Genomic DNA, 57,113 nt, shown 5'->3' on the forward strand with positions numbered 1-57,113 from the left:
TGCCAGACGACACCCATGGCGCCGCTGCCGATGCGCTGCAGCAACCGGTAGCGTCCGGCGACCAGGCGACCCTCGTCGCTCACCGGCGGCTCCCCCGTGACTGCTCGTGGACCAATCAGCGCCCCACACTAGTGCCCCGGGGGCCGACACGATCGACATGCGGGCCGAGCCGGGCCGTTGCCACCCGACGGGTGCGGCTGGTCGGCGGCGTCGTCATCCTCCGCGACCCCGACGGCGACCGGGCGTCACCCGCCCGCGCGATGCTTCCCCGACCGGGTCAGCGGCTCAGCGACGGCCGCCGTCCCGGCGCTGCTCGTCCCTGGCCGGTCCGGACAGCCCCGGCTCCACGAGTCGGCTGCCGACGCGCAGCAGGCCGGCGCGCTTGAGGGTGCGCAGGATCGGGGAGAGCTCCGTCCGGATGACCCCGGGCAACCGGCCGACGACCGCCGTGAGGAAGTCGTACAGGCCCGGCGGGTCCACGACGGCCAGGCCGACGAGGAGGTTGGCCGGCCCGGAGGTCGCGACGGCGAACCGGACCGCCGGCTCGGCGGCCAGCCGCGCGCCGACCTCCTCCAGGTGCGCGGGGTGCACGGCCAGCCAGAGCAGCGCCTCGGTGCCGTACCCGAGCAGCGCCGGGTCGACCTCGGTCACGAACACCACCGCCCTGGCCGCGCGCAGCGCCGCGATCCGGCGGCCGACCGTGGTCGGGGTGACCCGCAACTGCTCCGCGAGCGCGGCCAGCCCGGTCCGGCCGTCCCGGCCCAGCGCGGCGAGCAGCCGCTCGTCCAACTCGTCCAGCCGCACCCGGTCCGGCGACTCCTCGCGGGTCCTGGGCCGCCCGGTCTGCCACGTGTCGGGCGTCGCGAACATGCGCAGGACCAGGTGCTGCTCGACGCCGAGCACGTCCCGCGCCTGGGGCAGGTGTTCCAGCACCAGCGCGTCCCGGTCGGCGGTGGTGCGGGTGTAGACGGTCACCGCGAGGTCGTGGCCCCCGGCGAGCTGGTGCGCCCAGACGGTGTCGGGCCGCGCCGCGATGGCCTGGCCGACGCGCAACGCGGCGCCCCGCTCCGTGCGCAGCCGGAGCTGGAGGGGGTGCCAGCCGACGACGTAGGGGTTCACCACCGCCACGACCCGGAGGAGTTGCGCCGAGCGCAGGCGGCGGTAACGCCGCGCGACCGTCTGCTCCGAGACCCCGAGCTCGGCGGCGAGCGCGCTCCAGTGCGCCCGACCGTCGGCCCGGAGCGCGAGCACGAGGGCGCGGTCCAGCTCGTCCAGCGACGCGGGGGAATCGAACGGCACGAGAACCCATCATGGCGGATTCCGACTACTGGTCGGCGCTGGCTGGAAGAACGGGGCGTCGGACCGGGAGGTTCGGCGCCATGACCGCCGTGTCCGAGGCCGCCCAGCCCACGCCCGACCCCGCCAGCCCGCCCACCGCCCCCGGCCGGGGCGCCGCGCGCCCGGCCCTGGTCGCCGCCGCGATCCTGCTCACCGCGGTGTCCCTGCGCCCCGTGCTGACCGCCGTGGGGCCGCTCAGCGGCGACATCCAGCGGGCGACCGACCTGCCCGGCAGCGTGGTCGGGCTGCTCACCACCATCCCGCTCGCGGTCTTCGCGGTGTCCTCCGCGCTGGTGAACCGGCTCGCGCGGCGGCACGGGATCGAGGCGGTGCTGGTCGGGGGCATGCTCGTGCTGACCGCCGGCGGACTGCTGCGCTGGCTGCCCGGCACGACGGCGCTGTTCGCGGGCACGGTCGTGCTGGCCTTCGGGCTCGTCGCCGGCAACGTGCTGTTGCCGGGCATCGTGCGCAGGGACTTCCCGCACCGGGTCGGCGTCATGACCAGCCTCTACACCACGGCGATGTCGGTGTCGGCGGGCGTGGCGGCCGGCGTCGCGGTGCCGATGGCGCACGACTGGGGACTGGAGTGGCGGGGCACGCTGAGCGTGTGGGTGGCGGTCGCGGTGCTGGCCGTGCTGGCCTGGCTGCCGCTGATCCGGGAGCGGCACGTCCCGGGCGCGGCGGCCGCCGGCCGGCCCCGCCGGCTGTGGGGTTCGGGCCTCGCCTGGCAGGTGACCGTCTTCTTCGGGCTGCACTCGCTGCTGTTCTACGTCTGCAGCGCCTGGCTGCCGGCGATGCTGGGAGCGCGCGGGCTGTCCGCGGCGACGGCGGGCGCGCTGGGCGCCGCCTACATGATCGCCGGTGCGGTGTCCTCCCTGGTCGTGCCGGCCGCCGCCAGCCGCCGCCCGAGCCAGCGCCCGGTGGTGGCGGTCATCCTGGGCGGCGAGGTGCTCGGCGCGCTGGGCGTGCTGCTGGCGGACGGTCCGGCGCTGGTCGGGTCGGTCGTGGTGCTCGGGCTGGCCTCCGGCGCCGGTTTCGCGCTGTCCTTCCTGTTCTTCGCGGTGCGGGCCGGGGACGGGCCGACCGCCGCCCAGCTCTCCGGCATGGCGCAGACGGTCGGGTACGCGCTGGCCGCGACCGGTCCCCTGCTGTTCGGGCTCCTGCACGACGCCCTCGGCGGCTGGACCGGCCCGGTGGTGGGTCTGCTGGCGGTCCCCGCGCTCGCGGCGACGGTCGGGTTCGGCGCCTCCCGCGCGGCCCACGTCTGACCCGCCGCCGCCCCGGACGGGCGACCCGGGCGTGTTGTCCTGCTCACGTCGGTGGCCGGGCGAAGGGGGCATGTCGGCGCGCGCGGCGGCGTTGAACCGGGGGCTGTCCCCATCCGCGCGCCCCGCTGAGCAGTGCCGGCGTCCGGCCGCCGTCCGTTCGGCGGGGGCCGGTTCGCGGGCCGACGCGGCGGGGGCGGACGATAAACCTGAGGTCGAGCGACGCCGACCTTGCCTACCCTGATGCCCCGTTATGGAAACGCCGCCCGTGAACCTCTCACCCGCCGACCTGCGGGAACGCCTGTCCGACCTGATGCTGCGCGACCAGCGGCGCCTCGGGCGCCGGCTGGACGGCGTCCGGGGGACCCGCTCCGCCGAGGCCCGGCAGGCGGCCCTGGCCGACATCGCCGCCGAGATCGACCGCGCCGCGCTGCGCGTCGAGCGGCGGCGCGCCGCCGTGCCCCGGATCGAGTACCCGGCGGCGTTGCCGGTCAGCCAGCGCAAGGACGAGATCCTGGCCGCCGTGCGCGACCACCAGGTCGTGATCGTGGCCGGCGAGACCGGCTCCGGCAAGACCACCCAGCTGCCCAAGATCTGCCTGGAGCTGGGCCGGGGCGTCCAGGGCCTGATCGGGCACACCCAGCCCCGGCGGCTGGCCGCGCGCAGCGTGGCCGACCGGATCGCCGAGGAGCTGCACGGCGAGCTGGGCGACGCGGTCGGCTACAAGGTCAGGTTCACCGACAAGATCGGCGAGAACACGCTGGTCAAGCTGATGACGGACGGCATCCTGCTGACCGAGATCCAGCACGACCGGCTGCTCAGCCAGTACGACACGCTGATCATCGACGAGGCGCACGAGCGCAGCCTCAACATCGACTTCATCCTGGGCTACCTCAAGCAGCTCCTGCCGCGCCGGCCCGACCTCAAGGTGATCATCACCTCGGCCACGATCGACCCGGAGCGGTTCTCCCGGCACTTCGGGGACGCCCCGATCGTGGAGGTCTCCGGCCGGACGTATCCCGTCGAGGTGCGCTATCGCCCGCTCACTGGAGGTGCTCGGGGGCGATCATCGTCCTCTTCCGCCCGTGAGCACCGACCGGGTGCGGGTGTCCCGCAGAACACCGACGAGGAGGCGGAGGAGGTCGACAAGGAGCGCGACCAGGTCCAGGCGATCTGCGACGCGGTCGACGAGCTCCGCGCCGAGGGGCCGGGCGACATCCTCGTCTTCCTCAGCGGCGAGCGGGAGATCCGCGACACCGCCGACGCGCTGGGCAAGCTGAAGCTGCCCAACACCGAGGTCCTGCCGCTGTACGCGCGGCTGTCGACGGCCGAGCAGCACCGGGTGTTCGCGGCGCACCCCGGGCGGCGGATCGTGCTGGCGACCAACGTCGCCGAGACCTCGTTGACCGTGCCGGGCATCAAGTACGTGATCGACCCGGGCACCGCGCGGATCTCCCGCTACAGCCACCGGCTCAAGGTGCAGCGGCTGCCGATCGAGCCGGTCTCGCAGGCGTCGGCCAACCAGCGCAAGGGCCGCTGCGGCCGGGTCTCCGAGGGCATCTGCATCCGGCTGTACTCGGAGCAGGACTTCCTGTCCCGCCCGGAGTTCACCGATCCGGAGATCCTGCGCACGAACCTGGCCTCGGTCATCCTCCAGATGACCGCGCTGGGCCTGGGCGACATCGCCGCGTTCCCGTTCGTCGAGCCGCCGGACCGGCGCAACATCGCCGACGGCCTCGCGCTGCTGCACGAGCTGGGCGCGATCGACCCGACCGAGAAGGACGTCCGCAAGCGGTTGACCCCGCTGGGCCGTCGGCTGGCGCAACTGCCGATCGACCCCCGGCTGGCCAGGATGGTGCTGGAGGCCGAGCGCAACGGCTGCGTGCACGAGGTCATGGTGATCGCGGCGGCGCTGTCCATCCAGGACCCGAGGGAGCGCCCCACCGACCACCAGCAGGCCGCGGCGGAGAAGCACGCGCGGTTCGCCGACAAGGAGTCGGACTTCCTGTCCTTCCTGAACCTGTGGCAGTACCTGCAGGAGCAGCAGAAGGCGTTGTCCTCCAGCCAGTTCCGCCGGTTGTGCCGCACCGAGTTCCTCAACTACCTGCGGGTCAGGGAGTGGCAGGACCTGTACGGCCAGCTCCGGCAGGTGGTGAAGGGGATGGACATCACCCTCAACGACCTGCCGGCCGACCCGCAGCGCGTGCACGTCTCGCTGCTGTCCGGGCTGTTGTCGCACATCGGCCTGAAGGACGCCGAGAAGCAGGAGTACCAGGGCGCGCGCAACGCGCGGTTCGCGATCTTCCCCGGCTCGGTGCTGTTCAGGAAGACGCCGCGCTGGGTGATGGCCGCCGAGCTGGTGGAGACCTCCCGGCTGTGGGGCAGGGTGGCCGCCAAGATCGAGCCCGACTGGGTCGAGAAGCTGGCGCGGCACCTGGTCAAGCGCAGCTACAGCGAGCCGCACTGGGAGAAGAACCAGGGCGCGGTCATGGCCATGGAGAAGGTGACGCTCTACGGCGTGCCGATCGTGGCCGGGCGGCGGGTCAACTTCGGCCGCATCGACCCCGAGTTGTCCAGGGAGCTGTTCATCCGGCACGCGCTGGTGGAGGGCGACTGGCACACCCAGCACAAGTTCTTCGAGGCCAACCGCGAGCTGCTGCGCGAGGTCGAGGAGCTGGAGCTGCGGGCGCGGCGGCGCGACATCCTGGTCGACGACCAGACGCTGTTCGACTTCTACGACCAGCGCGTGGGCAAGGAAGTCGTTTCGGCGCGCCACTTCGACACGTGGTGGAAGAAGGTCCGCGCCGAGCAGCCGGACCTGTTGACCTTCGACCGGTCGATGCTGGTCAACGAGCAGGCCGGCGGGATCACCGCCGGCGACTACCCGGACTACTGGCAGCAGGGCGAGGTCCGGCTGCCGTTGACCTACCAGTTCGAGCCGGGCCGCAGCACCGACGGCGTGACCGTCGAGGTGCCGCTCCAGGTGCTCAACCAGGTCAGCGGCGACGGGTTCGCCTGGCACGTGCCGGGTCTGCGGTACGAGCTGGTGACGGCGTTGCTGCGGTCGCTGCCCAAGCCGACCCGCCGGCACTTCGTGCCGGTGACCGACTACGCGCGGGCGGTGCTGGCGCGGATGTCGCCCGGCGAGGACGAGACCGTGCTCGACGCGTTGGAGCGGGAGATCCGGCGGCTCAGCGGGGTGAGCGTGCCCCGCGACGCGTGGCAGCTCGACCGGGTGCCCGCGCACCTGAAGGCCACCTACCGGGTGGTGGACGAGACGAAGCGCGTGGTGGCCGAGGGCAGCGACCTCGGCGAGCTGCGCCGGCGGCTCAGGAGCCGGTTGCAGGCGACGTTGTCGGCCGCGGCCAGCAACGTGGAGCGGGACGGCCTGCGGGACTGGACCATCGGGTCCCTGCCCCGCCGGGTGGAGCGCGAGCGGGCGGGCTACGTGGTGACCGCGTTCCCGGCCCTGGTCGACAAGGGCGACTCGGTGGCCGTGCGGATGTTCGAGAGCGAGGACGAGCAGCGGGATGCCATGTGGCGGGGCACCCGTCGGCTGCTGACGCTCAACGTGCCCGCGCCGGGCAAGTACCTGCGGGGCCTGAGCAACCAGGCGAAGCTGACGCTGAGCCGGAACCCGCACGGCGGGGTGGCCCCGCTGCTCGACGACTGCGCGGCCTGCGCCGTGGACCGGCTGATGGCCGACGGCGGGGGCGTGGCCTGGGACGAGGCCGGGTTCGCCGCGTTGCGCGAGCGGGCCAGGGCCGGGTTCGGCCCGGTGCTGGTGGAGGTCGTGAACCAGGTCGAGCGCGTCCTGGCCGCCCGGCAGAGCGTGGACACCCGGCTGGCCGACGCGCGGTTCGCGCCGGCCGACTCGCTGGCCGACATCAAGGGCCAGGTGGCCGCGCTGGTCTACCCGGGATTCGTCACGGCGACCGGCCTGTCCCGGCTGGCGGACGTCGTGCGGTACCTGCGGGCGGTGGAGCGGCGGCTGGAGAAGCTGCCGGAGAACCCGCGCCGGGACCAGGAGTGGACGGCGCGGGTCGCCCAGGTCTGGGAGGAGTACGAGGACCTGGTGCGGCAGGCGCCCCCGCACAGCCCGGCCGCCGAGGGGCTGCGGCAGATCCGGTGGATGATCGAGGAGTTGCGGGTCAGCTACTTCGCCCAGACGATCGGCACGCCGCACCCGGTGTCGGAGAAGCGGATCCACAAGGCGATGGACCAACTCCCGCTCTGACCCGCCGCCCTGAACAGTCCACTGTGGACAGAGGTGGACAGGCGCCGGCCGACGAGGTCGGGCGGCGCCTGCCCACGGGGCGGCCCCGCGACGAGCGGGGCTCGTGGTCACCGGTCCGGTTGGTCACCGGTTCGGCTTGGTCGCAGGTTCGGCTTGGTCGCAGGTTCGGCGTGGCGAAAGCGTTCGCGCACGAGTTCCGTGGCGACGGCCAGCGCGCCGGGCGGCTACTGCTCCGGGAGGCGGTAGACGGAGACGTGGTAGGCGCTGGTCTCCGTGAACGGATCGCCCGCCCAGCTCCCCCAGCGGTGTTCCAGCCGCAGCCCGGCGATCCGGGCCATGAGGTCCATCTCGAACGGCGCCACGTAGCGGAAGGGCGAACGCACCTGCCGCATCCCCTCGCCGGGCGCGAGGAAGTAGTGCGAGACGTGCCGCCGCGCGAACCGGTCGACCTCGCGCAACCACACCATCGGCCGGCCGTCGACGGTGGCGGTGATCTGGAGCGGGATGCCGGCGATCTGCACGCTGTCCAGCACCAGCGCGTCCAGTGCGAACCGGCCGCCCGGCGCCAGGTGGTGCGCCACGTTCTCGAAGCAGCGCACCTGGGCCTCCAGCGACGGCAGCTCCGCGAACCCGCCGTTGGCCAGGTAGACCAGGGAGAACCGGTCGGCCACCGGCACGTCGGCGAGCTCGCCGAGCGTCACCGGCAGCTCGGCGCCGCCCGGCCTCTCCCGTAACCGCGCGATCCTGGCCGCTGAGCCGTCCACGCCGCGCACGTCGACTCCCCGCGCCCGCAACGGCAACGCCAGGCGGCCGGCGCCGACCCCGAGCTCCAGGACCGGCCCCGCGCCGGCGAGGCCGGCCAGACGATCCACAGTGGATTCGACGTGCGCCGGGTCGCGGAACCCGATGTCGTGGAACTCGGCGACGCCGGCCCCGTCGATTCCCACGTTCCCGTTCTCGGACATGGAGCCATGTTAGGAGCGGAAACCGACAACTCGGCCGCCGTGACAGGGGATCGAGGCGGAATCACCCCAATGCCCCAACGTCTCCGGCCTCCCCACCTCCTGGTTCCCACCAGGGAGTTGTCGGGGAGTGAACGCGGCGCGGACGGCTTCTTAACGGCCTCACAACGCGAAAACGGGCGGGGCCGGGCGACCCTTTCCTATTCGCGGCCGCGCGGCATTCGGCTGGTGGGAGCGGGGTCAGGCCGGCGACGGGAACGGGCGGCGGGGATCGAACAACGCGATCGGGTGCCGCGTTTCCCCGGTCTCGACGAGGTCGGCGAGGATCTCGCCGACGACCGGGACGAACTTGAAGCCGTGGCCGGAGAACCCGCACGCCACGACGACCTGGGGGTGCGACGGGTGGCGGCCGATCGCGAAGTGGCGGTCGGGAGTGTTGGTGTACAGGCAGGTCGTGGCCCGCAGGAACGTCCCGGGCAGGGTCGGGACGCGCGGCGCCAGGTGCCGGGCGAGGGCGTCGACCTCCGCCGGGCGCACCACGCGGTCGACGGTGTCGGCGGCGCAGACGTCGACGCGGCGGTAGAAGGCGGCCTTCACGCCGTCCCCGGGGTCGTCGTGCGCCGGGATCGCGTAGATCCGCTCGCCGGTGGCGTCCTCCCAGATGAGGATCGGAAGCCGGGTGTAGGGGCCGATTCCCCCGCGTGGCGCGAACCAGAACTGCACCTGCCGCTCCACGGTGAACGGGATGTCCAGGTCGGCCAGCAGGGCCGGGGCCCAGGCGCCCGGGCAGATCACCGCGCGGTCGGCGAAGTGGGTTCCTTCGCCGGTGACGACCCGGACGCCCTCACCGCGCGGGTGCGCGTGCCAGTCCAGCACCCGCTCGCCGAACCGGAGGTCCGCCCCGGCGGCGGCCGCCCGCTCCAGGTGCGCGGTCACGGCGGCCTCCGGTCGCACGAACCCCGCCCGGGGTTCGAACAACGCCACCTCGTCGTCGTTCGGCGTCAGGACGGGGAAGCGGGCGCGGATCTCCCGCGCGTCGAGGATCTCGTGCGGCAGGTCCCAGTGCTGGGCGGAGCGCCGGCTGCCGGCCACGAGCGCGCTGTCCGGCGAGCCGACCATCAGGCCGCCGGTCACCGTGAGCAGGCGCCGGCCGGACTCGCGCTCCAGCTCCTCCCACAGCTCGAAGGCCCGGCGCACCAGCGGAACGTAGGCCGGGTCCTCGAAGTAGGCCTGGCGGATGATCCGGGACCCGCCGTGGCTGGAGCCCCGGTCGTGCGCCGGGCCGAACCGCTCCAGCCCCAGCACCCGGAGGCCACGGCCGGCGAGGCGGTGGGCGGCCGCGCCGCCCATGCCTCCCAGGCCGATCACCACGACGTCGTAGGGGGCGCCCATGGGGACATCGTGGCCGTGCCGGGCAGCGGCGGGAACGTTTCCCACCCACACGCGTCTCCCCGCGGCGCGGCCGGGCCTTCCTTCCCGCCCGCCGCGCGAACACGAGCGCCCGCGGCGAGCTCACCGGATCACAGCGTGCGCGCCTGACCGAGGAAGGTGTCGAGAACACCGTCGGCGACGCGGACGACACCGGGTTCGCTGGTGATCCCGGGTCGGGTCCGAATCCCGTTCGTCTGGTCGGCGAGCTCCTTCGCCTCCTGGAACACCGCTTCCGCCTGGGCCGTGTTCCCGCCGGCCTTGGCGGCGAGCGCGTCGCACGTGCGGGACAGGGCGCGTCCCCACAACGACAGCGCGGTCAGCCACGGGTCCACGTCGTCGACGAACTCGCGGTCGGCGACGCCGTCGTGGATGACGGACCGCGCGTCGATCATGCGCTGGGCGGTCGACCGGAGGGCGGTCAGCGCGGCGTCGCGCTCACCTCGGGCCCAGGCGGCGCGGAAACCATCGAGCTGGCGGGCGAGTTCGGGGGCCTGCGGGCGCAACGGGTCGCCGTTCGGGTCCGGAACGTGGTGTTCGACATCGATGAGAAGCAGCAACGCGCGGACGACGTCCTCGTTGCCGTTGGCCAATCGCCGTGCGGCGGCGCGCGCCGACTCGGCCGCGTCGTAGCCGGCCGGGTTCCACGCGAAGTCGGCCGCGGTGAACAGCGGGAGCTCGCTGGCCGCCGCCTGGTTCATGGGATTCAGCAGGACACCCGCCAACTCCCGCATCGCCCCGGCCTCGCGTCGGTCGTAAGGAGCCAACAGCAGACGGCCGGCGGAACCGTTGAAGTCGTTGGTCGGGTAGTTGTCCCACAGCAGCACCTTGCGGCCCCACACCTCGCGCGCCCGTCGGGCGTCTCCGGCGGTGACCGCGCTGGGCAGCACGCCGACGCCGGTCCACATGACGCGCACCCGGGGGTCCAGGAGCTCCCGGAGCGCCCGCTTGTACGGCGAGTTCACGACCTCGCTGTACTGCACGGGAACCATCTCCAGCGGCTCGGTGTCGGCGAAGGTCTCCGCCAGGTCGCGCTGGAGCGCGTTGAGCAGCTCGGCCTGCGCCTGGCCGAACGTGGCCTCGGTCAGGAGCCCGTACCGCGCGAGGTCGTCGGCGCAGCTCCAGGCCGGCAACGGGGTGATGTCGTCGAGGGCGACGGAGAACGAGCGCACGCCCATGTCGTGGACGGCGCGCATCTTCCGCCGCAGGGCGTCGCGGTCGGCCTCCCCGCTGTGGCAGACCGACTGGCCGGGCGAGATCGCGAAGGTGAAGCGGACGTGGTTCCGCTTCGCCTGGCGGACGAGCTGCGCGAGTTTCTCGGCTTCCTCGGCGGGGTAGGGCTCGCGCCACCGGTCGCGGTGGTAAGGGTCGTCCTTGGGCGCGTACAGGTAGGTGTTCATCTTCATCGCGCCGGAGAAGGCGAGGTGTTCCATTCGGTCCTCAAAGGACCACGGCCGGCCGTAGAAACCCTCCACGACGCCGCGGATCGGGACGGTGGGGTGGTCGACCACCGTGACTCCCGCGACCGCGCCCCGACCTGTGAGCTGTCGGAGGGTCTGCGCCGCGTGGAAGAGGCCGTCCGCGTCCTGGCCCGTGAGGACGACCGTCGGCGCGCCAGCTCGTCGACCGGCCGTGAGGACGTATCCCTCGGCCGGAAGTGTTGAGGGGACAGGAGTTCCGAGGGCCGTCAGCGCACGCGTGACGTTCTGGTCGCCCAGGGTTCCGAGCACCACGGACAACGTGTTGGTGTCACTGGTTTTCCCGTCCGCCACATCGCCCACGTCCACCTGGCTCGCACCTGCCGAGCGGAGGACGTCGCCGACCACCTCTGTCGTGGGCTGGTCAACCTCCTTGCCGACGTGCAGGCGGACGACTCCGGGAACGGACAGGTCCTGACCGATCCGGCTGACGCGTTGCGGGGTGGGGCTGACCTCGGGCCAGGTTCGGGGTTCCGGGCCGCGCACCGGCGTGTGGGCCGAGGGTGGCGTGCTCTCCGGGGAGGCCGACGGTACCGCTCCACCGCCACAGCCGGCGCTGAGAACCAGGACCACTGCGCCGAACACCCCGAACACGCCGAACACCGCGCTCCGCGCGAGGCGTCGTGGCTGTGGTGCCTGTCCTCGCCGGAACAGCTCAACGCGCACGCTCGCCGCCCCGATCCGGAAGGGGACGCACGCGGTCGAGAAGCCATCGGCCGACGAGCAGCAACGCGACGAGCCAACTCTGGGGAACCAGCAGGAAAACCGACGTGCCGACCGAGGACAACGGCGCCCGCAGGGGAAACAACAGGCCGTACCACGCGATGCTGATCCCGGCGACCAGCAGCGCGCTCATCGGCCAGACGAGGGTTCCGACGAGTTTGACCCGGACGTCCCAGCACCGCCGGGACCACAGGGCGGCCACGCCCACCAGCCAGCCCACCACGGGCAGCAGGAATCCCCCGAACAGCACCAGCAGAACCACCCAGTGCTCGCTCCGCACCCGCCGTTGTTTGTCCACTGTGGACTGACTCGGTCGCGCGTCGTCGGTGGGCGGGGTGGTGTCGTTCTCGTCGGCCCTCACACAACCAGGACGCGTGGGACGGGCATCGGTTGAGGCCTCGGTTCAGGCGGCAACGACGTCGGACCTCCGGGTCAACGCAGGCGATCACGCAACGCCCGGGTCTCGCGCCGCGCCGCCGGCGGGTCGACGTAGAGGCAGCCGAGCTGGTTGACCACGTCGACCACCCCCGGTAACGCCCGGGTGAGCCACACCGCCAGCTCGACGTCGCTGCGCCACTGCAACCGGCCGGTGAGGGTCACCACGCCCTCGCTCACCGTCACGGTGACCGTGCCCGGCCGCGCCCCGAGTATCCGGCCCAGGACCTCGTCCGCCACGTCGGCCCGCACGGCCTCGTCCGGCCGCAGGGAGCTCCGGAGCAGGTCGCGGCGGGTCAGCACGCCCACCAGGCGGCCGACCTCGTCCACCACCCACAGCCGGGCCACCCCCCGCGCCGAGAGCCGCCGCGTCGCGTCCACCAGGGACGCGCCGGGCTCGATCGTGGTCGCGGGGATGCTCATCCGGTCCCCCGCCACGGGGCCGCGCGGCGCCTGCCACCAGGTGCGGCGGTGGCGCGCCGCCGGCACGAGCTCGGTCTCCTCGGCGTCCAGTTCGGCGTCCAGTTCGGCCACCGACACCCGGCCCTCGGGGACGACCCCGACCAGCGTCCCCTTCGGCGTCACCACGGGCACGGCCCGCACGCCGTGCCGCGCGAGCAGGTCGGCCACCTCCCGCAGGGGTGTCTCCGGGCGCACGCTGATCACGTCGCCGGTCATCGCGTCGGCCACCGTCGCTCCGCGCATCACGGTCTCCACCCGTCGGTCCCGCCTTCCGAACAGCCTGTTCCGTCCGAACACGCTGTCGAGCCTGGCCGCCGGCTTCCTCGGCGGACAGAGTCGAAGGTCGGCGCGCCCCGGGAGCAGAAAGCCCCTTTAGGGGGAAAGAGAATCCGACCGCCCGCGCGGGGGCCGTGGCCGGCGCGCGGGGCGCCGGCACTGCGGATACCGTCGGAATTCGTGGCTGAGGGTCCGAGGGCCCTTCCCGGTGTCCGCGGGCGCCGACTCGGTCGACGCATGGCCGCCACCTCCGGCGAGGGCCACCACACCGCTGCCCGCATCGAGGTGCACGGCCTGGTGCAGGGCGTGGGCTTCCGGTCGTTCGTCTACCGGTTGGCCACCGCCCTGGGCCTGTCCGGCGACGTCCGCAACGACGGGGGGCGGGTGGTCGTGCGCGCCGCCGGTCCGGCCGCCGCGCTCAGCGCGTTGGCGAGCCGGCTGGCGCGCGAGGCCCCGCCGGCCGCCAGGGTCGGCTCGGTGGTCGTGGCCGAGCTGCCCGACCACGTGCTGTGGGAGCGCGGCTTCCGGGTCGTGGACAGCACCAGGGACGACGCGGAGCCGGGCGCCCCCAGGGAGGTGGCCCCCGACCTGGCGACCTGCGCGGACTGCCTGACCGAGCTGTTCGACCAGGACGACCGCCGCTACCGCTACCCGTTCCTGAACTGCGCGGAGTGCGGTCCGCGGGCGACGGTCATCGAGGACCTGCCCTACGACCGGGCGCACACCACGTTGCGGCACTTCCCGCTGTGCCCGAAGTGCGCCGAGGAGTACCACGACCCGACGAACCGGCGGTGTCGGGCCGAGCCGACGGCCTGCCCGACCTGCGGTCCCCAGCTGGTGTGGAACCCGAGGGGCTCGCGGGTGGCCACGCACCTCGCGGACGCCGCCCTCGTGGCCGCCGAGCAGGTGGTCGCCGGCGGAGGCGTGATCGCGGTGAAGGGCGTCGGCGGCTACCAGCTCGTGTGCGACGCGGCCGAGGAGACGGCCGTGCGCCGGCTGCGCCGGGTCAAGGGCCAGCCGCACCGGCCGTTCCCGGTGATGGTGCGCGACCTGGCCGCCGCGCGGTCGCTCGCCGCGCTCGACGCCGACGCGACCGCGTTGCTGAACTCCCCGGCGCGCCCGGTCGTCCTGCTGCCCGACCGGGTGCCCGACGGGGTCGCCGCCTCGGTGGCCCCCGGCCTGGCGGAGCTGGGGGTCCAGCTCCCGCACAGCCCGCTGCACCACCTGCTGATGGCCGACCTGGACCGGCCGCTGGTGATCACGAGCGGCAACCGCGGCGGCGAGCCGGTGATCGTCGAGGACGAGCACGCGCAGAGCGTGCTGGGCGCGGTCGTGGACGGCGTCCTCGCCCACGACCGGCCGGTCTGGGCCCGGTACGAGGACTCGGTGCGACGCGTCGTCGCCGGCCGGCCCACGACGCTGCGCCGGGCGCGCGGGCACGCCCCCGCCCCGCTGCGGATGCCGCTGACCGCGCCGGGCCCGGTGCTCGCGGTGGGCGCCCAGCTCGCCCACACCGCCGCCCTCACCCTCGGCGACCACGTGGCCCTGACCCCGCACGGGGGCGACCTGACCACCCCGTCCGCCGTGGCCACCTTCCAGGACACGATCACCCGGTTCACCCGCCTGCACGGCGTCGAGCCCGAGGTGGTCGCGCACGACCTGTGCCCCGCGTACGTGACGTCCCAGTACGCCAGGGAGTTCGCCGCGGAGCGGCGGATCGGCGTGCAGCACCAGCACGCGCACGCGGTGGCCACCGCCGCCGAGCACCGGGTGACCGGACCGTTCCTCGGGGTGGTCTACGACGGCACCGGGCTCGGCGAGGACGGCACCCTGTGGGGCGGGGAGGTCCTGCTGGCCGACTACCGGACCTACCGGCGGCTGGCCCGGTTCGGCACCGCGCCGCTGCCCGGCGGCGAGGCCGCGGCGCGGCGGCCCGCGTGGACGGCGCTGGGCTACCTGCTGGGCGCGGAGCGGCTGGGCAACCACATCACGCCGTCGGTCGCGCCCGACCTGCTGGAACGCCGGCCCGCCGACGAGGTCGCCGGCATCCGGCGGATGCTCGTCGCCGGGGTCAACTGCCCGCGCTCCTCCAGCGTCGCCCGGCTGTTCGACGCCGTGGCCAGTTTGCTCGGGCTCTGCGACGAGGCGGGCTACCCCGGGGAGGCCGCCCTGCGCCTGGAGGGAGCGGCCGGCGGGCGGACGGACCAGCCCGCGCTGGGCTGGCGCCTGGTGTGCCGGGACGAGGAGTGGGTGTACGACCCGGTGCCGACGCTGTGGGACGTGCTGGTCGCGGCGACCGACAGCCCGCCCGAGCTGGTGGCCGCCCGGTTCCACACCACGATGACGGAGGTCACCACCGCCCTGGTCACCCGGTGCGCCTCGGCCACCGGAGTGCGCACGGTCTGCCTGGGCGGCGAGGTGTTCCAGAACCGGCTGCTCACCGCCTCGGTCGTGCGGGAGCTGACCCGGGAGGGCATGGAGGTCCTGGTGGGCGAGCGGGTGCCCGCGCACGACGGCGGGATCAGCTACGGCCAGGCCGTCGTCGCCGCGGCCCGGCTCGCCGGCGAGTGAGCCCGCCCGCGGGTCGCGCAGATCGGGGACCTTGGACCCTGGTGGGAGAGGCCGTTCCGGCCTGACCGTGGGGTTTCGCGGCGAACGATGGCGTCCGCGACCTCGTCCGCGCCCCGCGCGGACTCCTCGCGGAAGGAGCCGGACGTGCGTTACGACAGGACGGGCCTGCAGGTGCTCGACGAAACCGAGTGCCTGCGGCTGCTCGGCTCGGTCCCGGTCGGGCGGATCGCCTTCACCCACGACGCCCTGCCGGCGGTGCAGCCGGTGACCTTCGTGGTGCACGAGGGCGCGGTGGTGTTCCGCACCCGGGAGGGCAGCAAGCTGGCCGCCGCGACCCGCAACGCCGTGGTCGCCTTCGAGGTCGACGAGTTCGACGCGGCCACGCGCAGCGGCTGGAACGTGACCGTGGTGGGGCGGGCGCGCGTGGTCACCGACCCCGACGAGCTGGCCGCGCTGGCCGCACTCGACCTGCGCCCGTGGGCGCCCGGCCAGCGCGACCGCTACGTGCAGATCAGCGTGGAACTGGTGCAGGGCCGACGCGTCCCCGGCCGGAGCCGGGTCTGAGCCGGCGAAGGTCCCACGCTGCCCTCCCGCCCTGCCCAAACGGGTGGTCGGCGGGGGCTGGGGTGGCCGGCTGGGACGACCACCGGAGTGGGCGACAGATGGCCGGTCGCGGTGAGAGTGGACGAGACCGCGCACGCCAGGACGGCAGCGTCGTGTGCCGCGCGGGACGAGACGGCGGCGTAGGGCGCCGCACCGCACGTCGTTCACGCCACGCAATGGCCACTGGCCCGCTTTCCCGGCGGGCCGATCACCCCCAGCGCCCGCGACACACTGACCGCAGCGGCACCGCACTTGGTGCGCGAGGCGCGGGCAGACCTCGACCCGATCACCCCACACGAGCTGACCGAGCTCCGAACCCGGGGCGAGCACCGGCTGCCCGGGGTCACCACCGACACCAGGGAAGTGGTGCGCTGCGACGAGGGCTACACCTCCAGCCTCGCCGCTCACGACCTGCGCCGCCTCGGCCTGACCCACGCCACGGATCTGGTCGGCGAATTCCGGGCGTGGAAGAGCGCCACGCTGGACGACGTCCACGCCGCACCGCGGTCGCTGGTCCCCTCCCCCGGCGGACCGATCACCACCAGTGCCCACGAAGTCCTTGCCACGCCGGCAACCGCCTGTTGGTCAACAGTGCGGACGCCTGCCAAACGGAGGACCCGGGTCTGGTCGTGTGCACCGAAGTGTCGGCGCGCGAGGCGGCGGCCTGTCCAGTGGTGGTCGTGTGGTTTGCCGACGACGTAGTCGGAACGGCACTCCAGCGCCGCCGGGCGGCCCGGTGGTGTTGGGCATCGACACGTCGGCGACGAGCAACGCGGCCACCCGACACACCTGCCCGCTGGAGAACGACGTCCTCAGCCACCTCATGGCACCGGGCGGCGCGGGACAACCAGCTCGCGCAGGCCGAGCAGGAGACGCAGGAGCGCATCGCCCCCTGGCGGCCACGCTTCCCCAGAGAGGTGTTCGCGCAGTTCACCTTCAACGTCATCGGGAACAACTCGCCGGCGCCACCGGACGACCCGCCGGTGTTGGAGATCGACAGCTTGGCGACGAGCGACACAGCCACGACGATCGCGTTCGACACCACCACCCGGCACACCTGCCCGCTGCACAGCTTGCACACCTTGCACAGCCCACTGGACATCGACTCCCTCCACCACCTCATCGCACCGGGGCCGGCACGGGACAACCAGCTCGCGCAGGCCGAGCAGGAGGTTCGGGAGCAGGTCGCGCCGGCGTGGCGACGCTTTCCAGGGCGGAGGTCGTGTGATTCGCCGACGATGTCGCCGGGAACGACCCGCCGGCACCACCGGACGACCCCGTGGTGATGGGCATCGACGGCTCGGCGACGAGCAACACGGCCAGGGCACTCGCATTCGGCCGCACCGCTCGGCACATCCGCCCGCTGGCGATCTTGCATACATGACACAGCCCGCCGGACAGCGACTCCCTCCACCGCCTCCTGGCAGCGGGGCCAGTGTGGAACGACCAGCTCGCGCACGCCGAGCGGGAGGCGCGTGCCTGGCTGGTCGGGCTCGGGCTCGGGCTCGGGCTCGGGCTCGGGCTCGGGGTCAGGGTCAGGGTCAGGGGATGTGGCGGGGTGGCCAGCGGTGCGCTCGGCTCCACCAAGCATGCCGTCGTACTGACCTGGTATTGGTCTACTTAGGACTGTCCATGCAGGACAGACAGGTGAGCTGGTCGGTGGGGCGGCGGGGTGAGTGCGCCCGAGCGTCGTCGCGGGCATGTCGCGCGTATATCGTCTCGATCATGCCTGTCCCGCGAGCGGCCGCCCCCGTCCCGACCACCCGCACGCCGCGGAGACGCTGATGGCCAGGGAGATCCCGGTCGAGCCGAGCGGCGACGCGCCGGTGCACGCGACGTTGTCCGGGCTGCGGCTGGACGAGTTGCTGGGCGAGGTGCAGGACCGGCTGGCGGAGATCGTCCGCACGCGGGACCGGTTGCAGGGCCTGCTGGACGCGGTGCTCGCGGTGGCCGCCGGGCTGGAGCTGGAGACCACGTTGCAGCGCATCGTGACCGCGGCCACGGAGCTGGTGGACGCGCGGTACGGGGCGCTGGGCGTGTTGGGCGCCGGCGGCGGGATCTCCCGGTTCGTCCACGTGGGCATCGACGAGGAGACGAGAGCGCGGATGGGCCACCTGCCCGAGGGCAGGGGCCTGCTCGGCCAGCTCATCCGCGACCCGCGCCCGCTGCGCCTGGCCGACCTCACCGCGCACGCGGCGTCGGTCGGTTTTCCGGCCAACCACCCGCCGATGCGCACTTTCCTCGGTGTGCCGGTCCGGGTGCGCGACGAGGTGTTCGGCAACCTCTACCTCACCGAGAAACGGGAAGGCGAGTTCACCGCCGACGACGAGGTCGTGGTGCGGGCGCTCGCGGCGGCGGCCGGCATCGCGGTGGACAACGCCCGGCTGTTCGAGCAGACCAGGCTGCGGCAGCGCTGGTTGGAGGCCAGCAGCGAGATCACCACCGAGCTGCTGTCCGGCGCGGCGACCGAGGACGCGCTGCGGTTGATCGCCCGGCGGGCGCTGGAGCTGGCCAGGGCCGACTGCGCGCTCATCGTCCTGCGCCCCGCCGGTCAGGAGGGCTGTTGGCGGGTGGCCGCGCACGCCGGCGACCTGGACGCCGACGTCCTCGGCGGCCCGGTGACGACGGATCTGCCGCTGGTGGCGGAGGTGTTGACCGGCGGGGCGCCCGTGCTCGCCGCCGACCTCCTCCCCGACGACGGCGACCGGGGGCACCCGCTGGCCGGGTGGGGCCCGGCGCTGGCCGTGCCGCTGGTGTCCGACCGGGCTGGCGCGACCACGAGCGGCGTGCCGGCCGGTGTGGTCCTGGCGCTGCGCCGGCGGGGCGCCGAGCCGTTCCTGCCGGACGAGGTGCCGCTGCTGGCCTCGTTCGCCGACCAGGCCGCGATCGCGTTGGAGCTGGCGGCCAAGCACCACGCCCAGCGGGAGCTGGACGTGCTGGCCGACCGCGACCGCATCGCCCGCGACCTGCACGACCACGTGATCCAGCGGTTGTTCGCCACCGGGCTGGGGTTGCAGGGGACGTTGCGGCGCAGCGCCGACGCCGAGGTGCGCCGGCGCATCCAGCAGGCCGTGGAGCAGCTCGACCAGACCGTGCGGGAGATCCGCACGTCGATCTTCGACCTGCACACGCCGCCCAGCGAGGAGGAGACCAGCCTGCGGCGGCGACTGCTGGACGTGATCTCCGAGGCCAGCGGCGACGGCGACCTGACGCCGGCCGTGCGCGTCTCCGGCCCGGTGGACACCCTCGTGCCCGCCGAACTGGGGCAGCACGCCGTGGCGGTGCTGCGGGAGGCGGTCAGCAACGCCGTGCGCCACGCGCGTGCGTCCACAGTGGACGTGATCGTGGACGCTGGTGACGACCTGGTGTTGGAGGTCGTCGACGACGGGGTTGGCATTGATCCCGCGGTGGCGCGCAGCGGTCTGCGGAACCTGGAGCAGCGGGCGAACGAGTGCGGCGGCGGGTTCACCGTGCGGCCGGAGCCGGGTGGCGGGACGCGACTGCGCTGGCAGGCGCCGCTGCGGTGACACCACTGCGGTGACCGCCGCTTTTCCTCACCGGGGAAAGAAAAAGCGCCGAGGCGGGACGGGCTGATCAGGAGTGGGCGCGCCCCTGCCCCGCGGTGCGCCCCTGTCCCGCGGCATGGCCCCACCGCAACTCGGTGGCCAGCACCGCGGCCTGGGTTCGCCGCTGCATCCCCAGCTTCGCCAACAGGTGCGAGACGTAGTTCTTGACCGTCTTCTCCGCCAGGAACATCCGCTCCGCGATCTGCCGGTTCGTCAACCCCTCACCGATCAGCTCCAGGACCGTCCGCTCCTGGTCGGTCAGCTCCCGGAGCGGATCGGCCAGCTCCTGCGCCCGCCGGAGCCGGGACAGCAACGCCGAGGTCGTCCGACCGTCCAAAAGGGACTGTCCAGCCCCGACGGTGCGGATCGCCGCCACCAGGTCGCCGCCCAACACCTGCTTGAGCACGAAACCCGACGCGCCGGCCATGATCGCGTCGAACAACGCCTCGTCGTCGGCGAACGACGTCAGCATCACGCAGCGCAGCTCGGGGAGCCGGGACCGCAGCTCCCGGCACAGCTCGACGCCGTTGCCGTCGGGCAGGCGCACGTCGAGCACGGCCACGTCCGGTCGCGCGGCGGGGAGCAGGGCCAGCGCCTCCCGCACCGAGGCGGCTTCCCCGACCACCTCGACGTCGGGCTCGGGCTCCAGCACGTCGGCGATCCCCCGCCGCACGATCTCGTGGTCGTCGACCAGGAACGTCCTGACCGTCACCGTCCCGTCCTCCCTCTCCACCGGTCCGGCGCCGGCGCGACACCGCCCGGACGACCGGACACCCGAACGACCACAGCCCTGGGCGGGCGGTGGCCGGCGGTCACGACGCCAGCCCGGACCCGCCCCGCGCGCAGGCGGCGAGGAGCTGCGGCAGGCTCGCCACCGCCGCCCAGGACCGCACCGCGGCCGGCGGCCGCACCGGGACGTCCGGGGCGGCGCCGACCACGACGAGTGGCCGACGCGCCCGGACCGCGCACACCGCGCCGTACTCGCGGGTCGTCAGCTCCTCGTCGCGGCCCCGGACGTCCACCACCAGGTCGACCGGCTCACCGGTCAGATCCAGCGGGCACCGCCCGCCAGGTCCCAACGCCCGGCAGAACCCGGTGGCACCGTGGCAGGTGCTCACCCGGCAGCCGAGCGCGCGCAGCCGCCGCACCACCTCGTCGCCGTCGCCGAAGTCCGCCTCCGTCACCAACACGCGCATGTCTGGTCCGCCTCCGTAGATGACGCGGGGCGCAACGTTAGGGCGTCGGCGACACTGTCGAACGCCTTCTTTGGTCCCCCCGCGACGGGACCAAAGTCCTTGATCGTGTTCTCCGGCCAGATCGGGCGCGGGCCGACGCCGCGTCGCGCGGGCGCGCGGTGCACGACCTCGGCGAGCCGGACGCCGGGCACGGTGTGGACCAGGGCGGTGACCACGCGCCGCTCCGCCTCGTCGGCGAACTCCCCGGTGACCGTGACCGCGCCGCCCTCGACCTCCACCCGCCACCAGCCCCGGCCGGCGTAGTCGTCGAGCCGGCGTTGGATGGCCGCGACCAGCACCTCGTCCGGCCGCACCGTCAGGCGCAGCAGGTCGCCCCGGCTCACCACGCCCACCAGCACCTGCGCGGTGCCGCAGGCGGTGACGGGCACGCTGCGGATCTGGTGGTCCAGCAACAGTTGGACGACCTGGGACAGCTCCGCCTCGGCCGGAGCCACCACGGCCGGACTGCTCATCACCGACCACACCGGCGCCGTCGGGTCGCCGACGGCGCGCCGCGCGTCGCCCAGGCTGATCACGCCGAGCACGCGCTCCACCTCGTCGAGCACCGGCAGCGCGGCGACGCCGTGCTCGGTGAGCAGCGCCGCCGCGTCCCCGACCAGGTGGTCGCCGCGGACCCACACCACGTCGCGTGTCATGACGTCCTGCGCGCGCATCGCCGTTCCCTTCGTGTCGACCGGGATCCGACGCTAGGGGCGCGCGGGCGGGCCGGGCAGCGGCCAAGGGCCCTGCCGGGCGGGGCCTTGGTCCCTTCGGTGGGCAGCGCGATCCCGCGTTGCGGGACGGCGGCGCGATCGAGCGGCCCGCTCTCCTCGCGCACCCACTACCCTGCGTGTCGTCGGTGTGTTCGCGGCCACGCCGTGTTCCCAAAACCCGGTGTCCCACGCGCGTTTTCGCCGGAGATCCCGAGCAGCACAGGAAAGGACGTCAGCATCGTGACCATCCCGCTCACCGCCCGGTGGGTCGTCGTCGACATCGAGGGCACCGTCACCGCGACCAAGCAGGTGCACGGGGTGCTCTACGACTACGCCCGTCCCCGGTTGGGCGCGTGGATCGACGACCACCCCGACGACGCGGAGGTGGCGGGCGCGGTGCGGCAGGTGCGGGAGCTGGCCGGCCTTCCCGACACGGCGACCACCGCCGAGGTCGTCGCGGTGCTGCACGAGTGGATGGACGCCGACCGCAAGGCCGCGCCGCTGAAGACGTTGCAGGGCCTCGTCTGGCAGCACGGGTACGCCCACGGCGAGCTGACCATCGCGTTGTTCCCGGACGTCGCGCCCGCGTTGCGGTCGTGGCACGAGGCCGGCGTGAGCCTGGCGGTGTTCTCCTCCGGGTCGGTCGCCGCCCAGGTCGCCCTGTTCGCCAACACCACCGACGGCGACCTCACCGCGCTGTTCTCCGGCTACTTCGACACCGTCAACGCCGGCCCGAAGCGGGAAACCGTCGCGTACGAACGGATCGCCGAGCGGTTGGGCGCGGCGGCGGAGGACCTGGCGTTCCTGTCCGACGTGCCGGCCGAGCTCGACGCCGCCGCGGCCGTCGGCTGGCGCGTGGTGGGGCTGGCCCGCCCCGGCGAGCCGTTCGCCGACGCCGACTTCGGCCCGCACCCCACGACCGACTCCCTCACGCGCCTCCAGGTGGTGGTTCCGCAGCCATGAGCGAGCAGCATCTCTGGCCCACCCAGCTCGACCAGGCCGGCCGGGCGCTGGCCGCCGAGTCCGCCCACTACGCCGCGCTGGGCTGGATGCGGGGCACCTCCGGGAACCTCTCGGTGGTGCTCGGCAGGAACCCGTTGCGGCTGGCGGTCACCGCGAGCGGCATGGACAAGGCCGAGCTGACCCCGCGGGACGTGGTGGTCGTCGACGAGCACGGCGCGGCGGTGCCCGGTCAGCCGGGGCCGGCCCGCAGGCCCTCGGCCGAGGCCGGGCTGCACGCCAGGATCGCGCGGGTGGCCGGCGCCGGCGCCGTGGTGCACGTGCACGCGCTGGCCCCGGTGATCGCCGCCGAGCACTGGCCGCTCGGCGTGGCGCTGCGCGACCTGGAGATGCTCAAGGGGCTCGGCCGGGGCGCGCACGACGACGAGGTGACGATCCCGGTCATCGCCAACGGCCAGGACATGCGGGTGCTGGGCGACGCGTTCGAGGCCGGGTTCCGCGCGGACACCCCGGCGTTGATCGTGGCCCGCCATGGGCTGTACGTGTGGGGCGATGACCTGTACCAGGCGCGGCACCGCGCCGAGTGCCTGGACTGGTTGCTGCGGTTCGTCGTGGCCACCAGGACTGGTCACGCCCACCTGGCCGCGGGCAACGGCGACGCCGTTGTGCTGTCCGAAAGGGGAACCTCATGACCTCGTTGACCGTGTGGCCGGACACCGACCCGGACACGGAGCTGGTGCGCACCGAGGACGCCGACGAGATCCGCGAGGAGCTCAAGCAGCTCGGGGTGCGCTTCGAGCGCTGGGAGGTCGTGCCGGACCTGCCCGCCGAGCCCAGCTCGGAGGAGGTGCTGGCGGCCTACCGGGAGCACGTCGACCGGGTGGTCGACGCCGAGGGCTACATCCTGGTCGACGCGGTGCACATGACGCCGTCCGACGACCCGGCCTGGACGGAGAAGGCGGTCGCGGCGCGGCAGCGGTTCCTGTCCGAGCACACGCACGACGACGCCGAGGACCGGTTCTTCGCCCGTGGGGCGGGCGTGTTCTACCTGCACGTCGGTGACAAGGTGTACGCGGTGCTGTGCGAGGCCGGTGACCTGCTCAGCGTCCCGGCCAACACCACGCACTGGTTCGACATGGGCGTGCGGCCGGACTTCGTGGCGATCCGGTTCTTCCACGACGAGGACGGCTGGGTCGGTAACTTCACCGGGAACCCGCTGGCCGAGGCGTTCCCCGACTTCGACGCCCTGCTGGCGCGCCGGCTGGCGCCCTGAGAACCGCGCTCGCGCCTGCGGGGCCCGAGTAGGAGCGGTGCGGGACCGTGCGCGGGTCCGCGTGCGACCGGAGGACGGTGTTCGGCCCGGCGGGAGCGTCGGGCCGCCTCCGGTCAGTTCGCGGCGATGACCAGGCCTTGATCGGCGGCTCCCCTGCTGGTGAGCACGTCGACGACGCGTTGGTAGGAGGCCGCGTGCGCCTCGCGGTGCGCGGCGGTGTTGACCACGCGCACGACCTCGCCGCCCAGGTGGATCACGGTGGGGACGGCCTCGGCCCTGGTCACCGCGTAGCGACCGTCCGTGCCCTTGGTGAAGGTGAAGCGGGCGACGACCGAGTCCTCGGTGACGCCTCTCCCCTGCTCGGCGACGTGGTTGCCGAGCCCGTAGGCGACCCACTTGCCGTCCACGCGCTCGAAGGGCTGCACGACGTGGCCGTGGTGGCCGATCACCAGGTCGACGTCGGGTGAGGCGAGCAGCCGACGCGCGATCTCGACCTGGTTGGGCGGCGGCTCGTGCACGTACTCCTCGCAGCAGTGCACGGTGGCGATCACGACGTCGGCGCCGGCCTGGCGCACGCGGCGGGCGTCGGCGAGCATGCCCTCGACCTCGGGCACCGACGGGTCGAACAGGTTGACCGACCAGTCCTTGCCGTCCGGTTTGGGGATGCCGTTGAGGCCGTAGGTCCAGGCCAGGTGCCCCACGCGCACGCCACCGACGTCCAGCAGCAGCGGGGTCTGGCTCTCCTCGGCGCTGCGGAAGGTGCCGGTGTGGCGCAGGCCCTTGGCGTCGAGGGTGTCCAGCGTCCGGGCCAGCCCCTCGAACCCGGCGTCGAGCGAGTGGTTCGACGCGGTCGAGCAGGTGTCGTAGCCGGCGTCCCGCAGGGCGTCGACGATCTGGGGTTGGACGTTGAAGGCCGGGTAACCGGTGAACGGCCCCTCCGGCCCGGCCACCGGGGTCTCCAGGTGGCAGATGGCCAGGTCGGCGCCGCTGATCACCGGGGCGACGTCGGCGAAGACGTCGCCGAAGTCGAAGCCGACCCCCTTGGCCGCGCCCGCGGCGGCGGCCTGGCGGACGAGCGCGCCCTCCTGGTGGATCAGCACGTCCCCGGTGGCGACGAGGGTGAACGAGCTGGCGGTCGCGGCGGCGACGGTGCCGGGGGCCGGCGAGTCGCCGGTGGGACGGCGCAGGACGGGGTCCCGCGCGGGGTCGGGCGGCCCGGCGCAACCGGCCACGGCGACGACCATGACCAGCCAGAACGCTCGCCCGAGGTGCTGGGTTCTGGGCATAGGGACGGGATAACACCGGGACGCGGGGGCGGCAGGGCGGGCCACCCGGCCTCACTCCGGGATCGCCCGTTGGTGTCGGTGGGCCGGGCGTCGGCGACCCAGCGTGCCCACCGCCCCCGGTGGTCATCCCCTGGCGAAGCCAAGATCACTCATCTCGCGCATCCACCGCGGTTGACCGGTGGACCATAGTTCGAACCGTGACCACCAGCGAGGGATCACTGGACCCGTGGCGGATGCTCGCCGTCGCCGTGGAGGAGGCCCGCACCGGTTACCGGGAGGGCGGGGTCCCGGTCGGCGCTGCCCTGTTCGGTCCGGACGGCCGGCTCCTGGGGCGGGGGCGCAACCGGCGGGTGCAGGACGGTGACCCGTCGCTGCACGCCGAGACGGACGCGTTTCGCGCCGCCGGCCGCCGCGCCGCCTACCACGGCACCACCCTGGTGACCACGTTGTCCCCGTGCTGGTACTGCGCGGGCCTGGTCCGCCAGTTCGGCATCCCCCGGCTGGTGGTGGGTGAGGCGCGCACGTTCCCCGGCCAGCACGACTGGCTCGCCGAGCACGGCGTCGAGGTGACCGTGCTCGACGACCCCACCTGCCAGCTCCTGATGACGGAGTTCATCCGCACCCGACCGGAGCTGTGGCAGGAGGACATCGGCGGGGAGCCGCGCGGCGGCCGGTGACGGCCGGGCTCACCGCCCGGCTCCGACCACCTCCCGTCCACGGGTCTCCACGAACGGGGCGAGCAGACCGGGCACCGCCTGTTCCGCGTAGGCCAGGCCCGTGCCGAGTTCCACGTCCCGCACGGCGTAGGAGCCGGGGCCGGCCGCGGTCGTGGCGACGAGGGTGATGAGGCCGGCCCGGCGCTGGAACACCGACCGGGACACGGTCCAGCCGATCACGCCGTCGCGCCGCAGCGCGACGGTGCGTCGCTGCGCGGTGCCGGACCGGATGACCAGGTAGCGGCCGTGGATCGCGTGGCCGAGGGAGCGGGCGGCGTCGACCGCCGCCGCGACGCCCACCGGGATCACGATCACCGCGGTGATCCACGCCAGGTGCAGCAGCACGGGCGTCAGCCACAGGCCGAGCACGGCCAGCACGAGGACCGGCGGCACGGTCCACCACACCACCCACCGGAGGCGTCGCCCCAGCGCGGCGCGGGGGTGCGGGCGCAGTGGCACGGTGGTGGGCGGGTGCGCCTCGCGCAGCACCTCGACGACCACCCGCTGCGCCTCGGCCTTCGGCGCGGGCGGCAGCAGTGCGTCGGACTTCGACCGCTCGTCGTCGCTGTTGGCGCCCAGACCGACCGCGACGGCGTTGACCCGCGCGCCCCGCCCCCAGCGCAGGAACAGCGGCTCGACGAACTCGACGCCCCGCAGCCGTCGCTCCTCCAACGACACCGACCGCGTGGTCAGCAGACCCCGACGGACCCGCAGCGTGCCGTCCGGTTCCCGTTCCAGCCGGTAGCCCCACCACGTCTCCGCGGTGACGGCCAGGGAACCGAGCGAGCCGATCACCACGACGACCGCGAGCACGGCCGCGATCCCCAACCACAGCGGGACCGAGCGGAACGTCCGCCACGCCTCGGCGATGAAGTCGCTCTGCCACAGCTCGACACCGAAGATCCGGAAGGCCCGCTCCGCCGCGCCGACCAGGACGCCGACCCAGGCCAGGCTCCAGATCGACAGCGGGGCGTAGCGCAGCCACCGGTGGTCCCAGCCCGCGAGCAGGCCGTCGCCGCGCCAGGTGGTGGGCGCGGTCTCCCCTGCCGGCCCGCCCGACCTGGTCGGCCAGCCCGCCGACCCGGCCGGTCCTGCCCCGCCGCTCGGGCCGCCAGCCACCCCGGGCCGGCGTTCCCACAGTTCCCGCCGCAGCAGGGCGGCCTCGGCGTGCGACACCGCGTCCAGCACCAGCTCGCTGTCCTCACCGCTGCCCGTCGACGCGCCCGTGCCGATCCGCACCACCGACAGCCCGAGCACGCGGTGCCACGGGTGCGCGGTGAGGTCGACGCTGCGGACGCGCTCCCGCGGCACGGAGCGAACCCGGCGGACGAACACGCCGGAGCGCAGTTCCACGCGGTCGGGGGTGAGCCGGTAGCGGGTGGACCGGCAGCGCACCACGTCGGCGATCGTGACCAGCACGAACACCGCCGTCAAAATCGCCAACGTGATCAGGAACTCGGGGTCGAACCGTCCCCCCTTCCACAGCGCGCCCACCGCGGCGGGCACCAGCGGCACCGCCAGCCACCGCAGGTTCGCGGCGGCCATTCGCGGGTCCAACCGCCGCCACTCCTCCTCGTCGCCGGTCACGTGGCGTCCCCTTCCGTGCGCTGCGTCGCCGCCGTCAGCCACTGCGCGAGATCCTCGGCGATCCTGTGGTCGAGGCCGCCGATCCGGATCGGTCCGGCCGCGGAGGCCGTGGTGACGGTCACCGCCGAGAGCCCGAACATCCGGAGCAACGGGCCGCGCACGGTGTCGACGGTCTGGATGCGGGACATGGGCGCGATCCGCCACTTCTGCCAGAACCAGCCGGAGGCGGTGTAGACGGCCTGGTCGGTCACCTCCCACCGGTGCACCCGGAACCGCCAGCGCGGCATCACGAGCACGTAGGCCACGCCCGGCAGCGCGACCAGGGCCAGCGACAGCCCCAGCCACAACCGCGCGGGCGGAATCAGCGCGGTCAGCAGCGCCAGCGTCAGCACCGGCGGCACGACGATGACCAGCGCCAGCGCGGTCCAGTACCGCACCGCACGGGGGTCGACCTCGTGCCGGGGCGGCCGGAGCCGCAGTTCCGCCGGCTGCCCGGCGCCCGGCGGCGACACGCCGACTCGGGGTCCGTACGGCGATCCGTCCACTGTGGCCATTGCTCCTCATCGAATCGGGTTGGTGGGCCAGTGCGTTCCTGGTCAATTCGACCCGAGCGGGGGCCACCGCCAACAGCGCGCAAAGTGGACAGTCGTCGCGACCAAAGTCGGCCTTGTCAGCCCCAGGTGCAACTTTCGTAGGTTCCGTACCCGACGAAAGGACAGGCGGGCACCCGGAATCGGGAGGACGGCGTTTACGGTGTCCCCGTGACCCGACGCCTCTGGGAAGCACGACTCCAGGCCCTCTTCGACGCGGGGCCCGCGTTGTGCGTTCTGGGCATCATGGCGGGCATCGTCATCGCCCACGGCCTGCCCGACGACGTCGGCGGCTGGGCGAGCCTGACCCTCCAGGCCGCTCTCGGCGCCGCGCTGTTCTACCGGCGTCGCGCCGCGCTCACGGTCACCGTCCTGACGACGCTGGGCGCGATGGTCATGCTGGGGTCGGTGTACCTGGCTGGCGGCCTGCTCGTGAACATGGAGGACCCCGACGCCCTGTGGGTGCCCCTGGCCACCCCGTTCGCGATCTCCGCCACCGTCCTGCACGCCGCACACCGCCGACTCACGTGGGTGTTGGCCGCGGTGCTCACCACGGCCGCCACGCGTCCGTGGAACACCTCGCTCGGCGTCATCACGGCGGGCCTGCTGTTCACCGCCGTCCCCGTGCTGCTCGGCATGTACGCGGCCGACCGCCACCGGCTGATCCAGGCGCTCACCGACCGCGCGGAGCGGGCGGAGCGGGAGCAACACCTGCTGGCCAGGCAGGCCCGCGCCGAGGAGCGCGTCCGGTTGGCCGGGGAGATGCACGACGTCGTCACGCACCGGGTCAGCCTGATGGTGCTCCAGTCCGGGGCGCTGCGGATCACCGCGACGGACGAGCGCACCCGCGAGGCGGCCGAGGAGCTGCGGGCCGCCGGGTGCCAGGCGCTGGAGGAACTCCGCGACCTCATCGGCGTCCTGCGCTCGTCCGCGACGTCCGAACCGTCCACTTCGGACAAACCGGGCCCGTCCGACGGCGCGGCGCTGCCGCCCCTCGCGGACCTGGTGGCCGAGTCCGAGTCGGTCGGGGTGCCCGTCGAGCTGGTGGAGGACGGCAACCCGCTGTTCGCCTCCCCCGTCGTCGCGCGCACCGCCTACCGCGTGGTGCAGGAGGCGTTGACCAACGTGCGCAAGCATGCGCCGGGCGCGCCCACCCGCGTGCACGTGCGCTACGGCGCCGACCGCGTGCTCCTCACCGTCCGGAACAGCGCCCCCACGCACCCCAGCGACACCGCGCTCACGGCCAGCGGTTCGGGCACCGGGCTGCTCGGCCTCCGGCAACGCGTCGAGCTCGTGGGCGGAACCCTGCGCGCCCGGGCCGAGACCGACGGCGGGTTCAGCCTCAATGCGACACTGCCCGCCTACGTGCCCACCACGCCGATCACGGAGAGCAGCCGACATGGGTCGTGAGGTCATCCGGGTGGTCGTCGTCGACGACGAGCCCATGGTGTGCGCGCACCTGCGCACGATCCTCGGGTCCGCCGACGACGTCGACGTGGTCGACCAGGCCCACGACGGCGCGGCCGGCGTCGAGGCCGTGGTCCGGCACCGCCCGCACGTGGTGCTCATGGACCTGCGGATGCCGGGGGTCGACGGCCTCACCGCGATCGAGCACATCGGCCGGCTCCCGGACCCGCCGGCGGTGGTCGCGCTCACCACGTTCGACGTCGACCAGTACGTGCTGCGCGCGCTCCGCGCCGGCGCGGCTGGGTTCCTGGTCAAGTCGACCCCGCCGGAGGACCTGATCGGCCTGGTGCGCGTCGCTGCTGACGGTCACACGGTGCTGTCCCCCTCGGCGGCACGCCGGCTCGTCGCCGCGTCCACCGACGAGCACACGGCGCGCGAGCGCGCCCGCACCCTGGTCGACCAGCTCACCAGCCGGGAGGTCGAGGTGCTCACCTGCCTCGGTGAGGGCCTGTCGAACGCGCGGATCGCCCAGCGCCTGCACCTGAGCGAGGCGACCGTGAAGGGCTACGTCTCGCGGATGCTGGACAAGCTCGACTGCGCCAACCGCACCCAGGCCGGCCTGCTGGCCTACGACGCCGGCCTGGTCACCCGCTGACGACCGTCCACTTCGGACGTTCCACCCGCTCCCCCGCGCGGTGTGACGAACGGCGGTCCGGCAAGTCGGCGAACCTGTAGCGAAGTCGCCACGAGCAGTGACCAACTCGGGTAGCGTTCCGCGCCGACGTTGATCATTTCCGAGGGGGATCGGACATGGATCGCGGCCAGCGGTTCAACGAGCTCATGCGAACGTTCGAGGAACAGGCGACCAAGGCGTCGACGTTGCGCGACGCGTTGAAGGACCTCAAGGGGACGGCGCAGAGCCGCGACGGGGCGGTCACGGTGACCGTGGCGCCCTCCGGCGCGGTGGTCGGACTCCAGCTCTCGCCACGCGCCATGCAGAAGTCGCACGTCGCACTGCAACAGGAGATCCTTCAAACGATCCGCGAGGCGACCAGCAACGCCGCCCAGCAGGTGGAGGAGACCGTCGCCCCGGTGCTGGGCGACGAGCTGATGGACCGGTTCCGCCAGGGCATCGGGTCGGCACGCGTCGAGGCGATCCAGCCCGACGCCTCCCCCGCCCCGCAGCCGGAACGGACGCCCCCGCCCGCGCCCAGGCATTCGGCCCCGGAGCCCACCTGGTCGGGCCAGCCCCCGACGGCTCCGCCACCACCGCCGGCGCGACCACAGCGGAACCAGCCGGCGCCCATCGACGACGAGGAACCCCCGGGTTCCTTCCTGAGCTGAGGGAGCGGCAGTGGACGACTTCCACATCCAGCCCGAGGCCCTCCTCGTCTACGGCGAGGGTTCGCAGAGCCTCGCGGAGAAGTTCGGCCAGCTCGCCGACCTGCTCGAACAGGCGAGGGTCAACGACGAGTGCTTCGGGCCGGTCGGCGACGCGGTCGGGCTCAGCAGCGGCTACTTCGAGAGCCTCCAGGAGTGCCAGCAGTTGGCGGTACGAGCCATGACCTTCCTCATGCAGGCGCACGCGAACCTGGAGGAGAGCCACGCCCTCTACACGGGCGTGGACACCGGCATGGCCCAGGGCTTCACCCAGCTTATGGACCTCCTGGGCGGTGAGAAGGCATGAGCGAGAACAAGGTTCCCGACGGGCCCGGCAACCTGGCCGACCTCAACAGCGGCGACAAGAAGAGCTGGCTCGGCCAGGCCGCCGGGCGCGGCAGCTCGTTCATCGGCTCGATGCAGGACCTCGCCGACGCCAGCTCGCCGCCCGAGCTCGCCGTGGCCACGGTCTCGTCGCGGATGGAGGCGCTGCAGGCCCTGGCCAGCCCCGGCAAGTACTTCGTGGACAACAACATCGGCTTTCTCGTCTCGATCGTGCTGAGCCCGCTCGTCGAGCTCGCGGAGTGGGCCATCGGCGACCCGGAGCAGATGAAGGCCACCGCCAAGGGCTGGGAGAAGGTGGCCACGTGGCTGGACCACGCCGCCGAGGAGGAGACCCGACGCGCCGAGGCCACCGCCCCGGTGTGGGCGGGCCCGAGCGGCGACGCGTTCCGCAAGCAGATGCGGGAGTTCGGTGAGGGCGTCACCGCCATGGCGCAGGACGTCCGCGAGCTGAAGGAGATCCTGGAGCTCATCGCGGACCTGTTCGACATGTTCATCCAGTTCGTGATCGAACTGCTCACCGAACTGGTGATCGGCCTGATCGTGGAGTGGCTCGCCGCCATGGCCGCCTCCTGGATCACGGCCGGCGCGTCGGTCGGAACGGCCACGGCCACCACGACCTTCCAGGTCGGCCAGACCGGCATCCGGATCACGACCAGGGCCACCAAGCTGCAGACCGAGCTCTACCGGCTGTTCAAGCAGCTCGAAGGAATCCTGAACAAGCTCAGGAAGAACAAGTTCCTCGAGAAGATCGTTGAGCCGACGAAGAACCTGCGCGAAGGCGGCATGGTGAAGCGGTTCCTCGCCAGGCAGGCCGACAAGAAGGGCGGCACGCTGTTCAGCACGGTCACCAAGGCCGAGAGACCGAAAACGGTCGACTCAGCCACGAAGGTAATCAAGGAGGCAACTGAGGGGTGGACCTCCAGCACCGGCAACCGGTTCATGAAGATCAAGGACGCCGGCTACAGTCCGAAAACCGGCGAGTTGGTGGATCTCAACGCCACGGGAGAAAGTGCACTCGCCGCCAATGTCGCACAGAGTCTGCTCGGCAAGGTGCTGGGTGGCACGACCCGATCGGGCAGTGCGGCATGGAAGGCGGGTGTTGAGGTCGGAACGGACCAGGTGATCAAGCAGGGCGCGGAGCACGCCTACGACGAGGGCAAGGATCTGGCACAGGGAACGCCGTCGAAGGAGGAGCGTCGCTCCGCCCAGGAGCGAGGGTTCAGCTGGTGAGCGACAAGAAGCAGAGGATCTCCTCTCTGATCGCCGTCCGCGAGCACTGGTGCCGGCCGGACGAGCCCATCCTCCTCAGCCTCAGGCAGAATCTGCCCTCCTCGACGCTGTACCAGGTCAAGGGGTTCGACAGCAAGGGAAAGCCGCTGCCTGGCCTGGGCCGCAGAGCACTGCGCGCCACCGGTTATGCCGCCGCCGCCACGGTTCTTGTCGTGACCACGCCCTCCGCTGCCAGCGAACCCGGCAACGGCGCGATGTCGAGGTCCATTCCCGATCTCCTCGTGTTCGGAGACAAGCCGGACTGCGCCGCCATCAGCGCGATCGGGCCGGTCCGCGAGGAAGCCGGCTTCTGGGTCTTCACTCCGTCCCGGCTCGCGTTCGTCGTCCGGCAGGAGGAGCCCGGGGAGACGCAGAGCGACGAACGCCGCTCCCTGCTGGGAAAAGTCAGGAACATAGGGGCGGAACTGCTCGACGCCGTGACGTGGACGGACGACTCGGAAATCCCGCCACCGCCCGGCCCGGAGCGCATCGTGTCCGCGTTCGAGTTCGCCCCACAGCATGTGAGCAACATGGAGGCAACGAAACACCGCCTACCCCGAGGGTTTTCCTCCCGCGACGTCCATTGTCTCCGGGTGACCCTGTTCGACGGGTCGGGATTCGTCTTCACCACCGGTTGGCCGGACCGGGCGTTGGCCATGGCCCTCGGCCAGCAGTGATCCCAGGAGAGCCGCAGAGAACATGAACGACAAGCTCGACAAGGCAGTCGCCCAGCTTCAGTCGGGGTGGCTCGCTCCCCACGAGCGACCCATCCTGGTGCGCTGGCCCGGACACGTGGCCTCCACGATCGGCAACAGCCGTCTCGTCCCGCACGTCCCGCAGGGCTCGACTCCGCCGACCAGGGCTCCGCAGTTGCGCGCGGAGATCCATCCAGCCGTACGTGAAGGTCGGTTCTGGAACGACGAATGGGTTCACGACCCGGCGACCTGGGGTTGGGCCTACGCCCAACGGCCTGACCAGTTGGCGATCCGCCTCGCCGACCACTGCGTCGCCGGACGAGCGGCGAGCGTTCTCGTCCTGACCACCCACCGGTTGGCCGTCGTCATCGAGACGAAGTTCTTCGGCGAGCCGGAGCCCGAGCCGGAGGGCCAGCAGGAGACTTCGACCGGCGGAGGTCTCTTCGGCAAGGCCATGGCTCTGGCGAGGAGCTTGCAGAGCAACGAGGACGGAGACGGCAAGGAGCCGAAACCCGAGGTGCCGTTGTTGACCACGCTGTGGGAGGTACCGCTGAGCGCCGTCCGAGGCTTTCGCCCAATCCCCAAGGGAAGAGACCTCGAACACATCTGGCATCTGGCGATCGACTTCGCCGACGGCTCGATGCTCGAGTTCTTCGCGGAGTACGCGCAGAGCGACGTCCTTCATATCCACAAGTGCTTCCAGCGGGTGCCGTCTCCCGACCCCACAGCTCCGCCGATCCAGCCGCGGTGAAGGGGACGTCTGTCATGGTGAGGACTGATAACTCGCAGGAGACGACGGGGCGATACGTGTGGTGAGCGGTAAGAAAACGGAGATCTCCAGTGTGCTCTCCCTCCGCGAGACATGGTGTCGGCCGGACGAGCCCATCCTGCTCTTCAAGTGGCATCGACAGTCGACGTTGACGTGCTTCGACGTCAAGGGTTTCGACCTGAAGGGAAGGCCGCTGCCGAGCCTGGGGCGACGAGCGGTCCGGGCTGCCGGGATCGGCGCGCTGGCCACGGTTCTCTTCGTCGTGGCGATGACGGAGGACGCCAGCGGGGAAACCGGTGGCGGGTCGCCGAGCGGACCAGAGCTCTTCGTCTTCGGGGACGGCGCCGAGTGCGCCGCCGCCACCGCGATCCGTTCAGCGAACGCGACGATGGGCTGCTGGGTCTTCACACCCTCCCGGTTCGCGTTCGTGGTGCGAGCAGAGGCTCTCGAGAAGGACCAGGACACCGAAAGCCGCTCCTTGCTGGGACGAGTCAGAAGCGTGGGAACTGACCTGCTCGACATCGCGAAGGGAGCAGCGGTCGAGAGCGCGGCAACCCCGTCTCGCGAGCCGGAGCGCATCGTGTCCGCGTTCGAGTTCTCCCCGCAACAGGTCACCAACGTCCAGTTGGCCTGGCGCAAACTCCCCCGCAAGTACGGCGGGGGCAACAGCCGCTATCTCCGAGTGACTCTCTGGGACGGGTCCGGCTTCGATCTCGGAACCTGGCTACCGGAGCGAGCGTTGGCCATGGCCCTCGGCCAGCAGTGAACCCACGGAGCACGGGAGAGAATCGTGTTCGACAAACTCGGTAAGGCGGTTGGCCAGCTCGAAACGGGCTGGCTCGCTCCCCACGAGCGACCCATCCTCGTGCGCTGGCCCGGCCACGTGCTCTCCACCATCGGCAACAGCCGTCACATTCCGCACGTTGCACAGGGACCAGTTCCGCCCACACGCGCACCCCAGTTGCGCACCGAGCTCCACCCCGTCGTGCGCGAAGGCCGGTTCTGGAACGACGAGTGGGTGCACGACACCGCCGTCTGGGGATGGGCCTACGCGCAGAGACCCGACCACCTGGCGATCCGCCTCGCCGACCACTGCGTCGCCGGGCGAGCGGCGAGCACCCTTGTCCTGACCACCCACCGGTTGGCCGTCGTCATCGAGACGAGCCTCCTCGGCGAGCCAACGCCAGAACCAGGGGACGAGCCGGAGACCGGCCGAGGAATTCTCGGCAAGGCGCTGACACTGGCGAAGAGCTTCCGGAGTGACGAGGGCGGTGACGACAAGGCGTCGAGGTCCGAGGCGCCGGTGGTGGCAACCTTGTGGGAAACCCCCGTGAACGCCATCAGAGGCTTTCGCCCGCTCGACAAGGGGAGGAGCGTCTCCGTCGTCGAGTACCTGGTGATCGACTTCGTCGACGGCTCGGTGCTGGAGTTCGCCGCTCCCCATGTGTCCCAGGACACCCAGCACATCGACAAGTGCTTCCAGCGGCTGTCGTCTCCCGACCCCACAGCTCCGCCGATCCAGCCGCGGTAGAAGACGAGGCGGCCTGCCGGGACCGGGTCGACCGTCCACCGAGGACGGAGGGTTCAATACCCTGGTGAACAGCTATGAGAAGGAGCTCAAGTACGACGGTCTGATCGCGCTGCTTGAGAGGTGGTCCGGACCGCGCGAGCCGATCCTCATGTTCACCGGTCACAATCTCGGGTCCCCGCGTGCGACGCACTTCGACGTCAACGGGCTGGACCGCTTCGGACAGCGCACCAGCGTCGCCACCCGGAGCCTCCGCGCGCTCAGTGACGGTCTGGAGTACACGAACAACCTGGGGGGTGTGGAGCACTCCGGCATCCCTCGCCTGACCGTGTTCGGTGGGCACCCCGACTGCTCCGCGATGACGCTGGTGGCAGGCCGGGAAACGCTCGGCTTCGGCTACTGGATCATCACGCCGTCCAGGCTCGCGTGGGTCACGCTGCCCCAGCCGGCCGAGGAGTCGTCGAGCCAGGGACCGGAGCAGTCCCTGCTCGGCCTGGCGCGTGGCATCGGGAGCGGGTTGCGCGGCCTGCTCGGGGACAAGGAAGCTGAGAAGGACACTGAAAACAAGGATGTTGAGAAGCCGCCACCGCCACCACCGATGGTGACGGTGCTTCAGGTGCCCCGACAGGAGATCGCGGTGAGCGTCGCGGAGCGTCGGATGCCCGCGGCGTACAACCGGGAGAAGATCGGCTGCCTGCGGCTCACCCTCCCCGACGGCTCCGGTCTCGACTTCAGCACCGACGGCATCGAGAGCGCCCAGTGGGTGTTCGCCTCGGTGACCGGCCAACGCTGAGGCGGGGAGACACATGATCAAGAACAGGTTGCGGATCGCGGAGGTCGCCCAGAAGGACTGGGCAGGACCGCGGGAGAAGCTCGTGTGGCTCTTCGGCGGGGTGCCCAACCCCGCCGTGTGTTCCACGGTGGGGCAGGAGCATCGAGCGCCGCACGTCCCGATGGGGTCGGTGCCGGCGCTCCGCGCACCCGAGCCGCTGCTCCCGCCGCCCAGCGCGGTCGTCCGGAACGGTCGGTTCTGGAACGACGAGTGGGCACACGACCCGAAGGTCTGGGCGTGGGCGTACGCCGCGCGGCCGGACCAGCTCGCTGTCCGGCTCGCCGACCACCTCGTCGCCGGCGCGGACGCGACGTGGGGTCTGCTCAGCACCGAGCGGATCGCGGTGATCATCGAGTCCCGGTACGTCGGGGACCCCGAGCCCGCCGAGCCAACGGAGGAGACGCCGGGCGGCGGGTTGTTCGGCAGGGCGCGGTCACTCACGAAGGGTGTGCAGTCCCTGCTCGACCGACCCGAGGAGAAGCCGCGCCGTCAGGTGGTCAGCCTGTGGGAGGCGTCAGCGGGAGCGATCGGGCGGATCAGCGCGGTGCCCCGAGGACGGGGGCTGTCCCCCGCCTGGTTCGCCCGCGTGGACTTCGTCGACGGCTCGGCGTTCGAGTTCGCCTCCAAATCCGCGTGCCAGGACGTGGAGACCGCGCACCTCAACCTCTCCGCCTCGCAGCGGTGAGCGTGGTCAGTGGGCGAAGGGCTCCATGCAGCCGAACTCCTTGCCCTTGCCCTTGATCTCGACGCGGACCTGGTCGGGTCGGACGTCGCCCTCGACGCAGGCTGGTCCGACGCTCACGCCGTAGGCGGCGCCGGGTGGCGGAGCGTCGGACGTGGCTCCGGCCGAGCGCAGCGGGATGACGGCGACCGCGTCGGCGCGGTGGCCGAGGTCGACCAGTGCCTGGCGCACGGTCTCCGGGGAGATGTTTCCCTTGGCGCGCAACTCCTCCAGTCGGTTGCGCACGGGACCGGCGGCGGCCTCGCCCGCCGTGCGGTCGGTGTCCGAGAGCTTGGCGCGCTGCTTCCAGCTGTTGTTCTCCGCGTGGTGCGGCGCGCCGTCTCCCGCGACTGGAGGGCGCGTCGCGCTCGACACCGCGGTGGTGCTACCGGGACTGGTGGACGTGGACGTGACGAACACCGGCCCGGCCGGCTGCTGGTTCGGCTGCTGCCCGCAGCCAACGACACCGAGCAGGGGCAGGGTCGTCAGGGCGGCGATCCCGATCTGACGGCGAACGCGGTTCGTCATGGGTTCACCCTGGCAGATCCCCTACCTGGGGACATGAGTAGGTGTACCTACTCCGCTCCACGCTGCCCATGGCGCTCGCTCCCCGGGCGCCCCAGGACCGCGCACTTCTGTTGGCCTGCCAAGAAAACTCAGAACTCTGTCCATAGTGGACAAAGCATGCCGCCCATTCCACAACACTGACCATCAGCCTTCAACCGCCGAGTGGAGCAACAGGGCACCGTCAAACGGTGGCCCACCACCCGAGCGTGCTCCCTGCGCCGAAAAGCTCGCGCACATCCGGCGGCAATCCCCTAACTAACTTGGCGGCATCGTCCCCAATGCTTACCTGGAGGTAAGTACGTTACGTGGAGGTTATTCCGCGAACGTCACCTTTCACTGATTCCTTCGAGTGATTCTCCCCGGCGCGCTTGACCGACCATTGCCCGGCGAACATCCTGATCCCGGGCACCGCCGCCGCCCGTCACGTAATTCGGTGAAGAATTACCTCTCTGGACGGTGAGAACGTCATGACGGACGACGAGCGCGGTCTCAGTCGCGCGTCCTTCCTCCGCGCCGGTCTGGTCGCGGCCGCCGCGGTCCCGCTGATCGCCGGCGCCACCTCGCCCACGCTGGCCAGGGCCGCCGAGGGCCCGCTGGAGCCGACCCCGATGTGCGACGACGGGGACGACCCGACGCCGCCGCAGATGGAGGGCCCGTACTTCAAGCCCAACTCACCCCAGCGGTCCTCGCTGATCCAGCAGGGCGTCACCGGAACGCGCCTGGTCGTGACCGGGTACGTGTTCAGCCTGTCCTGCACCCCGGTCTCCCGCGCCCTGCTGGACTTCTGGCAGGCCGACCGCAACGGCAACTACGACAACGTCGGGTACCGGCTGCGCGGCCACCAGTTCACCGACGCGCAGGGCAAGTTCACGCTCACGACGATCGTGCCCGGCCTCTACCCGGGGCGGACCCGGCACATCCACGTGAAGGTGCAGGCGCCGGGCCGGCCGATCCTCACCACCCAGCTCTACTTCCCCGGCGAGCCGAGGAACAACACCGACGCGATTTTCGACCCGCGTTTGTTGATGACCGTGCAGAACGTGCCGAACGGCCGCACCGCGACGTTCGACTTCGTCCTCAACATTCCGGGCGAGGAGAGCAAGTAGCTTTTCCGCCGGACACGGATTTTCCGGTGGCGGGCTCCCGGGCCGTCCGACCGACACCAGGTCGGGTGGCCCGGGACTCGGCGTTTCGCCGGTCCTGACGCCCGCCCCCACCCCGGACGGGCCGAAGCGGCGACCGTGCCATGCTCGGTCCCGTGCCGTTCAACCACAACAACCACTACCACTCGCTTCTGCTGCGACAGGTGCCGGCAGGGGCGCGCCGGGCGTTGGACGTCGGATGCGGGACCGGAGCGTTCGCGCGGCGGTTGGCCGCGCGAGGCATCGACGTCGACGCGGTCGACCCGTCTGCGGAGGTCATCAGGAGCGCGCGGCAGCAGCCACTTCCCCCGAACGCCGGCGCGGTCCACTACCAACAGGCGGACGCGACCCAGGTCGATCTGCCCGAGGGCCACTACGACGTCATCTCCTGCCTTGCCAGCCTGCACCACATGCCCTTCGACACCGTCAGCCGGTTCCGCGCCGCGCTCTCCCCCGGTGGCGTGCTGCTGGTACTGGGCTGCTTCCGGGAGGAATGGCCGACCGACGCGCCGATGACCCTCCTCGCCGTGCCGGCGAACGCGGTGATGCGAGTCGCCACCTGGGCGAAGGAGCAGGCCACTCGTCCACAGAGGACAGTCAAGGCGCCGGTGAGCGCGGCGGACATGACCCTGCGCGAGATCAGGAGCAGCGCGGCCGAACTCCTGCCCGGCAACACGATCCGCCGTCTCCTGTTCTGGCGCTACCTCCTGGTGTTCCGCAACAACGCCGGCCGGTGACGGCCACCCCTCGTCAGAGGTCGGAGGCGGGCGGGCAACCGCAGCTCTCGCGCGTGACCAGGCGGGCCGGGAACCGGCGGATCTCGGGAGTGGAAGCCTGGCGGGACTGGAGAACGAGGTCGACGGCCGCCTCGGCCATGGCCTCCCGGTCCGTCGCGACCGTGGTGAGCGACGGGTGGTGCAGCGCGGCCTCTGCGATGTCGTCGCAACTGGCGACGGCGAGGTCGTCGGGCACCCGCAGGCCGAGCTCCCGCGCGGCGTGCAGCACGCCGATGGCCTGGTCGTCGGTGGTGCAGAAGATCGCGGTGGGTCGGTTCGGCCGGCTCAGCACGCGTCGGGCGGCGCGGGCGGCGCCGTAGCGGTCGAACGGCGCGCGGTGCAGCAGGCCTCGCTCGGGGTCGATCCCGGCGTCCCGCAGGGCCTGCCGCCAGCCCTTGGTGCGCAGCGCCACGGGGTTGCCGGTGCGCGGTGTGCCGGCGGGGGCGTCGAAGCAGGCCACGCGCTCGTGGCCGTGGCCGAGCAGGTGCTCGACGGCGAGCACGCCCATCGTGACGTCGTCGGCGACCACGGCGTCGGTGTTGATCAGGTCGGTCCGGTGGTGCAGCAGCACCAGGCGGGTGCGGGAGCCGCTCACCTCCTCGACCAGCGGTTCGGCGGCGCCCTGTCGGATGAGCAGCAGGCCGCTCACGCGCATGCCGAGGAACGCGCGCACGTAGTGGAGCTGGCGCTCGTCGTCGTAGGCGGAGTTGCCGAGCAGGACCAGGTGGTCCCTGGCGAAGGCGGCGCGCTCCACGGCGTGGGCGAGCTCGGCGAAGTAGGGCTGGCGCGCGTCCGGCACGATCAGCCCGATGAGGTTCGTGCGTTGGCTGGCCATGGCCTGCGCGACGGTGTCCGGCCGGTAGCCGAGCCGCTCGATCGCCTCCAGCACGCGCTGGCGGGTGGCGGGCGCGACGGGACGCGGTCCGTTGTTGATGACGTAGCTGACGACGGCGGTCGACGTCCCCGCCAGTCGCGCGACGTCGTCTCTCGTCGGCCTGCGCACGGCGGGGACTCTACGCGGGTGGCGTCCCGGGCAGCACGACTCCTTCCCCGCGAAACGTCCACATTGTGGGAAAAGCTTGCTTCCGGGGTCTACGCGCGTCAAGTTGTCTACCCGCGTAGACAACGAAGTCACCGCAGCCAGCAGGAGGGCCGACGATGTCGCTGTCCCCGGCGCCCGTCGCGGGCGGTCCCCTCGTCGTGCCCGGGTCAGGTTTGCGGCCGCACCAACGGGAAGCCCTGCGCGACGTCCTGGACGCACTCCGCGTCCGCCCCCGGGCCCAGGTCGTCATGGCCTGCGGCACCGGCAAGACCCGCGTCGGCATCGCCGTGGCCGAGCGGCTGGGCGCGGCCGACACCGTGGTGCTCGCACCGTCGTTGGCCCTGCTCAACCAGTTGCTGCGCATCTGGCGCGCGCACCTGCCCGGCGCGTGGAGCCCGATCGTGGTGTGCAGCGACACCGGCGTGCGCGACCGGACGCCGATTGACGACGACCTGCCGGAGCCCCGCGCGGAGGACCTCGGCGTTCCGGTCACGACCGACCCGCGCGCCCTCGCCGGGCTGCTCGCCGCCACACCGTTGGCCGGACGCGCCGGACGCGGACACAGCGCACGGCGCGTGGTCTTCGCGACCTACCACAGCCTGCCGTGCCTGGTGGACGCCGCACGCACCGCCGGGGTCACGTTCGACCTGCTCGTCGCCGACGAGACCCACCACGCCGCCGGCCGCTGGGACAGCCCCTTCGCCCGCGCCGTCCGCCCGGATGACGACCCGCTCGGCCTGCCGGCGCGCCACCGCGTCTACTTCACCGCGACCCCCAGGACCGGCCGCCGCTCGGCGGAGGGCTGGGTGGGCATGGACGACGAGGACGCGTTCGGCCCGGTCGCGCACCGGCTGACGTTGCGGGCCGCGATCGACGCGGGCGTGCTGTGCGACTACCAGATCGCGGTGGTGGGCGTGCAGCGCGAGGAGTGGCGGCGGCTCGCCTGGCAGGTGCGGCCCAACGACCCGCAGGTCCTGGCCGCGCAGCCGGGCGCGCTGAACCCGTCGCGCCTGGACACGCCGACGCTCGCCGCCACGTTCGCGTTGGGCCGGGCGATCGGTGAACTGGGGCTGCGGCGCGTGGTCTCCTTCCACGGCCGGGTTTCCCAGGCCGAGCTGTACGCCCGCACCCTGCCGCACCTGGCCGCCCGAGTCCCGCACCGCCCTCACGTCGCGCGGCGGGAGCCGGTGCGCGTGCGCGCCCTGCACGTCAACGGCGGACACCCGGTGAGCCACCGCCTGGCGGCCCTGGCGCGGCTGCGCGACCCCGGGCCGTCCACCGCGGTCGTGGTCACCAACGTCCGTTGTCTGAGCGAGGGAATCGACGTCCCGGCGCTCGACGCGATCGTGTTCGCCAACCCGCGAACCTCGCGGATCAGCCTCGCACAGGCGTTGGGGCGAATCACGCGCCGCGCCCCGGGCAAGGAACGCGGCGTCGTGGTGCTGCCGGTCCTGCTTCCGGACGGCATGCCGGAGGCGGGCGCGCTGGAGCGCTCGGACTTCGCCGACATGTGGTCGCTGATGCTGGCATTGCGGGAGATCGACGAAGGTTTCGCCGAGGAACTCGCCGAACACGCCCGCCTTCGCGGCCGGCTCAGCGGTCGGTCCGGCGACCTGAACGACTCACGTCGGGCGACAGCCCTCGCATTGCCGCCAGAACGGGTTCGACTCCTCCTTCCCTTCGGCCTGCCGGACAGCTTCGCCCGCGCGTTCACCTTGCGGCTGCTGACAACCACGACGTCGACGTGGGAGGAACGGTTCGGCCGCTTGCAGGCGTGGGCCGCTGAACACGGGCACTGCCGCATTCCGGTGCGCGCTGTTGTCGACGGTGTTCCGTTGGGCGCCTGGGTTCATCAGCAACGGGTTGCCGCAGCGGCCGGCGCGCTCGGCGCCGAACGCACGGCCCGGCTCGCCGCGCTACCGGGTTGGTCGTGGTCGGTGTGGGACGACAACTGGGAGCGGTCCTTCGAGGCGTTGCGCCGCTGGGCGGAGCGACACGGCCACGCGAACCCACGCCCGCAGGACACGCACGGCCGGATAGCGATCGGCCAGTGGGTCAAGACCCAACGCGAGCAACACCGCAAGGGCCAGCTCGACGCCGACCGGGTCAACCGGCTGGCGGCCCTGCCCGGCTGGACGTGGTCAATCCGCGAGGACGTCTTCCACAAACACCTCGCCGCCCTGCGCGCCTTCGCCGCCGAACACGGCCACTCCCGACCACCCCGCACCTACGTCAACCCGGACGGCCTGCGCCTGGGCATGTGGGTGGTCAACCGCCGACGCCGCGAACAGACCTGCTCCCCGTGGCAACGCCAACAACTGGAGTCCCTGCCCGGCTGGACCTGGGCTCCCCCACCTACTTCTCGACCAGCCAGCGGGAGCTAAGCCCTATTTGTCCACTTTAGACTGATCGTCCTCGTTGACCAGCATGCGTCCATTATGGACTCAATCCAACTCGCCGACGCGCACTAGCGCCAAGCCCAGATCCCAGAAAGCTCGCCAGTTCAACGACGTCGGTACAAGACGGCCTGTTCTGATCCTGGCCACCGCGCTCACACAGGGACCATGCGCTACCACTGCCGGCGAGGCGGCCCCCGCGAGGCGCGGGGAAAGCATGTCGCAGTGGACCTCCGCACGGGGACCTGCGGTTCCTCCATCCCCGCACGCGGGAATTCCCGACGGAGAACGCAGGGTCCTGCACGCGGGGCGCAGTCCCTCCATGGGTTTCGTGGAACCTCTGGGGCCTGCGTGGTTCCTGCGCATGCGGAGGTGAGACGACCGCCAACCCGCTCATACCTTGGGCCATCCCGGGGGCGGCGCGCTGACCCCCCGCGTCGCGCGGGAAAAACGGAGAACCTTCGGCTTCTGTCGCAGCCCTCTGCAACTCACCGCTGCGCGGGGGACCACGATGCCGCTGGCCGGTACCAACGAGAAATCCGACTCATCCCCCCGCGCGGAACACCGAGGGTGCATCTTGTCCCATCCTGCCGCCCTGGGACTCACCACCGCTACGTGGAGACCTTCACCTCTTGCTACCTCTCTGTTCCGGCAACCTCGACTCACCCCGCATGCGAGCCCTCGTGGTTCGCTCCGAGGTCAACCCCGGCTGGGCCTCGCCCCGCGTACGCGGGAGCGCATCAGGCCGACCACGCACCGCGAGATCGGCATGGGCTTTCCCCGTGTGTGGGGGAATCGCGACGGTCCGCCCGCAGAAGTCCGGCAAATCGCCTGGCTCACCCCCAACTTGGCGCGGGGATCACACACGTTCGAGAGCGTGCCCATCCCCGGTCTACGGCTCATCCCCGCGTACGCGAGAACCACTCGGACCGCGTCATGATCTCGGCCAGCGCCAGCGACTCATCCCCGCACGCGGAGCACGCGCGCAGCGAAGAGATCTCGACCTCGCGACGCGACTCATCCCCGCGTGCGCGGGGAGCACCGCCACCCCGGTGTCGCCGCGTTCATGTCGAGGGACTCATCCCCGCGTGCGCGGGGAGCACGTGGATGTTGAACGAACGCCGCCGCGCGAGCTGGACTCATCCCCGCGTGCGCGGGGAGCACCCTTCGCGAGCTGGGCCAACGTAGCGGCTGGGGCGCTTTCTGGACAGGTTGGGTCGGGTGATCATCCTCCTGCGGCTGGGCGGCCGGGGTTCGCCAGGAAGGGGAACGCGAACTCTTCGAGGGGTGGGCGACGGGAGGGGCGGTCGGACTCGGTGTCGAGTTCGGTCTCGTCGGTGGTGTCGCTCAGCGCCGCGTCCACTTGGGTCTGGAGTTCCTTGGCCAGGTACGGGCACTTGTTGGCGGGGTCGTCGCGGGGGCAGCTCATCAGGTGGTCCAGGTAGCGGCGGGCTTCCTGGAGGCGGTCGATCTGCTGGTTCAGTTGGGCCATTCGGGCCTGGAGGACGTCCTGCCACTCGCCGGTGGTGACCGGGTTGTTGACCAGGGTGCGGATGTCGGCGAGGCGCATCAGGCCGGTCTGCTGCCATGTCAGGACGAGGGCGAGGCGGCGCAGGCCGGCTTCGTCGTAGCAGCGGCGGCCGCCTCGGCGGGTTGCCGGCTCCAGCAGTCCCTGTTCCTCGTAGTACCTGAGGGTGGAGGGGCGCACTCCGAAGCGCTCCGCCACCTCGCCGATGGTCAGCAGCTCGTACCCCATGTTTCCTCCCGGCTGGCCGCGCGCCGCGCCGACGAGCGCCCCCGTCGCTGGCCTGCGCGCCGGTGGTCGCACCAGCGAAAGCACGAGTCGCACGCGCACAGCCAGGTGTTCGAGCAAGGCGAGCGGGGACAACCCCGTGCCACGCCGGACGGTCGTGTTCTCGGCGTCCTCGTCGAGGATGCCACGCGCCCGAGGAGCGCCGGACAGGGGAACAGGTGCCGGGCCGGGATCGTCCGGATCACGACAGGTAAGAGGGGGAAAGAAGGACGTTCCCCTCTGTTGATCACTTGTGTTGATCTCCGAAGTCGAGCGGCTTCGGGAGGTGGCGCGTGAGACTGGGGTAAAGATTCGACGGGGTCGGTCGACCGCGATCAAGTTGTTGGAAAAGTGCCGCGCCTTTCGTGACCATCTCGACACACCAGACAGCGCGGTCCCATCTCGACCGCGAGCAGAATATGACGTGGTTCACAGTGGACGAACGCAGCGCCACGAGAAGCACAGAACGCAACCACGGGCCGCCCCGAAAAACCCGCGCGTCGCCTCGTCGGCCGGCGCTCCGGACAGGACGACGTCGACAGTGGAGCGAGCGCGGAAGTGGTTGCCGCGCAAGACCTGGCACCCAGGTCGGGCAACGCCGTCGGCGACACGTCCCCGGGTCCCGCCACCTGGACGACCCCGGTGGTCAAGCCCCGGCTCGCCCCCTCGCCCGCCGCCCCGCCGAAGACCGAGCGTCACGACTCAAGCCGACTTGAGGTGGAGGTTCCGGCGACGCGGGCCGCGTGACGTCGGGAAGCGCGGCACGCTGCGGCTGGAGTGAAAGAACACACCCCGTCGAAATTCTTGCGTGGGCAAGAATGGGGCGGCAATGGGGACAGACGTGAACCACACTCAAATGTCATCGTTGTCAGCGGTAAGGCATGATCGCTCCTGATGGGAACGACCGTCGGGGGCCGGGGAACGCGGCGACCACTCTCGCCCGTTCCGGCGCGTCGACCCGGGCAGGGGGCGACGGAACCGGGGCAGCCCGCCGTCGGCGAGCGGCCACGACCGGCACGCGCGGAACGGCCGTCGAGCCGGCCCGTGCTGGATGAGGGGGACGTCATGGACGTGAGGAGCCCACGCGTCGGCACCGACCGGGCCTGGCTCGTCTACCTGGCCGTCGGCTTCACCCTGGTCGGGGCCTACTACCTCATCCCGACCGCCGGGCTCGGCCGCGTGGTCCGGATCGTGGTCTACTGCCTGGTCAGCGCCTCGGCCTCGGTCGCGGTGTTCGTCGGCATCCGGCGGCACCGACCCCGGCCCCGGCTGCCGTGGCTCCTGCTCGGCCTGAGCCAGCTCGTCTACTCGACCGCCGACGCGAGTTTCTACATAGCGCACTACCTGTTCCGGTTCACGGCCTTCCCCTCGGTGGCCGACCCGTTCTACCTGGGGCACTACCCGTTCGTCGTCGGCGGCCTGGTGTTGTTCATCCGCCGCCGGTCCCCCGGCCGCGACCTGCCCGGCGTGCTGGACGCCGCCGTGCTCGCCGTGGTGGCCGGCATGTTGTCCTGGCTGTACCTGATCGGCCCGCAGGCGCGGCAGGACGCGCCGCTGCTGATCAAGGTCACGTCGATGGGCTACCCGATGCTGGACCTGGCGCTGCTGGCCGTCTCGCTCCGGCTGATCCTCGGCCCCGGTCGGCGTCCGGCCTCGTTCTTCCTGCTCAGCGGCAACCTGGTGGCGTTCCTCGCGGCCGACACCAACTACGTGATGCAGCAGTTGGGCGGCACCTACCACGCGGGCAACGTGCTCGACGCGATCTGGTTGAGCGGCAACCTGGCCCTCGGGGCGGCGGCGCTGCACCCGACGATGGCCGGGCTCGGCGAACGCGGCCAGGTGCGGGACAAGAGCGGCGGTCCGGTGCGCATCCTGGCGCTGTGCGCCGCCGCGCTGGTCGCCCCGGCGACGTTGTTCCTCCAGGACGCCAGCGGCACCCTGCGGGACATCTCGGTGATCGCGGCGGCCTGCGCGCTGCTGTTCGTCCTCACGATCGCGCGGCTCGCGGTGCTGGTCTCCGACCAGCGCCGGCTGGCGATCACCGACGGCCTGACCGGGCTGCACACGCGGCGGTTCTTCGAGGCCCAGCTCCCGTTGGAGGTGGCGCGGGCCCGCAGGGGCGACACCTCGCTCGCGGTGTTCATCATCGACGTCGACCACTTCAAGTCGATCAACGACCGGTACGGGCACCCGGCCGGCGACCAGGTGCTGATCGAGGTCGCGGCGCGGCTGCGGGCGGCGGCCAGGGCGGGCGACGTGCTCGCCCGCTACGGCGGCGAGGAGTTCGCGCTGCTCGTGCCCGGCGCCCACTACGAGGAACTGGCCCGCATCGCCGAGCGCCTGCGGCACCAGGTGGCCAGCAGCCCGATCACGGTGGAGGGCGACACCTGGATCTCGGTGACCGTCTCGGTGGGCACCGCGAGCTACCCGCAGCACGGGGACGGGCCGCAGGCACTGGTCGCCACGGCCGACCGGGCGCTGTACGCGGCCAAGGCCGCGGGCCGGGACCGGGTCGTGGTCGGCGAACCGCCGCAGCCCCCGGCCGAGCTGGTGGACGCGGTGACCGACACCGCGGACCTCGCGTTGATCGACTACCTGCACCGGCTGGCCGACGAGGTCGACGCCATGCTGTCCACAGTGGAGCACAGCAGGGCGATCAGCCGGTGGGCGGGGACGCTGGCCGTCGAGCTGGGGCTGGACCCGGCGACGGTCCGGCGGGTGGAGCTGGCCGGGCGGCTGCACGACATCGGCAAGATCGTGGTGCCGAAGTCCGTGCTGACCAAGACCACCCCGCTGACCGAGGACGAGTGGCGGCTGCTGCGGCAGCACTCCGAGCACGGGTTCCGCCTCACCCGGGTGGTGCCGGGTCTGGCCGGGGTGGCGCACGTGATCCGGCAGCACCACGAGCGGTACGACGGGGCCGGCTACCCGGACGGCCTCTCGGGCTCCGAGATCAGCGTGGAGGCGCGCGTGCTGGCGGTCTGCGACGCGTGGGCCTCGATGCGCTCGGACCGGCCGGGGCAGCCCGCCCTGAGCGAGGAGGAGGCGTGCGCGCGGCTGCGACTGCGGCGGGGCACCTACTTCGACCCCGACGCGGTCGACGCCTTCCTCGACCTCAAGCGCCGGGGTCTCGTGGGCGACCTGCGCCGCATCCGCCCCGAGGAACCCGCCACGCTCCCGTGAGAGGTGGGCGCGGCGGCATCTCCGGGTGATTCCCCGCTATCGCGGGGGTTCGGCACGCCACTCCAGGTTCTGCCCCGGGTCGGCGCGCTGCACCTCCCCCGGAACTTCCTGGTGTGCGAACCATTCCACCTCGCCGTTCCGTCCACGTCGGACTCCGACCGCCGTCGTGTGGTTGCGGCCGTCGGAGTCCGCTGTGGACAGTTCCTCTTCGAGGTGGACCTCCACCAGCGACAGCGCGTCGCATCCGGGCGGGGTCGCGCCCGGCGTGCGGTTCACGGTGTCCAGGTACTCGGTGAGCAGGTCGGTGGGCAGACTCAGGCTGGGACGCAGGGGAAGCTCGGCGCCGGCGAGTGCGGTCACGACGTAGTCGCCGGGCTTTTTCCCTTCCTCCACGGTGAAACCCCGATCCCTGAGGTGACGAACGAGCGCCACCCCAGGGTCGTCCTGCGCGCTCCTCATCGGGTCAAGGTATCAGGGCCAGCACTGCTCAGCTCTGCCCAACACTTCCGCTCAGCACTGCGCCGACGCGGGGTAGGCGGTGATGATGTCGTTGCTGTTGGCGCCCTTGAACACCGCGATCTGCCGGACGATCTGGGTGCGCACGACCTGTCCGGTTCTGCGGTTGATGAGGTAGATGAGCCGCGAGCGGCATTCCTTGCCGCCACCCGCGTCCGCCCAGCGGTCCGGGTCCTTGGCGATGGAGTCCAACGAGAGATCCGCGATGTCGCGCCAGTTCTGGTCGGTGCCGGCCGACATCCGCTCGAAGTCACCCCTGTGTCGCCAGAGGATGTGGCGGTATCCCCATGCTGGTGTGCTGCTGTGCTTCGGCCCGCCGCAACGCAGCACCCATAATCTCCGCTGGGTGCCCGAGAACGTCCGCACTTCCTTGTTCTCGTCGGTGCTGAGGCCACACGCGCCCCACGGCGGCGCGGCAGGCGCTTCCGTTGTCGCGGCTCCGACCGTCTCGGTGCCCGCCGTCCGACCCTTCGCGGTTGTCGGCTCGGCGGACCAGGACAGGTCGGACTCGGCGGCCTGAGCCTGGGGCGCCAGCCCGGTCAGCGAACCGGCCAGCACGGTCAACAGGCTCAGTGTGATCGTTTTTCGCATGTCTCCCCACAGCGTCGAAAGGCCGACGCCGGATCGCCAGCACGGCGATCACGCGGAACGCTCTCGACGTTCCCCCGTCGCGATCAGCGCCGGACACATTTCTTGGCGGTCACGCGTGACGCCCTGCCAGTGTGCTCCCGAAAGGCTCAGCGGTGTCAGCCGCCATTCGGGGGGAACACTGCTCCGGAGAGCCGGATCCGACGATCAGCCGGCGGACGAACGGCCGACCCGCGAACGGACGAGGCCCCGCCGGGCGAGCACACGAACCTCTGCCGAGCCAGGGAGGTTCGGTCAGCGTGACTTGGGGAAGGCGGCGCGGATGTCGGGGCGGTTGATGATGAAGGTGGCTGGGAGGAGGGCGATGGCGCCACCGATCTGCATCACGGCGAACCACGGGGGGAGGGCGCCGGGGATGCTGTCGATGGCGATGATCGCGATGGGCGCGACGACGGAGATGATGCGCACGCGGAGATAGGCCGAGCGCGCTCCCCTGGCGGCGCGCCCGGCGAGCCAGTAGGAGATCAGGGCGCTCGCCAACACCCCGCCTGCTCGGCCCCACATGAACGAGGTCACGTCCCGGCCCATGACGGAGAAGAGGATGACCAGGACGAGGACCAGGGCGCTGAACACTCCGTAAACCCCGATGAACTTCTTCGCCCTGTCGAAGGCCTGCTGGATGTGCGAGTGGTTGACGTGGGCGGCCGCGGTGCTGTTGGCGGTTTCCATGGCTCCTTCTTCCCTGTTCCGTCCGGTGTGGACTCAAAGTTAGGGAGCGCGCGGCCGGGGCGGTATGGGCCTGGACGCAGGGCTGGGTGGGTCTGGGCCCACTTCCGCGCCGATGCGACGGGAATCGGGCCGCGAAGGGTGCACAGTGGAGTCAACGAGCCGTGCCGACGGGAGTCGTGGGTGCTACGGCTGGGGCGCGTGAGGAGGAAAGGGCTGATGAGACAGCTGGGATCGTGGGTGGCGAGCGCCTGCACGGGATTCGTGCGAGCGTGCGTCGTCGTGGTGGTGAGCACGCTGGTCCCGGCCATCTGGGTCGCAGCCGTGGCACTGTCGCTCTGGTTGGGCGGAGGGATGTGGGTAGCGGCGCTCTTCTGGGCGGTTCTCGGCACTTTCGCCATGTCCCGTCCGGTTTGCCGGATGTTTCGCTCCCTCGTCGCGAAGTGGACCGGCACCGACATTCCGGGCGGATACCGGGAGCCGGGACCGGTGATCCGCTTGTCGACCGGGTACTGGTGGAACGGCTTCTCCTACGAGCGCAACCAGCGCGACGCGCACAAGGACCAGAGGTGGCGCATGTGGTTGCACGACCCTGCCACGTGGCGTGACCTGCGGTTCATGGCGATCGCTCCGGTCACGGCGGGGGTGGTCGCCGCCGTCCCGCCGGCCGGGGTCGCGGGAGCGGTCCTCGGGCTCGCCCAGCCGTCGTTCGTCCCTCGCGTCGTCGGCGTGCTCGGTCTGGTCGTGGCGGTCGCCAGCGCGCCGTTCGCCTGGCGGCCCGTCAGGCCGGTGGCCGTCCGCTTCCTGCGCCCGTCGCCGGCGATGGTGCTGGCGGACCGGGTGGACGAGCTGACGGCCCAGCGCGCGGACGCGACCGTCGCACAGGCCGCCGAAATCCGCCGAATTGAGCGCGACCTGCACGACGGGGCGCAGGCCCGCCTGGTCGCGCTCGGGCTTTCCCTGGCCACGGCGGAGAAACTGATGGAAACCAACCCCGAACAGGCCAAGGCGCTGCTGCGGGACGCGCGGGCCGGCGCCGCCACATCGCTGACCGAGCTCCGCGAACTGGTGAGGGGAATCAACCCGCCGGTGCTGACCGAGCGGGGGCTCGTCGACGCCGTGCGCGCGCTCGCCCTGGACAGCCCGCTCGAAACCAGCGTCAGCGCCGAAGGACGACTGCGCCTGGACCCGCCGATCGAGTCCGCCGTCTACTTCGGAGTGTCGGAACTGCTGACCAACGCCGTCAAGCACGCCCACGCGACCCGCGCGCGGATCACCATCACCCGGGACGAGACCGGCATCGTCGTGGAGGTCGAGGACAACGGCCGAGGCGGGGCCGACGAGCGCCCCGGCGGTGGACTCGCGGGACTGCGCCGCCGCCTCGCGGTCTTCGACGGGACGCTGGAGCTCACCAGCCCGGCCGGCGGTCCGACCCGCGCGCGGATGATGGTGCCATGCGAATCGTTGTAGCCGAGGACCTCTACCTGCTGCGCGACGGGCTGGTCCGCCTCCTGGAGGCGTACGGGCACGAGGTGGTCGCGACGGCGTCCACCGGGCCCGAGACGCTCGACGCGCTGCGGAAGTGGCGGCCGGACGTCTCCGTCATCGACGTCCGCATGCCACCGACCCAGTCGGACGAGGGCCTGCGGGCGGCACTCGCCGCCCGCGCCGAACTGCCCGGGCTGCCGGTCCTGATCCTGTCCCAGCACGTCGAACAGCTCTACGCCCGGGAGCTCCTGGCCGACGGCTCCGGCGGCGTCGGCTACCTCCTCAAGGAGAGCGTGTTCGACGCCGACCAGTTCGTCGACGCCCTGGAACGCGTCGCCGCGGGCGGGACGGCCATCGACCCCGCCGTGATCTCCAAGCTGCTGTCCAGCGGGTCCTCCCACCGGCGGCTCGACCAGCTCACCGAACGCGAGCACTCCGTGCTCAGCCTCATGGCCGAGGGGTTGTCCAACCAGGCCATCGCCCAGCGGCTCTTCCTCAGCGAGAGCGCCGTCAGCAAGTACACCACCTCGCTGTTCGGCAAGCTCGGCATCACCGACGACGACAACAGCAACCGCCGCGTCCTCGCCGTCCTCACCTACCTGAACAAGCCGTGACGTTGCTCCTGCCGGCGAGCTGATCATCCACATGGGACGATTCCCGGCCGTGCCGTCACCGGCTACAGAACGGAGAAGCCCGAGGAGAGGTCGCGGCGGCCGGTGAGGGCGAGGAGGGCCGGTTCGCCACGACCGGTCGCGAAGGCCAGTTCGGCGGCGAGCCGCAGACTTTCGTGCAGTGCCAACGAGATGTCGGGTCCGGGCAGCGCGAGGGCGCGCGCGATGTCTCCCGTGTGGACAGTCAGCTCGAAGGTCCGGGTCGGCAGGTAGTCGATCAGCCGCATCCCGCCGAGCCGCGTGGCCACCAGCGCCTCGTCCGGCGTGCGCGCCACCGCGCCGAGCACGCGGTCGCACAGCTCCGCGACGGCCGTAGCCGGGTCGTCGCACAAGGCGCGCCCGGCCTCCCGGCCGCGATCGGCCACCGCGGCGTGGTCGACCGCCGAGGCGGCCAGGTAGTAGGCCACCGGGTCGGCGAGTCCGGCGTGGGTGGCGGGGCTGGAGATCGCTGTCTCGACGGTCGCCAGCGCCCGGCTGGTGTGGCCCACCAGGTCCCGGACCGTCCACTCCCCCAGCGCCGGGCGCGCCCACGCGTCCGGTTCGACGCGGCGAACCAGGTCGACGAACGCGTGGGCCGCCTCGGCGTAGGCGTGCCGGCGGGTCACGGACTCGGTCGTCATGCGCCCAGACAACACCACGGCGCGCGGGGCGACCAGCCGGGAACTCAGACGACGCGGTCGGCCAGGGTGTTCCAGAAGATCAACTCGTAGCCCTGGAGCATGCGGGCGTGCCGGTGGGACAGGGCGAGGTCCTTGCCGGCGTCCAGGGCGGACTGGACGATGGCCAACGCCCGCTCCTCCATGTCCGGCGCCGGCGTGGCGAAGAAGTCGAAGAAGCCGCACGCCTTGTCGTCGAACCCGTAGTGCTCGCGCAGGCCCTGGGCGAGGGCGCCGCAGTAGCCGCCCCAGGCGGCGAAGTTGACCGTCAGCGCGAGCACGACGGCGTCCGGGTCGCCGTTGAGCGCCAGCCACGCGAGGTAGGAGGGGTAGCCCTGGCAGCCGGGCTCGGGCTCGTGGTCGTCCAGGGCCTCCGGGTCGCGTCCGGTGGCGGCGGCCAGGTCGGCCAGCCGGGCCAGCGCGACGCCCTCGCCCTGCGCGAGGCCGGTGAAGAACTCCCTGGCCTCGGGGGTGGTCGCGCGGGCGGCCAGCGCGAGGAAGCTGCGCCAGTCGCTGCTGATCACGTGGTGCTGCTCGGCCGCGAGGTCGCCGATCACGGTCAGGGGCGCCCGCCCCGCCGCCACCAGGGGGACCAGGCGGTTGGCGTCGTCGTCGTGGGTCAGGTCGCGCCGGATCGTCTCCAGCAGGTCACGGGCCGAACGGGTCATCGTGTCGCTCCCGGTCCGCACGCCGCTCGTCACGCCGTGCTCAGGCTTCCTGAGTCCCGGTGATCACCGGGAACGACAGACTAAAACACGGTCGACGCCACCGGCGCCGCATCCCCACGACGCACCAACAACCAGGCCCACGCGCCGACTCCATGGGCCCCTCACCGACGACCGGCCACCCACACCCCGGCCTCCCGCGCCCGCTCGCCACTCGCTCGCCACTCGCTGTCACCTTGACCAGCGACACTTGATCAGCGACATCGGCCGGCCAGGTCGCCGCCGCCCCAGGGTGCGCTCCGACATGTGGCGCTCCGCCGACGTCTCCCGGGCGGCTCTCACCAGCTCGGCCAGAACCTCGATCTCGTCCGGCGTGGCCTCTCCCCCACGGGATGGGGTCGCTGGCCGGAAGAGGGCTCCACTCTCGTCGACCCCGGCGCGCCCCTCACCTCAGCCGGCCGTGTGGTCGCGGCCGGCTCCCCGCGCCGACGACGCCACGGACCCCGCTCGCGGGCCGTCGCGAGCGGGGTCCGAAGTGGACGGTCAGCGGACCAGGAGGTCCAGCAGGCGTTCGAGTTCCGCCTCGGGGTCGGCGGTCAGTCCGGTGTGGACCGGACCGGCCTGGAGGATGGTGCTGCGCGGCGCGGTCAGCCAGCGGAACCGCTGCCCCTGGCTCATGTGGCTGCCCGCCGGGCCGCCGGAGGCGCCGCCGAGGCAGGTCGACTCCATCGCGCGCAGCGCGGCCCGGACGCCCTCGACGTCCACGGTCGCGTCCAGCGCCCGCACGCGCTCCGGCGCGAGGTGGGTGCGGGCGGCCAGGAAGTCCCCGCTCTGGCAGTAGAGCAGGACCCCGACGTTGATCCGCTCGTTGCGCTCGATCCTCGGCACGAGCTGGATCACCGCGTACTCGAAGGGCCGGCGCCCCTGGGCGTTGCCGCTCATGCCGCCACCTCCGGCAGCCAGACGGTGGAGGACGCGACGCGCTCGGAGAGGTGGCGGACGTAGGCCGCCCGCACCGCGTCGACGCCGTCGAAGCCGGGTTCGTCGGCCAGCCAGTCGTCGGGCACGAGAGCGACGACCTCGGCCAGCAGGTCGGGGGTGACCAGCGCGGTCAACTCACGGTCCACAGTGGACAGATCGCCGACGAACGGCGCCATCGCGTGGTCGCTGGCGTCGTAGGGCCGCCGCACCGACTGCTCCGCGTTCCGCCAGTTGTGGTGGAAGATCAGCGACGCGCCGTGGTCGATCAGCCACAGCTCTCCGTGCCACACCACCATGTTCGGGTTGCGCCAGCTCCGGTCGACGTTGCCGATCAGGCCGTCCAGCCACACGACCCTGGCGGCCAGGTCGGGCTCCGGCGCGAACGACACCGCGTCGAAGCCGAGCGCGCCGGGCAGGAAGTCCACGCCGAGGTTGCGGCCGGCGCTGGCCCGCAGCAGGTCCTGCACCTCCTGGTCCGGCTCGGCCGGCGCCAGCGCCGGGTCCAGGTCGACCAGGACCAGCTCGGGCGTGCGCAGGCCGAGCCGGCGGGCCAGCTCGCCGCCGATCACCTCGGCCACCAACGCCTTCGGTCCCTGCCCGGCGCCCCGGAACTTCACCACGTAGGTTCCGAGATCGTCGGTCTCGATCACGCCGGGCAGGGAACCGCCTTCGCGGAGCGGCGTCACGTACCGCACCGCGGTCACCTCAGGAAGCACGCCGACGAGCCTAGACGCCGCCCGCCCGACTGTCCGAACGGGAAAGTCCGCCGCTCACGCCCGGGAACGGGCGACGATCACGAACCGGTGGGTGCGCACCCGCAGCCCGCCGTCGCGCTCCATCCGCTCGTGCAGGGCGCGCAGCCGGTCCCGGTAGCGCTCCACGTCGAAGTCGGGGATCTGCCACGGCGCGATGCGCACGAACGACACCACCGCGCCGACGTCGGTGAAGGTCGCGGCCGGGCGCTCCTCACGGCGCGCCAGGATCTCGAAGTCCTCGGCCTCCAGCCCGGCCACGGCCGCGTCCAGCGTCCACTCCCGGTAGCCGTGCTCCGGCGCGCCGAGCGCGGCGTTGACCTCCTCCAGGTCGTGCCCGCCGACCTGCTGCGTGACGAACACCCCGCCCGGCCTGAGGACGCGCCGGATCTCCTTCGGGTCGTAGGACTCGTGGCGCGAGGAGATCAGGGCGAACGAGTGGTCGGGGAACGGCAGCGCGTCGTCCTCCGCGTCGGTCACGTCGGCGACCTCGACGCCCAGCGGGGTCAGCCGCTCTCTCGCGACCGGCACGTTCGGCGCGAACCCCTCGGTGGCCGCGGTTCTCGGCGGCAGCGGCGCGAGCGAGGCCAGCAGCTCGCCGCCGCCGGTGCCGAGGTCGAGCAGCGAGTCCACCTCGGCGAGGCGGGACTTCACCAGCCTGGCGAAGTCCCAGGACGGCGGGGTCTCGACGTAGCGTCCGGCGAAGAACGCGTCGAAGTCCCAACCCTCCAGGTCAGTGCGCAGCGCCTGCGCGACAAGGGCGTTGAACTCCACCCGGTCACGCTACCGACGGGCGTCAATGGAAATGGGAGTTGTGTGACGGGGACGACTGCGGGCGCGCCGCCGCGAGGACGACGCGCCCGCCGAATTCAGGGAAGAACCCCGATCAGTTCACGGAATTGTCAATTCACGTGGACGCAGTGCCGGTCCGACCGCACGGTGCCGGCCTTCTCGGCCTTGAAGCAGGTCCGGCCGGTCTGGGTCGGGGTGACGGTGGCGTTGCCGTTGGCGTCGGTCGTCGCGCCGCCGACCGCGGCGCCCGCGACGGGCTGACCGTTGCGGCCGTCGGTCACCTTCAGCACCACGGGCTGGCCGACCTCGCCGCTGGACGGGCCGTCCAGCTCCAGCAGCGGCCGGTCGTAGCCGTCGTAGGCCCACAGCACCCGCTCGCCGGCCTTGACCTGGTACTGACAGCCGCCGACGTCGGGCAGCTTGTAGTCGACGGCGAGGTTCCAGAACTTCTTGGTGGTCTGCGAGACGTCCGCGATCCGCGCGACCAGGAAGTCGTCGAACTCCTTGTAGTACGGGCCGTCCCAGGTGAAGCCCTTCTTCTTGGCCGCGTCGTCCAGCGCGGCGGTGGGCGTCGGCCCCGGGGTCGGGTTGGTGTTGTTGTTGGTGCCGTCGCACCGGTGCGTGCCACCGGTCGCGGTGGTCACGTCGTGGCCCCTGGTGGCCACGACCCCCTCGAAGATCGTCCGGTCCGGACCCTCGATCCGGAGGTTCACGTACGAGATGCCCGGCCCGGCCAGCACACCGGGCTCTGCCTGGGCGGCGCCGGCGAACAGCGTCCCGACGAGCGCGGTCGCACCGATCACGGTGGTCGCCAACAGCGACCTCTTCGACGTCCTCACGTCTCCCCCACGGTTCTCGTGCGATGGGTGTTGACCGAAACGCCGACGACGCTATCCACGGAACGCGGGACCGCAGTCCGGCCGGACATACTTTTCATCCGGATGCCGACGCCGGTGACAGATTTCCTCACCAGCCGCCATCGCGGAGAAAAGGCAATCCTCCGTTCAGCCTCTTGCCATTGCGGACGAACGGGTCAACCCGCCGTTCGCGACCAGGCGCGTTCGATCGCGTCGGCCACCGCCCGCACGCTGGGTCGGCCCGCCGAGGACTCTCGCCAGGCCAGCGCCACCTCCCGGGTCGGCGCGGGCTCCAACGGCACCGCGACGGTCCCGGCCGGCAGCGTCGGGCGCGCCAACCGGGGCACCATGGCCACCCCGATCCCCACGGCGACCAGCGCGAGTTGCAACTCGTACTCGCCGTAGCACCGGATCACGGGGTCCGAGACGAGGCTGAACAGCAGGTCGTGGCAGATGGTGCCCGGCGGCTGGGCGACCCACTCCAGGCCGTGCAGTTCGGCGGTGGGCACCACCGGTCGGGCCGCGAGCGGGTGGGCGGCGGGCACGACGAGGTCGACGGTGTCCGGCCCGAGCGGCCGCCGGGCCGCGGTCGAGGGCCAGTGCAGCCGCATGCCCCGCCAGTCGTGCGCGACCACGAGGTCCACCCCGCCCCGGACCAGGTCGTCCAGCGCCGGGTAGGGGTCCATCTCCACCACGCGCACCCGCAGCTCGGGGTGGCGCGCGGCGAGGTCGGGCAGGACGGTCGGGAACAGCGCGCGGGCGCCGGTGGCGAAGGAGGCGACCCGGACCTCGCCCACGACGTCCTGCTGGGCCGCCTCCAGGGCGACCTCGGCGCGCTCCACCGCGTCGAGGACCCGCGCGGCGTGGTCGGCC

Annotated in this window: 52 protein-coding genes (1 of these 52 running past the window's edge); 27 read left to right on the forward strand and 25 right to left on the reverse strand. The window is 72.1% G+C overall.

The genetic code is table 11. The annotated features are described in order from the left end of the window. Nucleotides 1–285 precede the first annotated feature (285 nt). A complete protein-coding gene (locus tag BUE43_RS29150) occupies nt 286–1,299 on the reverse strand; it encodes an Lrp/AsnC family transcriptional regulator (protein ID WP_073489530.1) in 1,014 nt (337 codons plus the stop codon). An 80-nt stretch (nt 1,300–1,379) separates the two neighbouring features. On the opposite strand from BUE43_RS29150, the gene BUE43_RS29155 reads away from it, so the two are divergent. Then, nucleotides 1,380–2,606, forward strand: coding sequence for a CynX/NimT family MFS transporter (locus BUE43_RS29155; protein WP_083960281.1), 1,227 nt, complete (start codon nt 1,380–1,382; stop codon nt 2,604–2,606). A gap of 250 nt (nt 2,607–2,856) precedes the next feature. Further along, nucleotides 2,857–6,840, forward strand: coding sequence for an ATP-dependent RNA helicase HrpA (hrpA, locus tag BUE43_RS29160; protein ID WP_073489532.1), 3,984 nt, complete (start codon nt 2,857–2,859; stop codon nt 6,838–6,840). A 224-nt stretch (nt 6,841–7,064) separates the two neighbouring features. Here hrpA and BUE43_RS29165 read toward each other — a convergent pair whose 3' ends face one another. The 5 genes from BUE43_RS29165 to BUE43_RS29185 form a co-directional block, all read right to left on the reverse strand. Beyond that, nucleotides 7,065–7,805, reverse strand: coding sequence for a class I SAM-dependent DNA methyltransferase (locus BUE43_RS29165; RefSeq protein ID WP_073489534.1), 741 nt, complete (start codon nt 7,803–7,805; stop codon nt 7,065–7,067). A 237-nt stretch (nt 7,806–8,042) separates the two neighbouring features. Continuing rightward, nucleotides 8,043–9,194: an N-methyl-L-tryptophan oxidase gene (gene solA, locus BUE43_RS29170; RefSeq protein WP_073489536.1), complete on the reverse strand. Its 1,152-nt coding sequence runs from the start codon at nt 9,192–9,194 to the stop codon at nt 8,043–8,045. A gap of 128 nt (nt 9,195–9,322) precedes the next feature. Further along, a complete protein-coding gene (locus BUE43_RS29175) occupies nt 9,323–11,281 on the reverse strand; it encodes a glycoside hydrolase family 84 protein (protein WP_234995990.1) in 1,959 nt (652 codons plus the stop codon). 82 nt (nt 11,282–11,363) lie between these two features. Then, entirely contained in the window at nt 11,364–11,792 is a 429-nt protein-coding gene (locus tag BUE43_RS34845; RefSeq protein WP_200797716.1) for a hypothetical protein, read from the reverse strand. Between the two features lie 71 nt (nt 11,793–11,863). Next, nucleotides 11,864–12,571: a CBS domain-containing protein gene (locus BUE43_RS29185; RefSeq protein WP_073489638.1), complete on the reverse strand. Its 708-nt coding sequence runs from the start codon at nt 12,569–12,571 to the stop codon at nt 11,864–11,866. A 270-nt stretch (nt 12,572–12,841) separates the two neighbouring features. Between BUE43_RS29185 and hypF the strand changes: the two genes are divergently transcribed. The 4 genes from hypF to BUE43_RS29205 all read left to right on the forward strand — a co-directional run bounded on the left by hypF (nt 12,842) and on the right by BUE43_RS29205 (nt 19,305). Continuing rightward, nucleotides 12,842–15,175 (forward strand): carbamoyltransferase HypF, encoded by a 2,334-nt coding sequence (hypF, locus tag BUE43_RS29190; RefSeq protein WP_073489538.1) that lies wholly within the window; start codon nt 12,842–12,844, stop codon nt 15,173–15,175. Nucleotides 15,176–15,319: 144 nt separating this feature from the next. Beyond that, nucleotides 15,320–15,739, forward strand: coding sequence for a pyridoxamine 5'-phosphate oxidase family protein (locus tag BUE43_RS29195; protein ID WP_073489639.1), 420 nt, complete (start codon nt 15,320–15,322; stop codon nt 15,737–15,739). A 956-nt stretch (nt 15,740–16,695) separates the two neighbouring features. Next, complete coding sequence (locus tag BUE43_RS33855) at nt 16,696–17,064, forward strand: adenine nucleotide alpha hydrolase family protein (RefSeq protein ID WP_073489541.1); 369 nt, start codon at nt 16,696–16,698, stop codon at nt 17,062–17,064. 498 nt (nt 17,065–17,562) lie between these two features. Then, nucleotides 17,563–19,305 (forward strand): sensor histidine kinase, encoded by a 1,743-nt coding sequence (locus tag BUE43_RS29205; RefSeq protein ID WP_073489543.1) that lies wholly within the window; start codon nt 17,563–17,565, stop codon nt 19,303–19,305. A gap of 67 nt (nt 19,306–19,372) precedes the next feature. Here the strand turns inward: BUE43_RS29205 and BUE43_RS29210 are convergent, their stop codons facing one another. The 3 genes from BUE43_RS29210 to BUE43_RS29220 all read right to left on the reverse strand — a co-directional run bounded on the left by BUE43_RS29210 (nt 19,373) and on the right by BUE43_RS29220 (nt 21,253). Next, a complete protein-coding gene (locus BUE43_RS29210) occupies nt 19,373–20,056 on the reverse strand; it encodes a response regulator (protein ID WP_073489545.1) in 684 nt (227 codons plus the stop codon). Between the two features lie 100 nt (nt 20,057–20,156). Next, nucleotides 20,157–20,540, reverse strand: coding sequence for a hypothetical protein (locus BUE43_RS29215; RefSeq protein ID WP_073489547.1), 384 nt, complete (start codon nt 20,538–20,540; stop codon nt 20,157–20,159). Next, complete coding sequence (locus BUE43_RS29220; protein ID WP_073489549.1) at nt 20,525–21,253, reverse strand: CBS domain-containing protein; 729 nt, start codon at nt 21,251–21,253, stop codon at nt 20,525–20,527. The genes BUE43_RS29215 and BUE43_RS29220 overlap by 16 nt, the downstream gene beginning before the upstream one ends. A gap of 279 nt (nt 21,254–21,532) precedes the next feature. Here BUE43_RS29220 and mtnC point away from each other — a divergent pair, with 279 nt between their 5' ends. The 3 genes from mtnC to BUE43_RS29235 are packed head-to-tail and all read left to right on the forward strand — an operon-like array spanning nt 21,533 to nt 23,525. After that, nucleotides 21,533–22,255 carry an acireductone synthase gene (gene mtnC, locus BUE43_RS29225; protein ID WP_073489551.1) on the forward strand — a complete coding sequence of 241 codons (723 nt, stop codon included), beginning with the start codon at nt 21,533–21,535 and terminating at the stop codon, nt 22,253–22,255. Further along, nucleotides 22,252–22,944 carry a methylthioribulose 1-phosphate dehydratase gene (mtnB, locus tag BUE43_RS29230; RefSeq protein ID WP_083960286.1) on the forward strand — a complete coding sequence of 231 codons (693 nt, stop codon included), beginning with the start codon at nt 22,252–22,254 and terminating at the stop codon, nt 22,942–22,944. Before mtnC ends, mtnB begins: the two co-directional genes overlap by 4 nt. Next, nucleotides 22,941–23,525, forward strand: coding sequence for a 1,2-dihydroxy-3-keto-5-methylthiopentene dioxygenase (locus BUE43_RS29235; protein ID WP_073489553.1), 585 nt, complete (start codon nt 22,941–22,943; stop codon nt 23,523–23,525). Before mtnB ends, BUE43_RS29235 begins: the two co-directional genes overlap by 4 nt. 113 nt (nt 23,526–23,638) lie before the next feature. Here BUE43_RS29235 and BUE43_RS29240 read toward each other — a convergent pair whose 3' ends face one another. Next, the gene (locus tag BUE43_RS29240) at nt 23,639–24,811 is read right to left on the reverse strand and encodes a CapA family protein (RefSeq protein WP_073489555.1); all 1,173 of its coding nucleotides are present in this window, start codon (nt 24,809–24,811) and stop codon (nt 23,639–23,641) included. Between the two features lie 233 nt (nt 24,812–25,044). Between BUE43_RS29240 and BUE43_RS29245 the strand changes: the two genes are divergently transcribed. After that, the gene (locus tag BUE43_RS29245) at nt 25,045–25,488 is read left to right on the forward strand and encodes a nucleoside deaminase (protein ID WP_083960298.1); all 444 of its coding nucleotides are present in this window, start codon (nt 25,045–25,047) and stop codon (nt 25,486–25,488) included. Between the two features lie 9 nt (nt 25,489–25,497). On the opposite strand, the gene BUE43_RS29250 is transcribed toward BUE43_RS29245, so the two are convergent. Next, complete coding sequence (locus BUE43_RS29250) at nt 25,498–27,114, reverse strand: PH domain-containing protein (RefSeq protein WP_073489557.1); 1,617 nt, start codon at nt 27,112–27,114, stop codon at nt 25,498–25,500. Then, nucleotides 27,111–27,668, reverse strand: coding sequence for a PH domain-containing protein (locus BUE43_RS29255; protein ID WP_083960287.1), 558 nt, complete (start codon nt 27,666–27,668; stop codon nt 27,111–27,113). The genes BUE43_RS29250 and BUE43_RS29255 overlap by 4 nt, the downstream gene beginning before the upstream one ends. Nucleotides 27,669–27,875: 207 nt before the next feature. Here BUE43_RS29255 and BUE43_RS29260 point away from each other — a divergent pair, with 207 nt between their 5' ends. The 11 genes from BUE43_RS29260 (at nt 27,876) to BUE43_RS29305 (ending at nt 36,614) form a co-directional block, all read left to right on the forward strand. Further along, on the forward strand, nt 27,876–29,114 hold the full coding sequence (locus BUE43_RS29260) for a sensor histidine kinase (protein WP_073489559.1): 1,239 nt from the start codon (nt 27,876–27,878) through the stop codon (nt 29,112–29,114). Continuing rightward, complete coding sequence (locus BUE43_RS29265; protein WP_073489561.1) at nt 29,104–29,766, forward strand: response regulator; 663 nt, start codon at nt 29,104–29,106, stop codon at nt 29,764–29,766. Before BUE43_RS29260 ends, BUE43_RS29265 begins: the two co-directional genes overlap by 11 nt. Before the next feature lie 155 nt (nt 29,767–29,921). Beyond that, nucleotides 29,922–30,455, forward strand: coding sequence for a YbaB/EbfC family nucleoid-associated protein (locus BUE43_RS29270; protein WP_073489563.1), 534 nt, complete (start codon nt 29,922–29,924; stop codon nt 30,453–30,455). Nucleotides 30,456–30,465: 10 nt separating this feature from the next. Then, nucleotides 30,466–30,798 carry a hypothetical protein gene (locus BUE43_RS33085; protein WP_143174472.1) on the forward strand — a complete coding sequence of 111 codons (333 nt, stop codon included), beginning with the start codon at nt 30,466–30,468 and terminating at the stop codon, nt 30,796–30,798. Further along, the gene (locus BUE43_RS29275) at nt 30,795–32,066 is read left to right on the forward strand and encodes a WXG100 family type VII secretion target (protein ID WP_083960288.1); all 1,272 of its coding nucleotides are present in this window, start codon (nt 30,795–30,797) and stop codon (nt 32,064–32,066) included. The genes BUE43_RS33085 and BUE43_RS29275 overlap by 4 nt, the downstream gene beginning before the upstream one ends. Beyond that, nucleotides 32,063–32,782, forward strand: a complete 720-nt coding sequence (locus BUE43_RS29280; protein WP_073489565.1) for a hypothetical protein — start codon at nt 32,063–32,065, stop codon at nt 32,780–32,782. The genes BUE43_RS29275 and BUE43_RS29280 overlap by 4 nt, the downstream gene beginning before the upstream one ends. A 22-nt stretch (nt 32,783–32,804) precedes the next feature. Further along, nucleotides 32,805–33,551, forward strand: a complete 747-nt coding sequence (locus BUE43_RS29285) for a hypothetical protein (RefSeq protein WP_073489567.1) — start codon at nt 32,805–32,807, stop codon at nt 33,549–33,551. A 58-nt stretch (nt 33,552–33,609) separates the two neighbouring features. Beyond that, complete coding sequence (locus BUE43_RS29290; protein WP_073489569.1) at nt 33,610–34,335, forward strand: hypothetical protein; 726 nt, start codon at nt 33,610–33,612, stop codon at nt 34,333–34,335. Between the two features lie 195 nt (nt 34,336–34,530). Further along, nucleotides 34,531–35,100, forward strand: coding sequence for a hypothetical protein (locus BUE43_RS29295; protein WP_073489571.1), 570 nt, complete (start codon nt 34,531–34,533; stop codon nt 35,098–35,100). A gap of 64 nt (nt 35,101–35,164) precedes the next feature. Next, entirely contained in the window at nt 35,165–35,890 is a 726-nt protein-coding gene (locus tag BUE43_RS29300; protein ID WP_073489573.1) for a hypothetical protein, read from the forward strand. Between the two features lie 13 nt (nt 35,891–35,903). Then, nucleotides 35,904–36,614: a hypothetical protein gene (locus BUE43_RS29305; RefSeq protein ID WP_073489575.1), complete on the forward strand. Its 711-nt coding sequence runs from the start codon at nt 35,904–35,906 to the stop codon at nt 36,612–36,614. Nucleotides 36,615–36,620: 6 nt separating this feature from the next. Here BUE43_RS29305 and BUE43_RS29310 read toward each other — a convergent pair whose 3' ends face one another. Beyond that, the gene (locus BUE43_RS29310) at nt 36,621–37,178 is read right to left on the reverse strand and encodes a hypothetical protein (RefSeq protein WP_073489576.1); all 558 of its coding nucleotides are present in this window, start codon (nt 37,176–37,178) and stop codon (nt 36,621–36,623) included. A 506-nt stretch (nt 37,179–37,684) separates the two neighbouring features. On the opposite strand from BUE43_RS29310, the gene BUE43_RS29315 reads away from it, so the two are divergent. Next, on the forward strand, nt 37,685–38,323 hold the full coding sequence (locus tag BUE43_RS29315; RefSeq protein ID WP_073489577.1) for a dioxygenase family protein: 639 nt from the start codon (nt 37,685–37,687) through the stop codon (nt 38,321–38,323). 152 nt (nt 38,324–38,475) lie between these two features. Beyond that, entirely contained in the window at nt 38,476–39,096 is a 621-nt protein-coding gene (locus BUE43_RS29320) for a class I SAM-dependent methyltransferase (RefSeq protein ID WP_073489642.1), read from the forward strand. 13 nt (nt 39,097–39,109) lie between these two features. Here BUE43_RS29320 and BUE43_RS29325 read toward each other — a convergent pair whose 3' ends face one another. Beyond that, on the reverse strand, nt 39,110–40,138 hold the full coding sequence (locus BUE43_RS29325) for a LacI family DNA-binding transcriptional regulator (RefSeq protein WP_073489578.1): 1,029 nt from the start codon (nt 40,136–40,138) through the stop codon (nt 39,110–39,112). Between the two features lie 155 nt (nt 40,139–40,293). On the opposite strand from BUE43_RS29325, the gene BUE43_RS29330 reads away from it, so the two are divergent. Further along, nucleotides 40,294–42,561: a DEAD/DEAH box helicase gene (locus tag BUE43_RS29330; protein ID WP_073489579.1), complete on the forward strand. Its 2,268-nt coding sequence runs from the start codon at nt 40,294–40,296 to the stop codon at nt 42,559–42,561. A gap of 1,237 nt (nt 42,562–43,798) precedes the next feature. Here BUE43_RS29330 and BUE43_RS29335 read toward each other — a convergent pair. Then, nucleotides 43,799–44,329 (reverse strand): MerR family transcriptional regulator, encoded by a 531-nt coding sequence (locus BUE43_RS29335; protein ID WP_073489580.1) that lies wholly within the window; start codon nt 44,327–44,329, stop codon nt 43,799–43,801. Nucleotides 44,330–45,430: 1,101 nt separating this feature from the next. Here BUE43_RS29335 and BUE43_RS29340 point away from each other — a divergent pair. Further along, nucleotides 45,431–47,548 carry a bifunctional diguanylate cyclase/phosphohydrolase gene (locus BUE43_RS29340; RefSeq protein WP_083960302.1) on the forward strand — a complete coding sequence of 706 codons (2,118 nt, stop codon included), beginning with the start codon at nt 45,431–45,433 and terminating at the stop codon, nt 47,546–47,548. A 36-nt stretch (nt 47,549–47,584) separates the two neighbouring features. Here BUE43_RS29340 and BUE43_RS29345 read toward each other — a convergent pair whose 3' ends face one another. From BUE43_RS29345 to BUE43_RS29355, 3 genes are all read right to left on the reverse strand, one after another. Further along, nucleotides 47,585–47,941 carry a hypothetical protein gene (locus BUE43_RS29345; protein ID WP_143174473.1) on the reverse strand — a complete coding sequence of 119 codons (357 nt, stop codon included), beginning with the start codon at nt 47,939–47,941 and terminating at the stop codon, nt 47,585–47,587. A gap of 117 nt (nt 47,942–48,058) precedes the next feature. Continuing rightward, nucleotides 48,059–48,655 carry a hypothetical protein gene (locus BUE43_RS33860; RefSeq protein WP_143174474.1) on the reverse strand — a complete coding sequence of 199 codons (597 nt, stop codon included), beginning with the start codon at nt 48,653–48,655 and terminating at the stop codon, nt 48,059–48,061. A 291-nt stretch (nt 48,656–48,946) separates the two neighbouring features. After that, a complete protein-coding gene (locus BUE43_RS29355; protein ID WP_073489583.1) occupies nt 48,947–49,381 on the reverse strand; it encodes a hypothetical protein in 435 nt (144 codons plus the stop codon). Between the two features lie 417 nt (nt 49,382–49,798). Between BUE43_RS29355 and BUE43_RS29360 the strand changes: the two genes are divergently transcribed. Both BUE43_RS29360 and BUE43_RS29365 read left to right on the forward strand, forming a co-directional pair. Then, complete coding sequence (locus BUE43_RS29360; RefSeq protein ID WP_234995991.1) at nt 49,799–50,848, forward strand: sensor histidine kinase; 1,050 nt, start codon at nt 49,799–49,801, stop codon at nt 50,846–50,848. After that, nucleotides 50,833–51,480, forward strand: a complete 648-nt coding sequence (locus tag BUE43_RS29365) for a response regulator transcription factor (protein ID WP_073489585.1) — start codon at nt 50,833–50,835, stop codon at nt 51,478–51,480. The genes BUE43_RS29360 and BUE43_RS29365 overlap by 16 nt, the downstream gene beginning before the upstream one ends. Nucleotides 51,481–51,542: 62 nt before the next feature. Here BUE43_RS29365 and BUE43_RS29370 read toward each other — a convergent pair whose 3' ends face one another. The 7 genes from BUE43_RS29370 to BUE43_RS29400 all read right to left on the reverse strand — a co-directional run. Continuing rightward, a complete protein-coding gene (locus BUE43_RS29370; protein WP_073489586.1) occupies nt 51,543–52,157 on the reverse strand; it encodes a maleylpyruvate isomerase N-terminal domain-containing protein in 615 nt (204 codons plus the stop codon). Nucleotides 52,158–52,201: 44 nt separating this feature from the next. After that, nucleotides 52,202–52,861 (reverse strand): thiaminase II/PqqC family protein, encoded by a 660-nt coding sequence (locus BUE43_RS29375; RefSeq protein ID WP_073489644.1) that lies wholly within the window; start codon nt 52,859–52,861, stop codon nt 52,202–52,204. A gap of 540 nt (nt 52,862–53,401) precedes the next feature. Then, nucleotides 53,402–53,800 (reverse strand): DUF3037 domain-containing protein, encoded by a 399-nt coding sequence (locus BUE43_RS29380; RefSeq protein ID WP_073489587.1) that lies wholly within the window; start codon nt 53,798–53,800, stop codon nt 53,402–53,404. Further along, nucleotides 53,797–54,555 (reverse strand): HipA family kinase, encoded by a 759-nt coding sequence (locus BUE43_RS29385; protein WP_073489588.1) that lies wholly within the window; start codon nt 54,553–54,555, stop codon nt 53,797–53,799. The genes BUE43_RS29380 and BUE43_RS29385 overlap by 4 nt, the downstream gene beginning before the upstream one ends. Before the next feature lie 54 nt (nt 54,556–54,609). Beyond that, the gene (locus tag BUE43_RS29390) at nt 54,610–55,365 is read right to left on the reverse strand and encodes a class I SAM-dependent methyltransferase (protein ID WP_073489589.1); all 756 of its coding nucleotides are present in this window, start codon (nt 55,363–55,365) and stop codon (nt 54,610–54,612) included. Nucleotides 55,366–55,493: 128 nt separating this feature from the next. Then, a complete protein-coding gene (locus tag BUE43_RS33865) occupies nt 55,494–56,222 on the reverse strand; it encodes a DUF4430 domain-containing protein (protein ID WP_073489590.1) in 729 nt (242 codons plus the stop codon). 194 nt (nt 56,223–56,416) lie between these two features. Then, nucleotides 56,417–57,113, reverse strand: the 3' portion of a protein-coding gene (locus tag BUE43_RS29400; RefSeq protein WP_073489591.1) for a LysR family transcriptional regulator. 194 nt of this gene lie beyond the right edge of the window; 697 of the gene's 891 nt are visible here — the last part of the coding sequence; its start codon lies beyond the right edge, outside the window; it ends in the stop codon at nt 56,417–56,419.

Source organism: Streptoalloteichus hindustanus, assembly GCF_900129375.1.
Classification (GTDB): Bacteria; Actinomycetota; Actinomycetes; order Mycobacteriales; family Pseudonocardiaceae; genus Streptoalloteichus; species Streptoalloteichus hindustanus.

Bases quoted from the DNA above. Each gene is read 5' to 3' on its own strand.
- BUE43_RS29155 (WP_083960281.1), top strand. From the start codon at position 1,380: ATGACCGCCGTGTCCGAGGCCGCCCAGCCCACGCCCGACCCCGCCAGC.
- BUE43_RS29355 (WP_073489583.1), bottom strand. From the start codon at position 49,381: ATGGAAACCGCCAACAGCACCGCGGCCGCCCACGTCAACCACTCGCAC.
- BUE43_RS29235 (WP_073489553.1), top strand. From the start codon at position 22,941: ATGACCTCGTTGACCGTGTGGCCGGACACCGACCCGGACACGGAGCTG.
- BUE43_RS29315 (WP_073489577.1), top strand. From the start codon at position 37,685: ATGACGGACGACGAGCGCGGTCTCAGTCGCGCGTCCTTCCTCCGCGCC.
- BUE43_RS29370 (WP_073489586.1), bottom strand. From the start codon at position 52,157: ATGACGACCGAGTCCGTGACCCGCCGGCACGCCTACGCCGAGGCGGCC.
- BUE43_RS29245 (WP_083960298.1), top strand. From the start codon at position 25,045: ATGCTCGCCGTCGCCGTGGAGGAGGCCCGCACCGGTTACCGGGAGGGC.
- BUE43_RS29215 (WP_073489547.1), bottom strand. From the start codon at position 20,540: ATGCGCGTGTTGGTGACGGAGGCGGACTTCGGCGACGGCGACGAGGTG.
- BUE43_RS29270 (WP_073489563.1), top strand. From the start codon at position 29,922: ATGGATCGCGGCCAGCGGTTCAACGAGCTCATGCGAACGTTCGAGGAA.
- BUE43_RS29340 (WP_083960302.1), top strand. From the start codon at position 45,431: ATGGACGTGAGGAGCCCACGCGTCGGCACCGACCGGGCCTGGCTCGTC.
- BUE43_RS29380 (WP_073489587.1), bottom strand. From the start codon at position 53,800: ATGAGCGGCAACGCCCAGGGGCGCCGGCCCTTCGAGTACGCGGTGATC.
- BUE43_RS29205 (WP_073489543.1), top strand. From the start codon at position 17,563: ATGGCCAGGGAGATCCCGGTCGAGCCGAGCGGCGACGCGCCGGTGCAC.
- BUE43_RS29165 (WP_073489534.1), bottom strand. From the start codon at position 7,805: ATGTCCGAGAACGGGAACGTGGGAATCGACGGGGCCGGCGTCGCCGAG.
- BUE43_RS29375 (WP_073489644.1), bottom strand. From the start codon at position 52,861: ATGACCCGTTCGGCCCGTGACCTGCTGGAGACGATCCGGCGCGACCTG.
- BUE43_RS29330 (WP_073489579.1), top strand. From the start codon at position 40,294: ATGTCGCTGTCCCCGGCGCCCGTCGCGGGCGGTCCCCTCGTCGTGCCC.
- BUE43_RS29365 (WP_073489585.1), top strand. From the start codon at position 50,833: ATGCGAATCGTTGTAGCCGAGGACCTCTACCTGCTGCGCGACGGGCTG.
- BUE43_RS29360 (WP_234995991.1), top strand. From the start codon at position 49,799: ATGTTTCGCTCCCTCGTCGCGAAGTGGACCGGCACCGACATTCCGGGC.
- BUE43_RS29265 (WP_073489561.1), top strand. From the start codon at position 29,104: ATGGGTCGTGAGGTCATCCGGGTGGTCGTCGTCGACGACGAGCCCATG.
- BUE43_RS29275 (WP_083960288.1), top strand. From the start codon at position 30,795: ATGAGCGAGAACAAGGTTCCCGACGGGCCCGGCAACCTGGCCGACCTC.
- mtnB (WP_083960286.1), top strand. From the start codon at position 22,252: ATGAGCGAGCAGCATCTCTGGCCCACCCAGCTCGACCAGGCCGGCCGG.
- solA (WP_073489536.1), bottom strand. From the start codon at position 9,194: ATGGGCGCCCCCTACGACGTCGTGGTGATCGGCCTGGGAGGCATGGGC.
- hrpA (WP_073489532.1), top strand. From the start codon at position 2,857: ATGGAAACGCCGCCCGTGAACCTCTCACCCGCCGACCTGCGGGAACGC.
- BUE43_RS29285 (WP_073489567.1), top strand. From the start codon at position 32,805: ATGAACGACAAGCTCGACAAGGCAGTCGCCCAGCTTCAGTCGGGGTGG.
- BUE43_RS29305 (WP_073489575.1), top strand. From the start codon at position 35,904: ATGATCAAGAACAGGTTGCGGATCGCGGAGGTCGCCCAGAAGGACTGG.
- hypF (WP_073489538.1), top strand. From the start codon at position 12,842: ATGGCCGCCACCTCCGGCGAGGGCCACCACACCGCTGCCCGCATCGAG.
- BUE43_RS29255 (WP_083960287.1), bottom strand. From the start codon at position 27,668: ATGGCCACAGTGGACGGATCGCCGTACGGACCCCGAGTCGGCGTGTCG.
- BUE43_RS29240 (WP_073489555.1), bottom strand. From the start codon at position 24,811: ATGCCCAGAACCCAGCACCTCGGGCGAGCGTTCTGGCTGGTCATGGTC.
- BUE43_RS29335 (WP_073489580.1), bottom strand. From the start codon at position 44,329: ATGGGGTACGAGCTGCTGACCATCGGCGAGGTGGCGGAGCGCTTCGGA.
- BUE43_RS29185 (WP_073489638.1), bottom strand. From the start codon at position 12,571: ATGCGCGGAGCGACGGTGGCCGACGCGATGACCGGCGACGTGATCAGC.
- BUE43_RS29310 (WP_073489576.1), bottom strand. From the start codon at position 37,178: ATGACGAACCGCGTTCGCCGTCAGATCGGGATCGCCGCCCTGACGACC.
- BUE43_RS29220 (WP_073489549.1), bottom strand. From the start codon at position 21,253: ATGCGCGCGCAGGACGTCATGACACGCGACGTGGTGTGGGTCCGCGGC.
- BUE43_RS33860 (WP_143174474.1), bottom strand. From the start codon at position 48,655: ATGCGAAAAACGATCACACTGAGCCTGTTGACCGTGCTGGCCGGTTCG.